Consider the following 57,444-nt stretch of genomic DNA (forward strand, 5'->3'; position numbering starts at 1 on the left):
AGCATCACGCCCGAGGCCGGCTACAGCGGCGCGCTCACGCTGAGCTACGGCGTGAGCGACGGCACCGACGTCACCGAGCTCACGCTGGGCACGGAGCTCGCGCCCAACCCGCATCCGGAGCTGTTCGCCTTCTAAGCCGGCGCGCCGGGCCTTGCAGCCCGGCGCGCCGTTATGCCAGCAGCGGCCCATATGCTCTGCTGGTCAAGAAAGCGGACGTGCAACGGCGGCACGATCTGAAGCACGGCGGGAAAGAGGTTGCTGACCTGACAGGCAGAGCCTGGCCAATGCCGCGCCAAGTCGCGCTGCCCGGATGACCACCGGCATGCCCGCAGGGCTGCAGCCGGTGCGTCCGGATCAGGCTGCGACCAGGGCTGCAGCGGCGGGGCCGTTTTCCGTGCTGAACCACCTGTCCTTGTGGGCCGGACTTGCTGGTGCCGATGCCCCGTTGCTGGAACGAGGCTGCTCCTCATGGCCTTCAAGCCGGAAGGTACCGACTGCCAAGGCCAGGCGCTGCGACTGCTCACGCAGGCTTTCAGCGGCTGCGGCCGACTGCTCCACCATGGCGGCGTTCTGCTGGGTCATCCGGTCGAGGCTTTGCACGGACTGGTCTACCTGGGAAATGCCCGAAGACTGGCTTTGCGTGGCCGCACTGATTTCGGCAATGACCTCGGTGGCGCGCTGCACGCCCGCGACGATCTCCTGCATCGCGCCACCGGCCTCTTCGACCAGGCGCGTACCGCCGCTGACCTTTTCGGTGGAGGCGTCGATGAGCGTCTTGATCTCCTTGGCGGCCTCCGCCGAGCGCCTGGCCAGAGCGCGCACCTCGCCGGCCACGACGGCGAAGCCCCGGCCCTGTTCACCGGCGCGAGCTGCTTCCACCGCAGCGTTCAGGGCAAGGATGTTGGTCTGGAACGCGATGCCGTCGATGACGGCAATGATTTCACCGATGCGCTGCGACGCACCGTTGATGTCGCCCATGCTGGCCATGACCTGCTTGACGATCTCGCCGCCACGCTGTGCGGAGCGCGCTGCATCGCCGGCGAGCTGATCCGCCGTGCGTGCGGCCTGGGCCGTCTGCACCACCGAGCCGGTCAGTTGCGACATCGACGATGCCGTGTGCTGCAGATCGGCCGAGGTCTTCTCGGTGCGCGAGCTCAAGTCCTGGCTGCCCGCGGCAATCTCGTTGGAGGCCACGGCAATGGTGTTGGTGGCTTCGCGGATGGTGCCGACCGTGTCATGCAGCCGCGCCGCCATGACGGACACGGCATCGTGCAGCGAGCCGGGCACGACCGGACCGTGCGCCGTGTCGGGATGCAGGTCGCCGTCGGCCACGCGCTGCACGAAGCGCCGCAATCTCAGCGGCTCATCGCCGAGCTCGCGCCACACCGAGGACACGATCAGCCTGGAGGCGACTCCGAGGACCAGCAGCACGAGCAGCCCCGTCCCCAGGCTCACCCAGCTGTTGGTGTGCACGCCGGCCACGGCATCTTCCTGTGCGGCATTCACTGCCGCTTCAGCCTCGGTCTTCTGCGCCGCCAGGCGCTTGTTGAATTCGGCTTGGCCAGCCTGCATGCGTGGAACGAGCTCGGCGGCAGGACCACCGGTGAGCATGGCATGCGTGGCGTCGACGGCAGCCCGCTGGTAGGTTTCGAAGGCCTGGCCCAGCGCCTGAGCCTGATCGGCCTTGCCTGTCAGCGCAGCCGCCTCCTGTACCGATTCATGCACGATGGCGATGGCCGGGCCGACGTCTGCAAGCTTGGAGTCGTCCCCTTCACTGGCCGCGGCCTGCAGCGTCAGGCGAAACTGCTCGGCTCCCTGCGTAATGCGACCCACCTTTGCCAGATACGGATAGTCCACGGTACGCAGCTGTTCCATGCGTTCGGAGGTCCGCGTTCCCACCAGGTAACTCGTGCCCAAACCGACGACAAAGACGGCCGCAGAGCTCACAGGCAGCATCCAAATCTTGGTGCGGAAATTCATGTGTCATGCTCCTTCACCAGTTCCGCTTTCACCGCAGTACGGCGCTCATAGGATCGCGAATTTCTGGTGATTGCTGTTCAGGGTGATACCAACCGAAGACGATGCGAGCATGGGGCCACATTCGGCGTACCGGATGGATTGAACGTCGACCGCCAACGCAAAATCTTTAAATCCAAATACCTTGAGGCACTGCTGATTACATGCGCGCAAAGGCCTTGACAATCTAATTGTAACGATTGCCTCCATTGCGGTTTCAAGCTCGTGTAATGCGGTGAAATGCAACGAAACCCGGTGAAATCATTCTCGGCTTAAGTTTTGCGCCCGCCTTTCCATGAAATCTGGTCGGTCCATCGAGACGGCTCGGTAAGGCCACTGCAAGCGTTGCGCTGAGAGCGAAAATCATTGTCGTAGGCGTGAAAACTTCACGATTGCTCATTCGATTTGCCAAGCGTGTGGCAGTAAGCGTCCGCCTGATATGGATATTGTCAGGAATTTGTGCTCAAGCGCCATGGAAGTATCCGGCAATAACTGCTGTGCCGCAGCGGAAGATGTGGGCTGTCTCAGCCGAATTTGTCTGAATGCCTGAGCGGAAAGCTTGGCGGTGCGCCAGCATAAGCAAAGCAATGCGTCGATGTGGAACTCACGTCAATATGGCTGGGCATGACGAGGCCGAACGTCCGGATCGCCGTACACGAGTGCCCAGCGTACGGGACGCCCAAGCGCGGAGACCGCTATTTCCTGAGTTTCGTGAACAACGACATCGGTCCGTGGCACGCGCGCCATGAACCGGGTTGTGCGCGTCAAGTACCGTAGCGCGCCTCCAGCAGGTCGATCTCGTGCAGCAGCCGACGGCGCGCCAGCTCCGCCAGCCCCATCTCGCGGCCGCAGCGCTCGATGGCCTCGCGCTCGGCGCGCAGCGCCACCAGCCGCAGCCGCTGTTCGATCTCCTCGACCTGCCCGCGCTGCCCGGCGTCTTCCGGGTCGCCGCGCAGGCTGTCCATGCGCAGCTGGTAGTGCATCACCATCCGGGCCGCGGCCTCGGCGGCGACGCCGGGGTCGGCCAGCCCCGCGGCCACCTCGGGTTGCGCCGCCTCGATGGCCTGCACGGCGGCGCGCAACGCCGCGCGGCGCACCCGGTCTTCGAGCGCGCGCTCCGACGTGTCGGGCGGCAGCTCCAGCCCGCGCAGCAGGCGCGGCAGCGCCGAAGTGGCCAGCAGCAGGGACAGCAAGATCACGCCGGCAGCCATCGCGATGGCCAAGTCGCGCCCGGGAAAGGGCGCGCCGCCGGGCAGCGCCAGCGGCAGCGTCAGCACGCCGGCCAGCGTGACGGCGCCGCGCACGCCCGCCAGCGACACTACCAGCAGCAGCCGGACGCCGATGGGGGCGGCCTCCTCGCCGCGCCGCCGGGCGCGCCAGCTCTGGGCCTGCAGCGACACCCATACCCAGGCCAGCCGCAGCGCCGCCAGGCCGACCACGATGGCCACCACGTACAGCAGCAGCCACGCCGCCGCCACGTGCCCGGTGTCGTGCACCGTGCGCCCGGCGGCCGTGACGATGGGCGGCAGCTGCTGGCCCAGCAGCACGAAGATGCTGCCGTTGGCCACCAGCTGCACCATGTCCCATACGGCAGTGCGCTGCACCCGGGTGCTGCCGTGCCCGTGCGGCTGGCTCACGAAGCTCATGGTGATGCCGGCCGCCACGGCCGCCAGCACGCCCGAGGCGTGCAGCTCCTCCGCCAGCAGGTAGGCGCCGAAGGGAATGAGCAGCGTCACCAGCACGTAGTTGCCGGCGTCGGGGCCGATCCAGTGGGTGGCGCGCCGTTCGGCCCGGCTCACGCCCCAGGCCAGCGCCGCGCCCACGGCCACGCCGCCCAGGGCCAGCCAGGCGAAGCTCAGCAGCGCCTGCCCCAGCGAGAAACTGCCGGTCAGCGTCGCGGCCACGGCGAAGCGCATGCACACCAGGCCCGAGGCGTCGTTGAGCAGCGACTCGCCTTCGAGGATGTGCATGACGCGCGGTGGCACCGGCGTGCGCGCCGCCACCGACGACACCGCGATGGGGTCGGTGGGCGAGATGACGGCGGCCAGCGCAAAGGCCACCGACAACGGCATGGCCGGCAGCAGCCAGTGGATGAACAGCCCCATGCCCAGCACCGTGAACAGCACCAGGCCCAGCGCCAGGCGCAGCACCGTGGCGGCGTCGCGGAACAGCTCGTCCTTGGGAATGCGCCAGCCGTCCAGGAACAGCAGCGGCGGCAGGAACAGCAGGAAGAACTTCTCCGGGTCCAGCGCGATGGCCGGCAGCCCCAGGAAGCCGATGGCCGCGCCCAGCGCGATCTGCACCAGCGGCGCCGGCCAGCCCGTGGCGCGCGCGACCGGGCTGCTGACGCTGACCGCCAGCAGCATGGACAACACGATGGCGATGGCTCCCAAGTTCGATGCCCGAAGCGTGTGTCAGCGAACCTCGCGCGCCGCGTAGGGCTGCGTGTCCAGTCCCTGCAGGTCGCGCTGCCGCTCGATGAGCCCGGGTTGCGGCTGCCCGGAGCTCAGCCGCCGCAGCGCCACGGGCGAGGACTTGAACTGTGTTTGCTGGCTCACCGGGTCGCGGGCATAGGTGGTGTGCTGGTTGGCGGCCTGGTGCCCGCGGCCGAAGTGGAAGGGAATGAACAGCTCACCCGGCCGCACGGTGTCCACCACCAGCGCCGGCCCTTCCCAGCGCCCGCGCGCCGAGCTCACCTCCACCCAGTCGCCCAGGGCGATGTCCAGCCGCTTGGCATCGTCGGGATGAATTTCGACGTAGGCGCCGGGCACGAGCCGGTTCAGGGCCTCGGAGCGCCCGAGACGGCCGACGTTCACCGGGTGGTTCACATCGCCGCGCACGCCATCGCACTGGAGATTCATGTCCTGTCGGGGTTGCATGCGCTGGTCCTTTGCCGCCGCGGAAGGCAGCCTGGATGGCACTGGCAAGGCCCATTCCAGGGAAATCGAGGTCCTGGCCGGCACGCAATCGCCGCGAGGGCCGGCGGTAGGCACTCCTGCGGCCGATGTCGCGCACGACGCTGCGGCACCGCGATTGCCGCGACGCCGCATGAGGGTGTGCACCGGCCCAGGGCCGCACGCCGCGCCACCCGCGATGGGGACCACTGCAAGAGACTGCCATGCAAGCCAAGCTCATCAACGAAGGGCCCGAGCGCACTTTCGCGCTCGTCTTCGAACATGGCGACGAGGTCGTCTCCCTGCTGGAGCGGTTTGCCGCCGAGCAGGGGCTGGAGGCCAGCCGCATCACGGCCATCGGGGCGTTCGAGCGCGCCACGCTGGGCTACTTCGACTGGGAGCGCAAGGACTATGAGCGCATCCCGGTGCAGGAGCAGGTCGAGGTGCTGTCCCTGGTGGGCGACGTGGCGCTCGACGCGGGGCAGCCCAAGCTGCATGCCCATGTGGTGCTGGGCCGCCGCGACGGCAGCACGGTCGGCGGCCACCTGCTCGAAGCCCGCGTCAGGCCGACGCTGGAGGTGCTGGTGATCGACTCCCCGTCGTACCTGCGGCGCGTGCGTGACCCCGAAAGCGGCCTGGCGTTGATCCGCCCCGACGAGTGAGCGCTTTGGGCGCGTGATTCCCGCAGCACTGGAGGCCGCGCGCCCATGGGCGACCCGCTGCGCCACACTGGTGTCGCCCAACTCGGCGGCAGCCCTCGGCGCCGCTACTACTGGGGCCGCGACCTGGCGCGCGCCGTGGCGGTGGAAGACCTGCGGGCGATGACGCACCGGCGGATGCCGCGCTTCGTGCTGGAGTACCTGGAGGGCGGGGCCGAGGAGGAGGCCAGCCTCGCACGCGACCGCGGTGCCTACGGCCACTGGCGCTTCATGCCCCGGCAACTGGTGGACGTGTCGCAGCGCACGCTGGCCACGGCACTTCTCGGACGCGAAGCCTCGATGCCGCTCGTCGTCGCGCCCACCGGCCTCAACGGCTTGTTCCGCCACCATGCCGACACCCTGCTGGCGCAGGCCGCCGCCGCGTGCGGCGTGCCCTTCGTGCAGAGCACGATGTCCAACGACCCGATGGAAGAGGTGGCGCGCGTGCCGGGCCTGCGCCACTGGTGGCAGCTCTACGTCTTCGGCGGCGACGAGGTGTGGCAGGAGCTGCTGCGGCGTGCCGACGCGGCCGGCTGCGAGGCCCTGGTGCTGACCACCAACGCCCAGATCTTCGGCAACCGGGAGTGGTCCTCCCGCACCCAGGCGACCAAGACCCGGCTGTCGCTGCCCAGCGCCATCGACGCCGCCCTGCATCCGCGCTGGCTCGCCTCCACGCTGCTGGCGCACGGCATGCCCGCGTTTCGCAACGTCGTGGACTTCGTGCCCAAGGACCGGCGCGGCTTCTTTGAAACCGCGTTCTGGATTCGCGAGCACCAGCCGACCTCGCTGTCGTGGCCCACGGTCGAGCGCATCCGGCAGCGCTGGCGCAAGCCCTTCCTGCTCAAGGGACTGCTGCACCCGGACGATGTACGGCGCGCGCTGGATGCGGGCGTGGACGGCATCGTGCTCAGTACGCACGGCGGCCGGCAACTGGACTGGACGGTGGCGGCGCTGGACGTGCTGCCCGAGGCCCGCGCCATCGTGGATCGGCAGCGCGTGGCGCTCTACGTCTCGGGCGGGCTGCGCCGCGGCACCGACCTGCTCAAGGCGCTGGCCCTGGGCGCCGATGCGGTGCTGGCCGGCCGCGCCGTCCTCTATGGCCTGTGCGCAGGTGGCGCGGCCGGTGCGCAGCGCGCACTGCAGATCCTGCACAAGGAGGCATTGGACGCGATGGGACTGCTGGGGGTGAACTCGGTTCGCGAGCTGGGGCCTGGCTATCTGCGCGCCATGGACGATCCAGGCCCGCGCGAAACCGCTGTGCTTGGCGGCATCCGCCCGGCCTCCACATCGTCGAGCCCCGGTTTCAGGCGCTGACAGCCGTGGCGGCCTGGCGGCCGGACACTGCTCAGCCCTGCTGGCCTCCGCGCTGGCTGCCCTGGTCGTTGCCCTGGCGTTCGGTCGTCGGGGCGCCTGTCGGGTCGCCGGTGGGCCCGGTGCGCGTCATGCCGGGCGGGTGCTGCCCCTGGCCGGTGGACTGGCTCTGCTGCTTGTCCTGTGTCCCGCTGGTCTTTTGATCCCGTTGCTGCTGGTTGCTGCTCATGTTGGCTTCCTGAATGAGGTTGCAGGGACAAGCAAGCAGCAATGGGCATACCGCCGAGCGGCGCGCAAGTGCGTAGGCGCAACGGCACGCGGGGTGCTCTTGTGCGGGCCACGCCTGCTGCTGGGTGCAGGCGTGTGCGCCGACCTGCTGCCGTGAAGTCGAGGAACCGTCCATGAACTATGGCGATGTCGAGGAATCCGTCCAGCGTGCCGTCGAGTGGCTGCGCCTGCTGGTGGAGACGCTGGGTGCGGTGGTCATCGCCGCGGGCATCGTGGTGGCGGTCTTCGGCCTGGTGAGGCACGCGCTCAACGCCCGCGGCACGAGCTTCACGCCCATCCGCCTGGCGTTCGCGCGCTACCTCACGCTGGCGCTGGAGCTGCAGCTCGCCGCCGACATCCTGTCCACCTCGGTGGCGCCGACCTGGGAGCGCATCGGCAAGCTCGCGGCCATTGCCATCATCCGTACCGCGCTCAACTACTTCCTGAGCCGTGAGATGAGGGATGAGCAGGCCAGCGAAGAGCCGGCGCTGCGCGGGCGCGCCACCGTGCCCGACGCGCCCGCGGGGCCGGGCCGTGGCCACTGAGCGCTTGCCGCGGCGCGGCTACAAGCGGTCCAGCCGCCCGCCGTCCACGCGCAGCGCCGCACCCTGCACGAAGACGGCCTCGTCCGATGCGAGGAAGGCCACGGCGGCGGCAATGTCCTGCGGACGCCCCACGTCGGCCAGGCTGACGGTCTCGATGCCCGACTTCAGGTTCGGGTTGGCCCACAGCATCGGCGTGTCCACGGCGCCGGGCAGGACGGCGTTGGCGCGGATGCCCCTGGCCTTGCCCTCGATGGAGGTCGAGCGCGTGAGCGAGAGCAACGCCGCCTTGGCCGCCGCGTAGGAGGCCACCAGCGGCGTGGTTTCCTCGGCATGGATGCTCGACACGTTGACGATCGCGCCGCCCGGGCGCATGTGCGCGAAGGCCTGGCGCGTGAAGAAGAAGGCGCCCATGAGGTCCACGCGCAGCACGCGCATCCAGTCGTCGGCCGTGTGCTCCTGCAGCGGCTTGAACACCATCAGACCGGCGTTGTTGACCACCACGTCCAGCCGTCCCCAGCGCTGCAGCGCCGCCTGCACGGCGGCGGTCACCTGGTCTTCCTGTGCCACGTCGCAGGCCTGGGCCAGCGCGTCGGGCACGCCGTCGCCGAGCAGCTGCTGCACGGCAGCCTCGGCCTTGCCGGCATCCAGGTCGGCGACCAGCACGCGCGCGCCATCCCGGCCCAGGCGCTGGGCCACGGCCAGGCCGATGCCGCTGGCCGCGCCGGTGACGATGGCAACCTTGTCCTGGAAGCGCATGTTCAGCCTCCTTGCAGGTTGTGCGGCTCGGTGGGCGTGCGGGCCAAGCCGGCCGGCGCCCCGGTGCGCTGGCCGGTGGCGCAGAACTCCGCGTAGCGCTGCGGCCGCACCACGGGCACTTGCAGGCACACGCTCTGTGTCGGCAGCACCTCGCGCCAGTCGGCGATGAGCTTCCGGTAGGCCTGGCCGACGGGCCGGATCTTGCGGTCCAGGTCGTACAGACCCAGCGCATTGACGCGGCCGTTGAGCTCGCGCAGCGCCGTGTCCCAGTCCACCTGGTCGGTGAGCGAATACCAGGTGAAGCCCAGGATGGGCACGCCGTTGTTGCGCAGCCGCAGCACGTTGGCCCACTCCTTCCACAGCCAGTACACGGCCTCGTCGCCGCCGGGGCCCTGGGCAATGTTGGTTTCGGTGTGCATGACCGGCAGGCGGTAGCGCTCGTAGTACTGCCGGGTGAGTTCGTCGTAGCCGAACACCTCGCCGGCCGCGGCGGTGCGGCCGTCTTCCCACACCCGGTGCTCGTTGGTGACGTAGTAGTCGTTGCCCATGATGCAGTGGTGCTTCAGGCGCTGGCCCAGGAAGAAGTGGTATTCCTCGCGCGTCATGCCGTTGTCCAGCAGGTACTCGTACATCTCGGAGTCCACGCGCCGGCCGTAGTTGAGGTCCAGCGACAGGAAGCGCCGGGCATTGAGCACTTCCGCCGGGCCGATGGCCCGCGGGTTGTCGGCATGGAAGTACTCGGACGACTCGCTCTGGATGAACAGGGCGTCGGGGCGTACGCCAAGGATGGCGCGCATGGCCAGCACGTTGGCCTTGACGATGTGCTTGAGCGCCGTGACGAAGCCGCGATCGCTGCGCAGCTGCTCGTTCCACCAGCCATAGGAAGCGGAAAACAGGGCGCAGACGAACATCTCGTTGACCGGCGTGTAAAGCTGCACCCACGGAAAGCGCTGGGCGAAGGCGCCCGCATAGCCGGCGAACAGCGCGGGGAGATCGGGGTTCTGGAAATCGCCGATCCAGTCCGGCACGCCGAAATGGCACAGGTCCACGATGGGCACGATGTCGCGCGCCGCCAGGTCGCCGAAGGTGGTGTCGGCGAAGGACCAGTCGTAGTGCCCGGCACCGAGCCAGGTGCGGTGGATGGGCGGCCCGTAGCGCAGGAACCACAGTCCCAGCTCCTGGACACGGTCGAAGTCCTCCTTCCAGCGTGCGTAGTGACGGCACGCATCCATCTCGTCCCGCCGCGTGCGGCCACCCTTGATGGTCGGGCACGAGTTCTCGATGCCGGTGGCAAACATGAAGGCTGGTCTCACGACGGCTTCTTTCCTCGACGATGCGGGCACGGGGCCATGCCCGGGTGCGGGCAAGGAAGGGGCCCGGGCCAGGCGCAGCAAGGCCCGTCCGTCCGCCTTCAAGCGCGTCCTGCCTGCCGCGTTTAAGCCTTCCCTAAGCTCACCGGCACCGCGCTTGCCGCGACGCCGGTGTCATCGAACAAAGCGATGAGGTGCCTTGCCTGCTGGAGGTCCCTGCCAAGCCGGCCTCGTGCCTGCCTCGGCGCATGGCTTGCCGGCCCTGTCGCTGTCCGACATCCAAAGGGGCCATGCCATGACCACGACCGTCAGTGACCAAGTCCTGCAGCGCCTGCACGAATGGGGCGTGCGCCGCATTTACGGCTACCCCGGCGACGGCATCAACGGCCTGCTGGGCGCGCTGGACCGCTGCAGCGACCGCATCGAGTTCATCCAGGCCCGCCACGAGGAGCTGGCGGCCTTCATGGCCACGGCGCATGCCAAGTTCACGGGCGAGGTGGGCGTGTGCCTGGCGACCTCGGGGCCCGGCGCGATCCACCTGCTCAACGGCCTGTACGACGCCAAGGCCGACCACCAGCCGGTAGTGGCGATCGTGGGGCAGCAGGCGCGCGCCGCGCTGGGCGGCGACTACCAGCAGGAGGTGGATCTGCTGAGCCTGTTCAAGGACGTGGCCCACGAGTACGTGCACATGGCTGTCGTGCCGGCGCAGATCCGCCACCTGGTGGACCGCGCCATGCGCATCGCGCGCGACCAGCGCACCGTCACCTGCGTCATCCTGCCCAACGACCTGCAGGAACTGAAAGCCGAGCCCGAACCGCCGCGCGAGCACGGCACCATCCACTCCGGCATCGGGCTCACGGCCAAGCGCGTGCTGCCGGCGCAGGCCGACCTGCAGGCCGCGGCCGACCTGCTCAACGCCGGCCAGCGCGTGGCGATCCTGGCCGGCGCCGGCGCGCTGCACGCCACCGACGAGCTCATCGCCGTGGCCGAGACGCTGGGTGCCGGCATCGCCAAGGCGCTGCTGGGCAAGATGGCCGTGCCCGACGATCTGCCCTTCGTCACCGGCTCCATCGGGCTGCTGGGCACGGTGCCGAGCTGGGACATGATGAGCGGCTGCGACACGCTGCTGATGGTGGGGTCGAGCTTCCCGTACTCGGAGTTCCTGCCCAAGGAGGGCCAGGCGCGCGGGGTGCAGATCGACGCCGACGGCCGCAAGCTCTCGCTGCGCTACCCGATGGAGATCAACCTCGTGGGCGACAGCCGGCTCACGCTGCAGGCGCTGCTGCCGCTGCTGCAGCCCAAGGCCGACCGCGCCTGGCGCGACAAGATCGAGGCCGGCGTGCGCCAGTGGTGGCAGGTGCTGGAGCAGCGCGCCATGAACGAGGCCAAGCCCATCAACCCGCAGCGCGTGTTCTGGGAGCTCTCGCCGCGGCTGCCCGACAACGCCATCCTCACCTGCGACTCCGGCACCAGCGCCGCCTGGTACGCGCGCGACATCAAGGCCCGGCGCGGCATGATGGGCTCGCTCTCCGGTGGCCTGGCCACCATGTGCCCGGCCGTGCCCTATGCCACCGCCGCCAAGTTCGCCTACCCGGACCGCCCGGTGGTGGCGCTGGTGGGCGACGGCGCGATGCAGATGCTGGGCCTCAACGCGCTGGTGACCATCGCGCACCAATGGCGGCGCTGGAGCGACCCGCGGCTGGTGGTCATGGTGCTGCACAACGGCGACCTCAACATGGTGACCTGGGAGGAGCGCGTGGGCGCGGGCGACCCGAAGTTCGAGGACTCGCAGGCGCTGCCCGCCTTCCCCTTCGCCCAGTACGCGCAGCTGCTGGGGCTGCACGGGCTGCGCGTGGACCACCCGGACGCCATTGCCGGTGCCTGGGAGCAGGCGCTCTCGGCCGACCGGCCCGTGCTGCTGGAGATGGTGACCGACGCCAACGTGCCGCCGCTGCCGCCGCACGTGACCTGGAAGCAGGCCCGCCACTACGCCAAGGCGATGCTGCAGGGCGACCCCGAGGCGCTGCAGGTCGTCATGGCCAGCATGCGCGAGGCCTGGGACGGTCTCACGGCCGGGCGCGGCTGAGGCTCTATCGTGCTGTCGTCGCTCGATGCCGAGGCCCTGGAGCGCCGCCTGCGCGACACGGTGCGCGGCGAGGTGCGCTTCGACGACGGCAGCCGCGCCCTCTACGCCACCGACGCCTCCAACTACCGGCAGGTGCCCATCGGCGCGGTGATCCCGCGCGACGCGGACGACGTCATTGCCACCGTGGCCGCCTGCCGCGCGTTCCGCGCGCCCGTGCTCTCGCGCGGCGGCGGCACCAGCCTGTGCGGCCAGTGCTGCAACGTCGCGGTGGTGATGGATTTCTCCAAATGCATGAACCGCGTGCTGGAGATCGACCCGGCCGCGCGCACCGCGCGCGTGCAGCCCGGCGTGGTGCTGGACGAGTTGCGCGACCAGGCCGCGCGCCACGGCCTGACCTTCGCCCCCGACCCGGCCACGCACGACCACAACACGCTGGGCGGCATGATCGGCAACAACTCCTGCGGCCCGCATTCGGTCATGGGCGGCGAGACGATGCACAACGTCATCGAGCTGGACGTGCTGACTTACGACGGCCTGCGCCTGACGCTGGGCGCCACCGACGACGTGGCCTTCGAGCGCCTGCGCGCCGGCGGCGGGCGCTCGGCGCAAATCGCCACCGGGCTCAAGCAGTTGGCCGAGCGCTACGCGCCGCTGATCCGCGAAAAATTTCCCGACATCCCGCGCCGGGTCTCGGGCTACAACCTGCCGGCGCTGCTGCCCGAGAAGGGCTTCGACCTCGCCAAGGCGCTGGTGGGCAGCGAAGGCACCTGTGTCGTGATCCTGGAAGCCAAGCTGCGGCTGCTGCCCAACCCCAGGGCCCGCACGCTGCTGGTGCTGGGCTACGACAGCGTGTACGAGGCCGGCGACCACGTGGTCGAGGTGATGCGGGCCGGGCCGATCGCGCTGGAGGGCCTGGACGACCGGCTCATCGAGGACATGAAGCACACCCACCTGCACATCGACTACGTCGGCCTGCTGCCCGAGGGCAAGGGCTGGCTGCTGGTGGAGTTCGGCGGCGACACACGCGAGGAGGCCGACGCCAAGGCGCAGGCCTTGATGGACCGCCTGAAGCAGGTGGACAAGCCGCCGACGATGAAACGCGTGGACGACCCGGTGCAGGAGGCCCACCTCTGGAAGGTGCGCGAGTCCGGCCTGGGCGCCACGGCGCATGTGCCCAATGCGCCCGTCACCTGGGAAGGCTGGGAGGATTCTTCGGTGCCGCCCGAGCGGCTGGGCGAGTACCTGCGCGCGCTGCGCAAGCTCTTCGACCAGTACGGCTATGGTTGCGACCTCTACGGCCATTTCGGCCAGGGCTGCGTGCACACGCGCATCGACTTCGACCTGGAGACGCAGCCGGGGATCGACAAGTTCCGCCGCTTCCTGCACGACGCGGCGAAGCTCGTCACCTCGCTGGGCGGCTCGATCTCGGGCGAGCACGGCGACGGCCAGTCCAAGGCCGAGCTGCTGCCCATCATGTACGGGCCGGAGCTGGTGCGCGCCTTCGAGGAGTTCAAGGCGCTGTGGGACCCGGACAACCTGATGAACCCGGGCAAGGTCGTGCACCCGTATCGCGCCGACCAGCACCTCCGGCTGGGCACCGGCTACCGGCCGCTGCCCGTGGCCACGCGCATGTTCTTCGCCGACGACCAGGGCGATTTCGGCCGCACCGTGCTGCGCTGCGTGGGCGTGGGCGAGTGCCGCAAGCGCGAGGGCACCATGTGCCCCAGCTACAAGGCCACGCTGGAGGAGCGGCACTCCACGCGCGGGCGCGCGCACCTGCTGTTCGAGATGCTCAACGGCGAGCGCGAGCAGGGCGTGCTCAAGCGCGGCTGGCAGGACGAGGCGGTGAAGGAGGCGCTGGAGCTGTGCCTCTCCTGCAAGGCCTGCAAGCACGAGTGCCCGGTGAAGGTGGACATGGCGGCGTACAAGGCCGAGTTCCTGTCGCACTACCACGAGCACCATCCGCGTCCGCTGGCCGCGCGCGTGTTCGGCTTCATCGACCGCTGCTGCGCGCTGGCCGAGCTGGCGCCGGGCGTGGTGAACGCCGTTTCGCAGCACGAGCCCTGGGCCGGGCTGATCAGGCGCGGCGTGGGCATCGCGCCGCAGCGGCGGCTGCCGGCCTTCGCGCGGCGCAGCTTCCGCGCCGGCTTCGAATGGCGGCGTGACGACGGCCCGGGCGTCCGCGGCGAGGTGCTGCTGTGGCCCGACACCTTCAACGACCACTTCCATCCCGAGGTGGCGCATGCGGCGGTGCGGGTGCTGCGGCACGCCGGCTTCGCGGTGCGGCTGCCGCGCCGGCGGCTGTGCTGTGGGCGGCCGCTGTACGAGTTCGGCTACCTCGACGCGGCGCGCGCCTACCTGCGGCGCGTGCTGCAGGCGCTGGACGGCGAGTTGCGCGCCGGCACGCCCATCGTGGTGCTGGAGCCGGCCTGCCTGTCGGTGTTCAAGGAGGAGCTGCCGATGATGCTGCCGCGCGACGAGCAGGCGCGGAGGCTGCGCAGCCAAAGCTTCCTGCTCAGCGATTTCTTGCAGCAAAGCGCGCCCGACCTGGCGCTTGCGCCGCTGCAGCGTCCGGCGTTGGTGCACCTGCACTGCCACCACAAGTCGGTCCTGGGCAGCGAGGCCGAGCTGGCGCTGCTGAAGAAGACGGGGCTGGAGCTGCACCAGCCCGACACCGGCTGCTGCGGCATGGCCGGCTCCTTCGGCTTCGAGGCAAGGAAGTACGAGGTGTCGATGCGCTGCGCCGAGCGCGTGCTGCTGCCCGCCGTGCGCGGGATGGCGCCGGAGGCGCTGGTGATCGCCGACGGCTACAGCTGCCGCGAGCAGATCGTCCAGGCCACCGGGCGGCCGGTGCACCACCTCGCGGAGGTGCTGGGCATGGCGCTGCCGTGCAGCGGCGGGGAGGCGGCGCCGGCGGCCGCCCCGTAGCGCTCAACGCCCGGTGCCACCCTGGCGCAGCGGCCGCAGCTGCTGAGGCTGCTGCATGGCCGCGGGCTCCGTCACGCGCGTGGCGAAGTCCACGCTGCTCAGCCCGAGCAGCAGCGCCAGCGTCCCGGCAGCCACGGCGGCGGCCACGCGCGCCAGCGCGGCACTGCGGCCCAGGCCCATGAACAGCCCCAGCACCAGCGCCGACTTGAGCGCCGCGATCACGAGGCCGATCACCAGGTTGAGCCGGCCCAGCGGGACGTAGGCGCTGCCCAGGCTCAGCAGCAGCAGCGCCAGCAGCGCGGCCCAGGCCAGGCCGATGCGCCGGCAACGGCGTCTGAAGGCACCGGCGTCGCGCTTCACGTGGCCCTCCCGGCCAGGTACAGCAGCGGGTACAGCACGATCCAGACGATGTCCACGAAATGCCAGTACAGCCCGGCCACCTCAACGTGCCCGGCATCGGCCCAGGGCGAGCCGCGCCACGCACCCCAGGCAAAGGTGCCCAGCAGGCCCACCCCGATGAGCAGGTGCAGCGCGTGCAGGCCCGTCATCACGAAATACAGCATGAAGAACAGCTCCGCGCCCGCATGCCGCGCCAGCGCGAAGCCCGGGCCCGGAAACAGGCCCTCGTGCCACTCCTTGGCGTACTCCACGCCCTTGAGCGCCATGAAGGCCAGGCCCAGCAGCGCGGCGCCGGCCAGGAGGCGCGCCGTCGCGCGCCGGCGCCGCTCCTCGCCCGCGCAGGCCGCCGCCACGGCCACCAGCGCGCTGCTGCTGAGCAGCAGCGCCGTGTTGAGCGTGCCCAGCACCACGTGGGTGTGGCGGCTGGCGATGCCGAATCCCTCGCTCCAGTGCGTGCGGCCCCAGGCGTAGGCGGCGAAGAGCCCGCCGAAGAACAGCAGCTCGGTGGCGAGGAAGATCCACATGCCCAGCTGCGCCGTGTCCGGCGGCGGTGCGGCGGCTTCGGCGCGGGCGGTGCTCATGGCGGCGTGCTGGCGGTGCCGGCATCGGGCAGCGGGTGTTCTCGCGGGTCCGCGCGCTGGGCGGACGGGGCCGCCGCTTCGGGCTCGTAGTCGTACACGCGGCGCGGCGGCCGGGGCGGCTCATCGAAGTTGTGGGTGGGCGGCGGCGACGGCGTCTGCCACTCCAGCCCGGTGGCGCCGAAGGGGTTGGCACCGGCTCTTCGGCCGTAGGCCAGCGACCAGGCCAGGTACACCAGCGGCAGCAGGTAGCCCAGCGCCAGCACCACCGCGCCGCTGGAGGAAAACAGGTTGAGCACCTGGAACTCCGCCGGGTAGGCGTGGTAGCGCCGCGGCATGCCGCGCAGCCCCAGCAGGTACTGCGGGAAGAAGGTGAAGTTGAAGCCCAGGAAGATCAGCACCGCCGCGATGCGCGCCCACACCTCCGGGTACTCGCGGCCCGTCGCCTTGGGCCACCAGAAGTGCAGCGCGCCGAAGTACGCCATCACCGAGCCGCCGACCATGATGTAGTGGAAGTGCGAGACCACGAAGTACGTGTCCGACAGGTGCACGTCCAGTGACAGCGAAGCCAGGAACAGCCCCGTGAGGCCGCCGATGGTGAACAGCCCCACGAAGCCCAGCGCGTAGAGCATGGGCGCATCGAGCCGGATGGCGCCCTTGTGCAGCGTCGCGGTCCAGTTGAACACCTTGATGGCCGACGGAATCGCCACCAGGAAGCTCAGCAGCGAGAACACCAGCGAGGCCGCCGGCGACTGCCCGGCCACGAACATGTGGTGGCCCCAGACCAGGAAGCCGATGCTGGCGATGCCCAGGATGGCGTAGGCCATGAAGCGGTAGCCGAAGATGGGCCGGCGCGCGAAGCAGGGCACGATCTCGCTGACCACGCCCATGGCCGGCAACACCATGATGTAGACCGCCGGGTGCGAGTAGAACCAGAACAGGTGCTGGAACAGCAGCGGGTCGCCGCCGTGCGCCGGGTCGAACACCCCCACTTGGAACAGCCGCTCCGCCACCACCAGCAACGCCGTGATCGCCAGCACCGGCGTGGCCAGCACCAGGATCACGCTGGTGGCGTAGATCGCCCACACGAACAGCGGCAGCTGGAACCAGCCCAGGCCCGGCACCCGGCAGCGGTGCACCGTGACGATGAAATTGAGCCCGGTGAGGATGGACGAGAAGCCGGTGACGAACACGCCCAGCAGCGTCAGCGTGACGTAGCCGTTGGAGAACATCGAGGAGTAGGGCGTGTAGAAGGTCCAGCCCGTGTCCACGCCGCCCAGGAACAGCGCCGCCAGCGTCAGCACGCCCCCGGCGATATAGACGTACCAGCTCAGCAGGTTCAGGCGCGGAAAGGCGAGGTCGCGCGCGCCGATCATCAGCGGCACCAGGAAGTTGCCCATCACCGACGGGATCGAGGGGATGAGGAACAGCCACACCATGATCACGCCGTGCGCGGTGAAGAGCTTGTTGTAGGTGTCGTCGCCCACCAGGTCGCCCGCCGGCGTGGCCAGCTCCAGCCGGATGAGGGTCGCCGCCGCGCCGCCGACGAAGAAGAAGGCGGTGATGGCGACGGCATAGAGGATGGCGATGCGCTTGTGGTCGCGCGCCAGCAGCCACGAGCGCAGTGTCAGGCCGTCGTCGAGGTAGCTCATCGCGTCTCCCCGGTGGCGTGCAGGTACGCGATCAGCGCCTGGATGTCCTCCTCGCTCACCTGCCCGGCGAAGGAGGGCATCACCGGCTCGAAGCCGGCCACCACGTCCTTGCGCGGCAGCAGGATGCTGTCGCGCAGGTAGTTGTCGTCGGCGACGATCGCGCGCCCGTCCTGCAGGTGCACGCGGCGTCCGGGCAGGCCGTCGAGCAGCGGCGCGTGCACGGTGGAGCCGGCGGCGTGGCAGCCGCTGCAGCCGAGCTGGCGGAACAGGGCGAAGCCGTACTGCGCCAGGCTGGGCTGCGCCGGCCCCTCGGCCAGCCAGCGGCTGAAGTCGTCCGGGCGCATCACCACGACGCGGCCGATCATGTGCGAGTGTTCGCTGCCGCAGTACTCGGCGCAGAACAGGTGGAACTCGCCCAGCTGCGTGGGCGTGAACCACAGCGCCGTGATGCGCCCGGGCAGCACATCCTGCTTGAGGCGGAAGGCCGGCACGTAGAAGCTGTGGATGGCGTCCTGCGCGCTCATGCGCAGCAGCACCGGCTGGCCCAGCGGCACGTGCAGCTCGTTGATCTCGCGCCGGCCGTTGCGGTGCTGCAGCTTCCACATCCACTGCTTGGCCACCACCGCCACGGGCAGCGCCTCGGGCGGCGGCCGGTACAGCCGCAGGTAGTCGCGCGCCGACCAGGCGCAGATGCCCACGAAGATCAACAAGGGTGTCAGCGTCCAGGCCACTTCGAGCCAGGTCAGGGTGCGCTTGGGGCCTGCGCGCGCGGCGCTGCTGCCGTGGCGGTAGCGCACGCAGAAGAAGACGATCAGCGCGCACACCGCCAGCGCCACGCTGCCGCACAGGATCACCAGGGCCGTGAACAGCGCGTCCACCGGCGTGGCAGCGGTGGAGGCGGTCTGGTCCAGCAGGTGAAAACCCGCGGACAGGCCGGCATCGACCTCGGTGCTCATCGGGCCTTCCTTCCCGGCCACGCCTGCCGCGCCACGAAGGCCAGCAGCGCCAGCGCCGTGAGCAGCCCCACCACGCGCACCGCCTGCAGCACCGCCGCGCTGTGGCGTCCCAGCCGCGCATCGAGGTGGGCGCACAGCAGCGCCAGGCGGTCCGACAGTCCGCCGATGCGGCCCTCGCCGGCGGCCACCAGTGCCAGCCGCAGCTGCGCCGGGTCGAAGCGCACGCCCGGCAGGTAGCGCGACACGCGCCCATCGGGCGTGAGCACCGCCGCCACGGCGGGGTGGGCGTAGCCCTCGGCCGGGCCGTCAGGCTCGCCGGCACGGCGGTAGCGCCAGCCCAGGGCGTGCGCCAGCGAGCGCAGCGCCGCCTCGGCGCCGGTGAGCAGACGCAGATCCAGCGCTTCCTGCGGTGGCCGATGGGCCTCCAGAAAGTCGGCGTAAGCCAGGTCCGCGGTGCGCAACGCGCTGGCGGTGGCGGGTGTGTCGGCCGGGTCAATGCTGACCCGCACGATCCGGTACGCGCTGCGCGGCAGGCCGCCGTCGTGCAGCGCTTCGAGCAGGCCGTGCATCAGCAGCCCGCACAGCTGCGTACAGTGGTAGTAGCCCAGCACCAGCAGCACCGGGCGGTCGCCGAAGGTTTCACCCAGGCGCAGCGGGCGGCCGCTGCTGTCCACCAGCGGCAGGTCGGGCGGCAGTTGCGCGTCCAGGTGCTGCTGCAGGCCGGCGTCGGGGAGCGGCGGGGGCAAGGACAGCGGTTGAGCCAGGGCTTGGCTCAAGCTCAGCAGCCAGAGTGCGAGACAGGCGGCGAGCGTCGTGCGGGCTCTTGCGCGCGGCAGTTGAAGGCGCGGCCAGGGCTCTCTCGCGACTGACGGTGAGCCGGGTTGGCTCACTGCATCGTCATCCCCACGCAAGCGCACTGCTGTCCGGGAAGGTTTGTGGAGGTTGGCCGTGAGCCGATCTGCTCTGTCTACTGCTTCGTCATCCCCGCGCAGGCGGGGACCCAGGCGGTCCCACGTCAGAGTGAAGTAGAAGCGCAGCGAACCGAGATACGAGCTGCCTGCATGCCGGCCAATCGGCATATGGCGGGCTTGGGGACCGCCTGGGTTCCCGCCTGCGCGGGAATGACGAAGTAGTAGGAGCGCCGCCTGTACTTCGTCCTGCAGAAGACCCACACCCCTCCCAGGACAGCCGTGCACCCGCGCGGGAATGGCGAAGTGGGGTGCATGGCTTGGCAGCCTCCGGCGTGTGGTCGAGCCGTCAACTTCCTTGGGTGTGCAGTGGGCACTCATGGCGCCCTCCCTGCCGCGCTGGCCGCCGGCGCCGCCATCAGCGCCATCGCGTCCTCGATCGGGATGTGCACGATCCCTGCGCCGGCATTGACCCAGCCCCGTCCATGCAGCCGGGCCTCCTTCTCCGCGAGGTAGGCGGCCAGGTCCGGCTGAGGCGCGCTCTGCAGCCTGGGCCCGGGGATGCTGAGCGTGTAGGGCTGCGCCAACCGCTGCCCGCCGGGAGGCATGTTCCGACCGTGCAGCCCCAGCAGCACCAGCACCACCACGCCGATCACGGTGCCGGCCAGGGCCGCGCCGGCCAGGGCGATGCGGCCGGTGGGCAACTCAGGCGCGGCCATGCCGAACCTCCGGCGCAGCCGACTCCGGCGCCGGCACCGCCGCGCCCGCCGGCGCCTCGAACAGCAGCAGCCCCATGCCCAGTGCCAGCAAGGGCAGCAGCCACCAGGCCAGCCAGGTGCCGGTGGCGACCGAGGGCAGCACCAGCCAGGCGGTGTTGAGTGCCTGCGTGAGCAGCAGCTCCGCGGCGATCATGCCCAGCCACCGCGCCCGGTCCTTGAGCCGGCGCTGCAGCAGCGCCAGCAGCGGCAGCGCGAGCTGCAGCAGCACCAGCGCGACGCCCACCCACCACCAGCCGCTGCGCAGCCGCGGCAGGTACCAGGCGATCTCGGCGGGCAGGTTCTCGGCCCAGATGATCAGGAACTCCATGAAGGCCAGGTAAGCCCAGGTCATCAGCCACATCAGCAGCAGGTTGCCCAGGTCGCGCGCCAGCGGGACGCCTTCGGCCGCCTCGGCTTCCAGCGCTTCGGGCGCCCAGCGCGCCAGTTGCCACACGCCCAGCGCAGTGCCGCCCAGGGCCTGGCCCGAGAGCACCACCAGGCCGAAGGCGGTGCTGAACCAGCCGGGTACCAGCGACATCAGCAGGTCCACCGAGGCCAGCGTGCCGGTGAGCGCATACAGCGCCAGCGCCGCCGCCGCGCGCCCCTTGGCCGCCAGCGAGGCCGGGCGCGCCAGCCACCACCACAGCGCGCCGTACAGCGCCAGGCGCAGCCCGACGAAGCCCGGCTGCAGCCAGAAGGTGGGAAAGGCTGGCCGCGCCAGCCCCTGCGCCCAGCCCCGCGGGTCGGCCGCCCAGGGGTAGAGCTGGCGCAGGCCCAGCGCCAGCGGCAGGAACAGCAGCAGCGCCCAGGGCAGTCGCGCCGCCGCCGCCAGCGCCACCGGCCGCAGCGCCTGGCCCCAGGCACCGCCGACCAGGCGGTGCAGCCACAGGTTCACCATCCCGCCCAGCATCAGTCCGATGACGAACCACCAGGCCGCCAGCCAGCAGGCCCAGAACAGCCGCGCATCCAGCGCCGCGCCGGGCAGCGCCAGCGCCAGCGCGACCAAGCCCGCGACGCGGCGGCGCGTGAGCGGCCGGCCGGCGGCGGTGGTCATCGCCCGTTCCCTTCTCCGGCCGCCGAAGCCGCCGCCGGCGGCGGCAGCGCCCGCAGTGCGGCCTGCAGCGCCGGCGGCAGGGCGTCGAGGCGCGCGTGCTGGCTGAGCTGCAGCGCGCGGATGTAGGCGACGATGGCCCAGCGGTCGTCCGGTGCCACGCGGTCGGCGTAGGGCACCATGACCCCGTAGCCCTGCGTGATCACGTCGTAGAAATGCCGGTCCGGTGCCTGGCGCAGCCGTTCCTGGTGGTAGCTGGGCGGCGCCGGGAAGCCGCGCCGCACCACCGGGCCGTCGCCGTCGCCCAGCGGGCTGTGGCAGGGCAGGCAGTAGATGCCGTAGCGCTCCTGCCCGCGGCGCAGCAGCCCGGCCGTCAGCGGTGGCAGCGCCGTGGCGGCCTGCGCGGCCTGCAGTTGCGTGGTCACCTCGTCGCCGCGACGGCCGCTGCTGGTGGCGGCCAGGTCGCCCATCGCATGGGCCACGCTGCCCGGCGGCGGTGGGCGCGAGGCCTTGCCGTCGGCGAACAGCGAGCTGGGCTCGCCCGAGTCCAGGCGCGGCTGGTCGTACATGTTGCGCATCAGCCGCTCGCAGCCCGGGAGCAGCAGGCAGCACAGCAGGAACGGCCACGGGTGCCTCACCGGAACACCTCCGAAAGCCGGATCGGCCCTTGCCCGTCCAGCCAAGCCGCGCTGCGTTGCTCATCGAAGGCCGGATCGTCGGCGCGCAGGCACAGGAAGAAGCGGTTGCGCGTGGCGAGGTCGAAGTCCGGCGCCGCGAACACCGGGTGCGCCAGGTCGGGCAGCCGGTTGCCGAAGATGACCATGGCGAAGGCCGTGAGCGCGCCGCCCAGCACCGTGAGCTCGAAGGCCACGGGCACGAACATCGGCCAGCTGTGCAGCGGCCGCCCGCCGACGTTGATGGGGTAGTCCACCACCGCCGAGTACCACTGCATGAGGTAGCCCAAGGTGCCGCCCAGCAGCGCGCCGACGAAGGTGGCGAGGGCGACCCGGTTGCGCGTGAAACCCACGGCCTGCGCCAGCCCTTCGACGTGGAAGGGCGCGTAGGCCTCTGCGCGCGCGTAGCCGGCTTGGCGTGCGGCCCGCGCCGCGCGCAGCAGCTCATGGGCGGTGCGGAACTCGGCCAGCAGGCCCCAGGGCGAGCGCCCGTGCGAAGCCGGTGCCGCGGCGAGGTCCTGCTTTGCGCCTCGCACTGAGGCAATCCCGTTCGGGCTGAACTCGTCGAAGCCTCCGCCATGCCCGTGTGTCAGCGCCTGCCCTTCGACAAGCTCAGGGCGAACGGGGGATTCGATTGGCGTTCGCGAATCGGGGGAAGGCGCTTCGGTAGCGTTCTCCTTCACCAGCAGCCGCATCTCCGAGATGGAAATGGCCGGCAGCACGCGGATGAAGACCAGGAACAGCCAGGCGAAGGCGCTGATCGAGCCCAGCAGGAACACCCAGTCCCACAGCGTCGGCACGAACAGGCCCCAGGAGGAAGGCAGGAAATCGCGGTGCAGGCTCTGCACGACGATGGTCACGCGCTCCATCCACATGCCCAGGTTGATCACCAGGCTCAGCACGAAGAGCGCCAGCGCGCTGCGCCGCACGCGCCGCCACCACAGCAGCTGCGGCACCAGCACGTTGCAGGCGAGCATGCTCCAGTACACCGGCGCGTAGGCGCCGCTCCAGCGGTCCTGCGTCATGGCGATCTCGTAGGTGTCGCCGCTGTAGAAGGCCATGAAGGTCTCGCTCAGGTAGCCGTAGGCCACCAGCGCGCCGGTGGCCAGCAGCACCTTGGCGGCATGGTCCAGGTGTACGTCGGTGATGAAGTCGTGCAGGGCGAAGGCGCGGCGCAGCGGGATGGCCAGCGTGAGCACCATCGCGAAGCCGGAGAAGAGTGCGCCGGCAACGAAGTAGGGCGGGAAAATGGTGGAGTGGTAGCCCGGCGTGTTGCCGATGGCGAAGTCCAGCGACACCACCGAGTGCACCGACACCACCAGCGGCGTCGCCAGCCCGGCGATCAGCAGGTAGGCCGAGGCGTGCCGCGCCCAGTGCCGCGCCTCGCCGCGCCAGCCCAGCGCGAAGAGGCCATAGGCCACGCGCTTGAAGCGCGAGTCGGCGCGGTCGCGCAGCGTGGCCAGGTCCGGGATCAGCCCCAGGTACCAGAACAGGAACGAAACGATGATGTAGGTGCCAATGGCGAAGAAGTCCCACACCAGCGGGCTGCGCCACTGCGGCCACAGGTTCATCTTGTCCGGGTAGGGCGCAAGCCAGTAGAAGAACCAGGGCCGCCCCAGGTGCAGGATCGGGAACAGCCCCGCCATGGCCGCGGCGAACAGCGTCATGGCCTCGGCGAAGCGGTTGATGGAGGTGCGCCAGCGCTGGCGCAGCAGCAGCAGCACCGCGGAGATGAAGGTGCCGGCGTGGCCGATGCCGATCCACCACACGCAGTTGGCGATGGCGAAGCCCCAGGCCACCGGGATGTTCACGCCCCACAGGCCGATGCCGGTGGTGAACAGGTAGGCCATGGCGCCCAGCAGCACCAGCGTGCCGGCCAGGGTGAGCGCGAAGCCCGCCAGCCAGGGCCCGCGCAGCGGGCGCGTGAGTACCAGGTCGGCGATCTTGTCGCTGATGCTGGCGTAGCCCCAGCCGGCATGCAGCACGCCGATGTCGCGCGACACGGGCGGCGCGGGCGGGCCCGGACGGTCGTGCATGGCGGCCTCAGCCCGTGGGGTCGGAAGGGGCCGCCACGCGCGCCAGGTAGGTCGTGCGCGGCTGCGTGCCCAGCTCGCCCAGCAGCGCGTAGTGGCGCGGCGATGCCTTCAACCGCGCGACGTCGCTGCCCTCGTCGTTCAGGTCGCCGAAGTGGATGGCGCGCGTGGGGCACACCGCCTGGCAGGCGGTGACGACGTCGCCGTCCCGGATCGGCGCGCCGGTGGCCTCGGCGTGGTGGCGCGCGCGGCTGATGCGCTGCAGGCAGTAGCTGCACTTCTCCATCACGCCGCGCTGGCGCACGGTGACGTCGGGGTTGCGCTGCGCCTGCAGCGTCTCGGTGGTGGCGTCGGTGAACTGCAGGAAGTTGAAGCGCCGCACCTTGTACGGGCAGTTGTTGGAGCAAAAGCGCGTGCCGATGCAGCGGTTGTAGACCTGCACGTTCACGCCCTCGCTGTCGTGCACCGTGGCGCCCACCGGGCACACCAGCTCGCACGGCGCCTTCTCGCAGTGCATGCACGGCAGCGGCTGGAAGGCGGTGTCGCGGCCCTGGGGGCCGGCATCGTCATAGCGGTCCACGCGAATCCAGTGCATCTCGCGCCCGCGCGCCACCTGTTCCTTGCCGACCACCGGGATGTTGTTCTCGGCCTGGCAGGCGACGGTGCAGGCGTTGCAGCCGATGCAGGCGTCCAGGTCGATGACCATGGCCCAGGCATGCTGCGGGTAGCTGACCTCGGGGTAGAGGCTGGGCGGGCGCTCTTCGCCGGAGCGCAGCCGCTCGCCCGGGCGCACGCTGCGCACGATCTCGCGCCCGGCCTGGCCGAGCTCGTGCTGCGTGACGGCGAACTCATGGCGCCGGCCCAGCGGGCGCAGGTTCAGCGCCGGCGGCCCACCCTGCGCCGGCCGCAGGGCGTAGGCGTCGAAGCCCACGCCGCTGCCGACCCGGCCGGCCTGGGAGCGCCCGCAGCCCAGCGGCAGCGTGGCGGCGTCCTCGGCGTGGCGCGCGCTCACCCACACCGGCGCGTCGAGGCTGCGCCCGCCCGCCTCGACCCGCACGAGCTCGCCCGTGGCCAGCCCCAGCCGCGCCGCGGTGCCCGGGCCCAGCAGCAGCGCGTTGTCCCAGGTGAGCTTGCTGAAGGGCCGCGGCAGCTCCTGCAGCCAGCCCAGGTTGGCGAAGCGCCCGTCGTGCACGCTCGCGTCGGGCGCGAACACGCCTACCAGCGCGCCCGCCGGCGCCGCGGGCGCATGCTCGGGCAGCCGCGCGAGAGGCACGGCGACCGGGGCGAAGGCGCTGTCCGGCACCACGCCGCGGCGCAGCGCCTCGCTCCAGAAGCTCTCGAACGCCGCCTCGTCCGCGCCCCGGCGCCACTGGCGGCGCACCAGCGCCTGGCCCTGCCGCTGCTCGTCGCCGGCCAGCAGGGCCAGCAGCTCGATGGCCGAGCGGCTGTCGTACAGCGGCGCGATGGCCGGCTGCAGCAGCGTCGCGCTGCCGTCGTGGGCCAGCGCGTCGCCCCAGGACTCGTAGTCATGCGACAGCGGCAGGTGCCAGTGGCAGCGCAGGGCCGTCTCGTCCGCGTACAGCCCGGCATGCACGCTCAGCCGCGCGCGCGCCAGCGCCTGCGCCATGCCCAGCTCGCCCGGCGCGTCGTAGGCCGGGTTGCTGTCCAGCATCACCAGGGTGTCCACCGCGCCGTCGCGCAACGCCTGCGCCAGCTCGGCCAGGGTGCCGGCCTGCGGCGCCGCGTCGGGCGGCTCGATGAGGTCGAGCGTGCGGCCGAGCGTGCCGAGGCGCTGGTTCAGCGCCAGCGCCAACGCGTGCGCGTCGGCCGACAGGTTCGGACCGGCCAGCACCAGCGCGTCCGGCCCGGCCTCCTGCAGCGCGCGCAGCACGCGCGCTTCGAACGCCGCCTCGGCGCCTTGGGCGGGCGGCACCGGCGGCAGCCCAGCCCACCAATGGCGTGCCAGGCGCCACAGCAGCGCCTCGATGCGGTGCGGCGGCAGCGCCAGCCGCTCGTCGGCGCGCGCGCCGAACAGCCCCGGCGACACCTCGGCCGCGAACAGGCGCGGCAGGCGGCCGTCGGCGCGCCCCCGCTCGCGCGCCGCGGACCAGTCCATCGCGTGGCGCACCGCGCCGGGGCCGTCGCTGAAGGGGTCGGCCGCCAGCGCCAGCACGCAGCGCGCGCGTTCCAGACGCGGCAGCGGCGCCAGCTCGCGGCCGAAGGCGGCGCGCGTGCCGTCCCGCGCCGCCGTGTCGCGCACGGGGTCGTGCACATGCCAGCGCGCGAGCGGGAAGCGGCGCAACAGCTGCTCGATCAATGCGCGCTGCGTCGGCGAGCTCAAGGGCCCGGTCAGCAGGTGCAGTCCCCGGCCCCGGTCCGCTTCCAGCGCTGGGGCCCGCTGCCGCCATGCCGTGTCGAAGGCGGCCCAGCTGGACGCGGCCTGCGCCGCCGTGGCGCCGGGCACCCCGCCCAGCGCCTGGCGCACGGTGGCGGAGCGGTCCGGGTCCCAGAGCTGCAGCACCGAGGCCTGCGCGAACACGTCCGTGGCGCCCAGGCTGGAGGGGTGCAGCGGGTTGCCCTCGATCTTGATCGGCCGCCCCTCCACCGTGCCGATCAGCACGCCCTGCGCGCAGCCGTCGCGCACGCAGGCGCTGGCGTAGTGGATCGGCATGCCCACCGCCTGCGCCTCGGGCATGTGGACGAAGGGATAGATCCGGGCATTGGGCGGCGCGCTGCACGCTCCGTTGGCCAGCGCCACCGAGGCCGCCAGCAGCGACAGCGCCTGGCGCCGGTTGACACCCGGCTGCCCGCGCACCACGTGCACGGGCGAGGGTTGGGCGGAGGGGGGAGGCATCGCGGGCACCACGGCCGCTGTCAGGCGCGAATCCGCAAGGCAAGCGTCATGCCCCTTCGTGGTGCAGGAGCGGGTGGAAGCATTTGCACCAACGTATCAGCGATGACAGGTAGAACAGTCCGTCAGCCGCCGCGTGTCGGGCAGCTGCATCAGCTGCTCCAGGCGCTGCACGTCCTGCGCCGTCGGCGGGGTGGCGGCCTGCATGGAAAACACCTGCTCCCTGGGGTGCAGGTGCGGCCCGGGGTTGCGATGGCAGCCCAGGCACCACTGCATCTGCAGCGGCGCGACGCGCCAGGTCAGCGGCATCTGGTCCACGCGGCCATGGCATTCGACGCAGGCCACGCCCCTGGTGACGTGCACGCTGTGGTCGAAGAACACGAAGTCGGGCAGCTGGTGCACGCGTCGCCAGGCGATGGGCCGGCCGCTGGCGGCACTCTCGCGCAGGGGCCGGAGCACGGCCTGGTCGGTGTAGAGCTGCGAGTGGCAGCTCAGGCAGATGCCGCTGGAGGGCAGCCCGGCGAAGGCGCTGCGCTCCACCGTGGTATGGCAGTAGCGGCAGTCGATGCCGTCGTCGCCCACGTGGTGCTTGTGGCTGAAGGGGATGGGCTGGGCCACCGGCTCGCCCACCGGCTGGTACGAGCGGTCGCGCCACACCATCAGCCCGAAGGCCACGGCCAGCAGCGCCCCCAGCGCCAGGAAGGCGAGCTTCACGCCCAGCTCGGCACGGCGGCGGAACACGGGGTCCATGGGCGGCGGCGGGTTTGGTCACGGGAGCGTGTGCCGGTGCGGCAATCGGCATGCGCCGGGACCCTGCGTGCGGGTGCGGCGGCATGTGGGTTGCCGCCGCGCCCGCATGCAGGGCCGCACCGGCTCACCGGTGCGGCGGCGTCCTCCTGTCGTGCCCGCGATGCGCCAACCCCCGATCGCCGACTACGCGCTCATCGGCAACACCTTCACCGCCGCGCTGGTGAGCCGCGACGGCTCCATCGACTGGTGCTGCCTGCCGCATTTCGACAGCCCGGCCGTGTTCTGCCGCCTGCTCGATGCGCGCATCGGCGGCTGCTTCAGGCTCGGTCCGGCCGCGCCGAGCCGCTGCGAGCGGCGCTATCTGGACGGCAGCGCCGTGCTGGCCACGCGCTTCGAGACCGCCGACGGCGTGGCGCAGGTGACGGACTTCATGCCCGCGCCGGACCTGCTCGCGCCGGACCTGCCGCCGCACGGGCACGCGTACTTCAGCGTGCTGCGCCGCGTGGAGGGGCTGCAGGGCCGCGTGGCGCTGGACCTGCTGTTCAAACCCACCTTCGACTTCGTGCGCCAGGCCGCGCGGCTGGCGCCGCAGCCCGGCGGATGCCGGGCCGACGCCGGCGACGAGTCGCTGCACCTGGCGCTGGTGCCCGAAGTGCGGCTGCAGGTGGTGGACGGCGAAGTGCGCGGCCGGCTCGACATCCCGGCCGGCGCCGCCGCCTGGGTGGTGCTGTCGCATGGCCGTGCGGGCATGGCCGGGCAGGGCCCCGCGGCCTGGGAGCGGTCGCTGCGGGACACGCTGCGGCAGTGGGGTGCCTGGGGCGCCCTCAACCGCTACACCGGACCGTACGCGGAGGCCGTGGCCCTGAGCGCGCGCGTGCTGAAGCTGCTGACCTTCGCGCCCGGCGGCAGCATCGTGGCCGCGCCCACGACCTCGCTGCCCGAGGCGCCGGGAGGCGTGCGCAACTGGGACTACCGCTTCTGCTGGCTGCGCGACGCCGCGCTGATGCTCGGCGCGCTGCTGTCCGTGGGCCACGAGTACGCGGCCGACCGCTTCTTCCACTGGCTCTCGCGGCTGTGGGAGCCCGAGCGCCGCATCCAGATCATGTACCGGCTCGATGGCGGCGAGCGGCTGCCGGAGGCGGTGCTGGAACACTTGGCCGGCTACCGCGGCGCGCGGCCGGTGCGCATCGGCAACGGGGCCGCCAACCAGGTGCAGCTCGACATCTACGGGCATCTGCTCGACGCCGCCCATGTCTACCTGGAAGGCCGGCGCGCGCAGGTGCGCCCGGCACTGGCCCGGGTGCTGACCCACCTGGCAAACGAGGCCGCGCGGCGCTGGCGGCAGCCGGACCAGGGCATCTGGGAGATGCGCAGCGCGCCGGCCCATCACGTGTCGTCCAAGCTGATGTGCTGGGTGGCGCTGGACCGCGCGCTGCGCCTGGCGGCGGCGGGCCGCATCGAGGGCGACACGGCCTGGTGGCGGCGCGAGCGCGATGCCGTCGCGCGCGTGCTGCACGAGCAGGGTTTCAATGCGGCGCTCGGTGCGTACACCCAGGTGCTGGGCGGTCAGGCGCTGGACGCCAGCGTGCTGATGATGCCCATCGTGGGCTTCCTGCCCGCCGGCGACGCGCGCATGCGCGCCACGGTGCAGCGCATCAGCCAGGAGCTGATGCACCGTGGCCTGGTGTGGCGCTATCGCAGCGATGACGGGCTGGACGGCGACGAGGGTACGTTCGCCATCTGCAGCTTCTGGCTGGTGGAGAACCTGGCGCTGCAGGGCCGCGTGCAGGAGGCCTGCGCCCTGTTCGAGCACATCACCTCCTTCGCCAGCGACCTCGGGCTGCTGGCGGAGGAGATCGAGCCAGGCAGCGGCGAGCTGCTGGGCAACTACCCGCAGGGCTACACGCACCTGGCGCTGATCCGATCGGCATTGGCCATCGGGCGGGCGCAGGGCAGCGCAAGCGGGGTGGCGTGTCCCCGTGCCGTTCCGGCATGGCCGTGACTTGTCACGCAAGCCACACGCGGGAATGCAACGGCCGTGTGTGGCTATCATCAATCCAGCGGCATGCGAGACCGAGTCATGCCGGGCATCCTGCCGGTCCCAGACACGAAAGCAGCGACCTTGGACTGCTGACGATCAACCCTTGGCATCACCCCCGGATCTGGAACACAGATGTCTTCCGCCGACACGGACAGCAAAGCCAGCGACCAAGGCCAGATCGGGCTGCTTGGTGTGCTGCCTCCGGGCTACTCGGTGGCGGAGTTCAGGATCGAGCGGGTTCTTGGCAAGGGCGGCTTCGGTATCGTGTACCTGGCATTCGATACCCGGCTGGAGCGTCTGGTCGCGATCAAGGAGTTCATGCCCCAGTCCCTGGCACAGCGGCTGGCCGACTACTCCATCGAGCCGCTGTCGGAGCGGCATCGCAAGACCTTCGAGCTCGGACTGCGCAGTTTCATCAGAGAGGCCCGCAGCCTTGCCAAGTTCAAGCACCCGGCACTGGTGGAGGTGTACCGCTTCTGGGAGGAGCTTGGAACCGCATACATCGTGATGCCGTTCTACGAGGGCCAGACACTGCAACAGCGCCTGGAGGGCATGACTGCTCCGCCACCGGAGCAGTGGCTGCGGGAGCTGGTGGAGCGCGTGCTCAAGGGGCTGGACGTGATGCACCAGCAGGGGTGGCTGCACCGGGACATCGCACCCGACAACATCCTGCTGTTGCCCGGCGACCGGCCCCTGCTGCTTGATTTCGGTTCCGCCAAGCAGGATATCGGCCATGCGACGCAGGCCTTGGCGGGGCTTCTCAAGCCGGGGTTTGCGCCGTTTGAACAGTACGGTGATTCGGCTGCCTTGAAGCAGGGTCCCTGGACCGACCTGTACGCGCTGGGTGCGCTGCTGTACTACGCCATCTCCGGCAAAGTGCCCACGGCATCGGTGGAGCGCATCAACAACGATGCCATGGCTTCCGCACTCATGCTGGGCCGGCGGCGCTATTCGGCTGCCTTCCTGCAGTTCATCGACCACTGCCTTGCTGTCTGGCCTGAACAGCGGCCAGCGAGCATCACGGCTGCCCTGGACCTGCTGCGCAGGCTGGATGCACAGGAAAAGGCCAGGGGCCTGAAAAACTCCATGGGCAAGCGTCGGGATGCACGCACGCCCAAGCTTTGCAAAAGCGAGACACGGCCCTTCGGGTTTCTGCCCGCAGGGCAGGGAGCCTTGTCATGGGCCGGCGGCATCGCGGCGCTGCTCGTGACCTTGGGGGGCTTGGCGTTGTGGGAACCATGGTCCAGGCCCACGGTGCACATGGCAGACAAGGGCCTGACAGTTGCTGTCCGTTCAGATGATCCCGGCTCGGCTCCGAGCGATCAGTCTTCCAGTACGCCGGCTGAAGCGAAGCCGGATACACCTGCGCTGCCCTTCTCCGCACCTCAAGCCCCCGAGGTGCGGCTCCCCACGCCACCGGCGGCACAACTCGCCAGCCCGGCAGCGCCGAAGAAGAAGGCGCTTTCGCAACAGCCTTTCAGAAACGCCCAAGGCGCCAATTCATCACGCGCGCGCCAGGCTGCTGCCAGGAAGGCGGAGTGTGAAAGCCTGACGCATATATTGGCCCTCGACGGCAATGCGTTGGCGCAGCGAAGGTTTGCCCAGTTGGGCTGCCGTCGTTAGATATGGCGTGATGAAGGCGCATGACGTTGCTGCCATCTCACTCTCGCTGGTACGGCTGCCACGGCAGCCTCGCATCGGGGACGGGTGATTCAAGCGCAGCCTTGCAGCAGGAACGTCGCTGCCCGACTTGAACGGCCGCCGACAGGCGGAACCTTTGCGCCCGGCAGCGACCGAACCCGCCTTGCTCACTTGCCTGCGAACTGTCCCATGACCCCTGCCGACACCCGCGCCATCGTCACCATCGCCGTGCTGGCGGCATTTGCCGACGGCGACAAGCACGACCGCGAACGCGACGAGATCAAGCGCATCGCGCAAGGCCTGGGCCAGGCCGATGGCGTGCACCTGCCGACGCTCTACCAGGACGTGTTGATGAAACGTGTCGATACCGCTTCGGCGGTGGCCCAGCTCGGCAGTGCCGAGGCCCGGCAGCTCGCCTACGAGATGGCGGTCTGCGTTTGCGACGCCGATGGCGCACAGTCGGAGGCCGAGACGCGTTTCCTGGCCAGCCTTCGCAGCCAGCTCGGCCTGGGCGTGTCGGCCGGGCGTTTCACTGCGCAGGCCGAGGAGATCGCGGCGGCGCCCATCGATGCGCCCGCGGCGGCCCTGGGTCCAACGGCGCCGGCCGCCGCGGACCATGTCGCCCTTGACCAGGCCATCCTGAACGCCGCGATCCTCAACGGTGCCCTGGAGCTGCTGCCCGAGACCCTGTCGACGATGGCGATCATTCCGCTGCAGATGAAGCTGGTTTACCGCATTGGCCACGCTCACGGCTATGAGCTCGACAGCGGCCACGTGAAGGACTTCCTCGCGACCGTCGGTGTCGGCCTGACCTCGCAGTACCTCGAACAGGCCGGCCGCAAGCTGCTCGGCGGCCTGCTCGGCAAACTCGGCGGCGGCATGCTCGGCGGCCTCGGCAAACAGGCGGTCAGCTCGGGCATGAGCTTCGCCACGACCTATGCGCTGGGCCACGTCGCCAAGCGCTACTACGCCGGCGGGCGTACCCTGTCGCCCCAGATGCTGAAGGACGCCTACGCCAGCGTCGTTGCCGAGGCCCAGAACCTCCAGGGGCGCTACCTGCCGGCCATGCAGGAGAAGGCCCGCGGGCTCGACGCCGGCAAGGTGCTGGCGCTGGTGCGGGGCGGCTGAGGGCCGGGCGAGGCCATTGTCCAGCAGCCGCCACGGTGGTAGCCCGGCCGCTACCACGCACGCCTGAAGGCCGGGCCGTGGCGGTCCACTGACCTTGCGAGCCTGGGATCGGCCACCAACGCTCTCGCGGCAGCCTCACGCACGCCGCATGAGCATTCCTTCAAGTTGCGGACGAAACGGGTGCCGATGTGAAGGCGTGCTCGCACGAGCATGAATGTCGCGACGCTGATCTGGTTGCTGAAGCGTCGAACCTTACGTGAATGCAATTGCCCGCCTCGACGGCGAGATCAGGCCGGCCGGCATCGAGGCCGCCATCGCCCGGCCATCCGCACCCGCGTTCGTCGGCTCACTGCGGCGCCGCGGTTCGGCTACGCTGTGCGGCACATCCGCGCGACACCATCGCGCCGAGGAGATTGCGGATGACGAACAGACCGCGCGAGCCGCTGCGCCTGCACGTCCCGGAGCCGAGCGGGCGCCCCGGGCAGCACACCGATTTCTCCTACCTGCATCTGTTCCCGGCCGGCGCCGCGCGCCGGCCACCGATCGACGTTGCGCCGGCCGACACCGCCGACCTGAGCTACGCGCTGGTGCGCGTGCTCGACGACGATGGCCGCGCGGTCGGTCCATGGGCGCCCGCTGCCGACGCCGCGCTGCTCAGGCGCGGCCTCGTCGCGATGCTGCGCACCCGCGCCTTCGACGCGAAGATGTTGACCGCCCAGCGGCAGAAGAAGATCTCGTTCTACATGCAGTGCCTGGGCGAGGAGGCCATCGCGACCGCGCATGCCCTGGCGCTGGAGCCGGGCGACATGTGCTTCCCGACCTACCGCCAGCAGGGGCTGCTGCTCGCGCGCGACGACATCCCGATGGCCGAGCTGATGTGTCAGCTGATGAGCAATGAGCGCGACCCGATGAAGGGCCGCCAGCTGCCGGTGATGTACTCCTACAAGCGGGCCGGTTTCTTCACGATCTCCGGCAACCTCGCCACGCAGTTCATCCAGGCGGTGGGTTGGGCGATGGCGTCGGCGATCAAGGGCGACACGAAGATCGCTTCCGGCTGGATCGGCGACGGCGCCACCGCGGAGGCCGACTTCCACACCGCGCTGACCTTCGCCCACGTCTACCGCGCGCCGGTGATCCTCAACGTCGTCAACAACCAGTGGGCGATCTCGACCTTCCAGGCGATCGCCGGCGGCGAGGCGACGACCTTTGCCGCTCGCGGCGTCGGTTGCGGCATCGCCAGCCTGCGCGTCGATGGCAACGACTTCCTCGCCGTGCTGGCGGCCTCGCGCTGGGCCGCCGAGCGGGCGCGCAGCAACCTCGGCCCGACGCTGATCGAGTGGGTGACCTACCGCGCCGGCGCGCATTCGACCTCCGACGACCCGTCGCGCTACCGGCCCGCTGACGACTGGGAGCACTTCCCGCTCGGGGACCCTGTCGAGCGGCTCAAGCGCCACCTCATCGTGCTCGGCGCCTGGAGCGACGAGGAGCACGAGCGCACGCGCAAGGCTCTCGAAGCCGAGGTCGCGGCGGCGCAAAAGGAGGCGGAACGCCACGGGACGCTGCTCGACGGCCACATCCCCCCGCTGGAATCGATGTTCGAGGACGTCTTCGCGGCCATGCCGCCGCACCTGCGCGACCAGCTGCGCCAGGCGCACGAGGCCGAGGCGGCGCGCCGCGCCGGCGAGGGGGCCTAACATGGCGCGGATGACGATGATCCAGGCGCTGCGCTCGGCGATGGACGTGATGCTCGAGCGCGATCCGAACGTGGTGGTTTTCGGCGAGGACGTCGGCTACTTCGGCGGCGTGTTCCGCTGCACCGAGGGGCTGCAGGCGAAGTACGGCCGCTCACGGGTCTTCGATGCGCCGATCTCCGAGGGCGGGCTGGTCGGCGTCGCGGTCGGTATGGGCGCCTACGGGCTGCGGCCGGTGGTCGAGGTCCAGTTTGCCGACTACTTCTATCCCGCCTCGGACCAGATCGTTTCCGAGGCGGCGCGGCTGCGCTACCGCTCGGCCGGCGACTTCACGGCGCCACTGACGATCCGCATGCCCTGCGGCGGCGGCATCTACGGCGGCCAGACGCACAGCCAGAGCCCGGAAGCGCTGTTCACGCATGTCTGCGGAATCCGTACCGTGATGCCGGCGACGCCCTACGACGCCAAGGGACTGCTGATCGCGGCGATCGAATGCGACGACCCGGTCATCTTCCTGGAGCCCAAGCGGCTCTACAACGGGCCCTTCGACGGCTATCCCGACAAGCCGGTAGTGCCGTGGTCCAAGCACCCGGCCAGCGAGGTGCCCGAGGGCCACTACACGGTGCCGCTGGAGTCCGCGGCGGTGGTCCGCCCCGGGCGCGACGTCACCGTGCTGGCCTACGGCACGATGGTTTTCGTGTCCGAGGCGGCGGTGGTCGAGAGCGGTGTCGATGCCGAGATCGTCGATCTGCGCAGCCTCTGGCCGCTTGACCTGCCGGCCATCGTCGAGTCGGTGAAGAAGACGCGGCGCTGCGTCGTCGTCCACGAGGCGACGCGCACCAGCGGCTTCGGCGCCGAGCTGGTTGCGCTGGTGCAGGAGCACTGCTTCTACCACCTGGAGGCGCCGATCGAGCGCGTCACCGGCTGGGACACGCCGTACCCGCACGCGCTCGAGTGGGCCTACTTCCCGGGCCCGGCGCGCGTGGCCGCTGCGCTGCGCCGCGTGATGGAGGACTGAGCAATGGCTGCACGCGTCGTCAAGGTGCCGGACGTGGGTGAAGGCATCGCCGAGGTCGAGGTCGTCGAGTGGCATGTGAAGCCGGGCGACGAGGTCGCCGAGGACCAGCCGCTTGCGACACTGATGACCGACAAGGCCTCGATCGAGATCCCGTCGCCGGCCGCGGGCCGCGTCGCCGCGCTCGGCGGCGAGGTCGGGCAACTGCTCGCGGTCGGCTCGATGCTGGTGCGCTTCGACGACACGGCGGGCGGCGAGGCGGGCATGGCCGAGCGGCTGCCGGCCGCCGGCGGCGCGCTGGCCGACCAGCTGGTCGAGGCACGGACGATGCCGCCGCCTTCGGCCAGGCCTCGGAGCGAGCCGGCCGCGCCGAGCGTGGCGCCGGCTTCGACGCCCCGTCAGGACCGTCCGATCGCGTCTCCCGCGGTGCGCCGCCGCGCCTGGGAGCTCGGCGTCGATCTCAAGGACGTGCCGCCGGGTGGCACCGCCGGCCGCATCGTCCACGCCGACCTCGATGCTTACCTCGCGCGCCATGGCCACCGGCCGCCACCGGCGCCGGCTGCGGCGCCGCGCGGCGCCGTCGCCCCGCGCGACGACACCGAGGCGGTGCCGGTGATCGGGCTGCGCCGGCGCATCGCGATGAAGATGCAGGAGGCCAAGCGGCGTATTCCCCACTTCAGCTACGTCGAGGAGGTCGATGTCACGGAGGTCGAGGCGCTGCGCGCGGCGCTGAACGCGAAGTGGGAAGGCGAGCGGCCGCGGCTGACGCTGCTCGCGTTCATCGCACGCGCGATCGTGCTGGCCTGCGCCGAGTGTCCTCAGCTCAACGCACGCTTCGACGACGAGGCCGGCGTCGTCATGCGCCACGGCGCGGTGCACCTCGGCGTTGCGACGCAGACCGCGCACGGACTGATGGTGCCGGTGCTGCGCCATGCCGAGGCGCTCGACCTGTGGGCCATCGCGCGCGAGGTCATGCACCTTGCCGAAGCGTCGCGCGCCGGGCGCGTGACGCGCGCCGAGCTCACCGGCTCGACGATCACGCTGACCAGCCTCGGCGCGCTCGGCGGCATTGCGTCCACGCCGGTCATCAACCACCCGGAAGTCGCGATCGTGGGCGTCAACCGCATCGTCGAGCGGCCGGCGCTGCGCGGTGGCCTCGTGGTGCCGCGGCTGGCGATGAACCTGTCGTCCTCATTCGACCACCGCGTGATTGATGGCATCGACGCGGCGCGCTTCGTGCAGGCCATCCGCGGCTTCCTGGAGCAGCCGGCGACGCTGTTCGTCGGCTGACGCAGCGCGCAAATGCCATCGCGGCCTTGCTGCGCAGCCGGCAGGCCAACATCGCCGCGCATCGTGGCAATGGAACCGATAGCGCGCAGGCCGTGGCGCTTTTCCTGGAGCACCCGCGCGCCCCGGCCCTCCCGCCGTCCAGGCGGATACTGATGCCGGGGCGGCTCGTGCGCCGCTCCACTGCCACCCCGCTTGGCGCCTGAGAGCGCGAACGCCCGCTGCCGGGGCGAGGCGGTGTCCGGCAGAGCCAGGGAAGACCTGCACATCGGGGGAAGCTATGAAGAACGGTGACCGACAGCGTCCGATCCAGTTTCCGTCCCAGGCCGGCGCCGGGCTGTCGGGGCCAGGGGCCGCGCCGGGCCTCCATCCGGCTTCGCTCACCCACTGGCCGGGACTGGCCGCCGCGCTGCTGACGGCGCGGCAGGGCCTGGAGGCCGCGGCCACCGAAGAGGAGGCCCTGCGCCTGGCGCTGGGCGCCGCGGCGCGCACGCTGAGCGCACCCTATGCCGCCTTCTGGCAGCTCAACCGCTTGTCCGGAAAGCTCTGCCTGGCCGAGTGGTTCCAGGCCGCGGCCGACCCGCCGTTGGGCAACGGGCAGCTGGCGCCGCTGGTGCACGGCATCGAGCTGCCCTGGGCCGGTCTGATCGACGGCACCGGCGGGCTGCAGCGGGCCACGGTGGCGCTGCACCGGGAGGGCCCCGCGCTGTCGGCGTGGAGCCGACTGGCGGGCGCGCTGCGCTGCCCGCTGGAGCCCTGGGTGCCGGTTCGGCTGCCGGACCGCGGCTGGGGCCGGCTGTCGCTGCTGCGTGCCGAGGGCCATGCCTGGCAGCCTGGCGAGGCGTTGTTCCTGGAGGCGCTGGCCCGCGAGCTGGGCTGGACGCTGGCCGACAAGCGCCTGGCGTCGGCGCAGCACCGCCCGGCCGAGGCGGCGGCGCAGGCGCAGGCGCGCGAGCAGGCTCATGTCACCGCGGTGTTGCAGGAGGCGCTGGACTCGCTGGACGGCAGCGGCGACCTGGACGAGTTCGTGCCCACGGCCGTGGGTCTCGTCGCCCGCGCGCTCGAACCCGGCGCGGTGGCCTTGCTGCAGGTGCGCGAGCAGCGCTGCCGGCTGCAGGCGGCCTGGCTGCAGGGGCGCGTGCTGCGGCATGCCGAGCTGCTGTCGGCCGAGCCGCCCTTGCCGGCGCTGCTGCGCGGGATGGCCGAGGGTTTCCAGTTGCCGGACCGGCTGCAGGGCTGCGCGGCGCCGGCGAGCAGCAAGTCGCAACTCGTCGATCACGCCGACGCCGCCGGGCCGTGCCCGCTCGAGCGCTTCTTCGCCACCGAAGCCGGGCCGCTGGCGCTGCAGGTGCCGCTGGCGGCGGCCGGCCATGCGCTGGGCGCGCTGTGCATCTACCGCCGGCGCGAGCGGGCCTACACGCCCTCCGAGATCAGGCTGGCCGAGGCCTTCGGGGCGCAGCTGTCGCTGGCGCTGCGCGCCGGGCAGCTGGCGGAGCAGGCGCGCCGCGTGGCGACGCTGGAGGAGCGCACGCGCCTGGCGCGCGAGATGCACGACACCCTGGCCCAGGGCTTCACCGGCGTGCTGATGCAGCTGGAGGTGGCCGATGCCGCCGTGACGGCGCATCGCATCGACCGCGCCCGCACCGCCATCGCGACCGCGATGGAGCTGGCGCGCGACAGCCTGGGCGAGGCCCGGCGTGCCGTGCGCGCGCTGCGCAACCCGACGCTGGAGCGGCGCGGCCTGGCCGACGCGCTGGCCGAGCTGTGCGCGCAACTGCGCGGCAGCACCTTCCTGGGCGTGGCACTGGAGATGGCCGGCACGGCACCGCGGCTCGATCGCCATGCCGAGGAGCAGGTGCTGCGCGTGGCGCAGGAAGCCCTGGTCAACGTCGCCAAGCACGCCCAGGCGCGCCAGGCGCGCGTGGTCCTGGGCTTCGGCCCGCAGGGGCTGCTGCTGCAGGTCAGCGACGACGGCAGCGGGCTGCCGCCGAACGCCGCCGCGGCCGGCTTCGGCCTCATCGGCATGCGCGAGCGCGCCCTGAGCATCGGTGCCACGCTGGAGATCGACTCGGTGCCGGGGCAGGGCACGACGGTGTCGCTGCGCATGGGCCTGGGCGGCTGAGCCGCCGGCCCCGACGGGGCCGCTCCGGCAAGCTCTCTCGCAAGGGAGAGGCCCGCGCGGAATGTCGCTGCGATCATGGGCGGCACCGGCTTCCGGCCGCTGTTCCACGGTGCCGTCCATGATGTTGCCGCTTCCCGTTCCTCAAACCGGACCGGCCACACCGGCCGAGGCTCCCGCGGCCACGCCCGCGCGCATCCGCCTGCTGGTGGCCGACGACCACCACGTGGTGCTGGACGGGCTCAGCACCATCCTGGACATGCAGGCCGACTTGCAGGTCGTGGCGCAGGCCAGCGACGGCGCGCAGGCGGTGGAGCTGTGGCGGCGCACGCATCCGGACGTCGGGCTGATCGACTTGTCCATGCCGCGGCTCTCGGGCGTGGAGGCCATCGCCGAGATCCGCCGCCACGAGCCGCGCGCCAAGCTGATCATCCTCACCACCTACGACGGCGACGAGGACATCTACCGCGGCCTGCACGCCGGCGCGATGGCCTACCTGCTCAAGGACGTGCGGCGCGAGGAGCTGCTGCGCTGCATCCGGGTGGTGCACGAGGGCGGTCACTACATCAGGCCGGAGCTGGCGGGGCGCCTGGCCTCGCGGCTCACGCGCGACGAGCTCTCGCACCGCGAGCTGGAGGTGCTGGCACTGGTCGAGCGCGGGCTGAGCAACAAGCACATCGCGCGCGAGCTCCAGGTCGCCGAGGGCACGGTCAAGACGCATGTGAAGGCGATCCTGGCCAAGCTGGAGGCGCGCAGCCGCACCGAGGCCATCGCCATCGGCGTGCGCCGCGGGCTGATCAAGCGCTGAAGCGCCAGCGGCGCCTGTCGCCACTCTCTCCAAAGAGGCAGCTGCCCCTGGCCCGCGTGGCAGAAGCGCCGCGCCGCTGCGTACCCGATGCTCTAGCGCGGCTCCCAGGCGCGCGGGCATGGCCTGTTCGCCATGGCGGGGCCACGCACATCCCTCCAGCACGAAGCAAGCGCATGAAACTTGAAGCACGGACGGCCGGTGGATGGGGCATGGCCGCGGCGCTCGCGCTCGCCGGCCTGCTCGGCGGGTGCAACCAGCAGGCCGTGTCGCAGCCGGCCGCACCGCAGCCCCCCGTGGTGTCACTGGCACCGGCCTTCCAGCGCGAGGTCCAGGAGTTCGAGGAGTTCACGGCGCGCCTGGAGGCGCCGGACACGGTGGAGGTGCGCGCACGGGTGGCCGGCGCGCTGGAGCAGGTCCATTTCACCGAGGGCCAGCGCGTGGCCAAGGGCGCGCTGCTGTTCACGATCGATCCGCGGCCGTTCGCCGCCGAGGTGGCACGCGCCGAGGCACAGCTCGCCGCCGCGCGCAACCAGGCCGACCTTGGCGCCAGCGAGCTGGCCCGGGCCGAGAAGCTCACCGCCATCCAGGGCGTGAGCCAGCAGGAGCTGGACCAGTTGCGGGCGACCGTGCGCAACACCCGCGCCAACATCCAGTCCGCCGAGGCCGCGCTGGTGCAGGCCCGCCTCAACCTGGAGTTCACGCGCATCCGCGCGCCCGTGGCCGGGCGCATCTCGCGTGCGCTCGTCACCCCGGGCAACCTCGTCAGCGTGGGCACGCCGGTGCTCACCACGCTGGTGTCGCAGGACCGCGTCCATGCCTACTTCGATGCCAGCGAGGCCACGTACCTGAAGTACCTGCGCCTCGTGCGCGCCGGCACGCTGGCCTCGCCGCGCACCGAGCCGACGCAGGCCTGGATGGGCCTGGCCGACGAGACGGGATTCCCCCACCAGGGCCGCATCGACTTCGTGGACAACCGCCTCAACCCGGCCACCGGCTCCATCCGCGGCCGCGCCGTGTTCGACAACCGCGACGGCCGCTTCACGCCGGGGTTGTTCGCGCGGGTCAAGGTGGTGGGCAGCGGCAAGTACCCCGCCACGCTGGTGCCCGACCGTGCCATCGGCACCGACCAGACGCGCAAGGTGGTGCTGCTGGTGGGCCAGGGCAACGTCGTGCAGCTGCGCGAGGTGCAGCCGGGCGCGCTCATCGACGGCATGCGCGTGGTGCAGGGCGTGCAGCCCGGCGAGCTGGTCATCGTGGACGGCCTGCAGCGGGCCCAGCCCGGCGCGCCCGTGACGCCGCAGGTGCTGCAGGTCGATGACAAGGGCATGCCCATCCCGGCGGCGGCGTCGGCTCCGGCGCGCTGAGAGGCTGAGCGCATGGACGTCTCCCGCTACTTCATCGACCGCCCGCGCCTGGCGACGGTGCTGTCGCTGTTCATCTTCCTGGTGGGGCTGCTGGCGATCTTCCAGCTGCCGATCTCGGAGTACCCGGAGGTGGCGCCGCCGCAGGTGGTGGTGCGCGCGCAGTTTCCCGGGGCCAACCCGCGCGTGATCTCGGAGACGGTGGCCACGCCGCTGGAGGAGCAGATCAGCGGCCTGGAGGGCATGCTGTACTACGAAAGCCAGGCCACGGCCGACGGCACCATGGTGCTGACCGTGACCTTCCGCATCGGCACGCATCCGGAAGCCGCCGAGACCGCGGTGCAGAACCGCGTCAACCGCGCGCTGCCGCGGCTGCCCGAGATCGTGCGCCAGATCGGCGTCACCACCGAGAAGCAGTCCTCCAACCTGACCATGGTCGTGCACATGGTCAGCCCCGACGCCAGCCGCGACTCGCTGTACCTGCGCAACTACGCGCACCAGCAGGTGCGCGACGAACTGCTGCGCATCCCGGGCATGGGCACCGTGATCCTGTTCGGCAGCGGCGACTACGCCATGCGCATCTGGCTCGATCCACAGCGCCTGGCCGGCCACGAGCTCACCGCCGGCGACGTGGTGGCGGCCGTGCGCGAGCAGAACACGCAGGTGGCCGCCGGCGTGGTGGGCGCGCCGCCCACGCCGCGCGGCACGGACTTCCAGCTCGCGGTCAACACGCAGGGGCGGCTGGGCGGCGAGCAGGAGTTCGCCGACATCATCGTGCGCACCGACCCGGCCACCGGCGCCGTGCTGCGCATCCGCGACGTGGGGCGCGTGGAGATCAGTGCCAACACCTACTCGCTGCGCAGCCTGCTCAACAACAAGGAGGCGGCGGCCATCGGCATCTTCCAGGCCCCGGGCTCCAACGCGCTGGCGATCTCCGACGACGTGCGCGCCACCATGGCGCGGCTCAAGGCGGACTTCCCGCCGGGCATGGACTACGCCATCGTCTACGACCCCACGCGCTTCGTCGCCACCTCCATCACCAAGGTCGTGGAGACGCTGCTGGAGGCCGTGCTGCTGGTGGTGCTGGTGGTGGTGCTGTTCCTGCAGACCTGGCGCGCTTCGGTCATTCCGCTGCTGGCGGTGCCGGTGTCGATCGTAGGCACCTTCGCGGTGCTGCTGGCCATCGGCTACTCCATCAACACGCTCACGCTGTTCGGGCTGGTGCTGGCCATCGGCATCGTGGTGGATGACGCCATCGTGGTGGTCGAGAACGTCGAGCGTCACCTGGAGGACGGGCTGGCGCCCCGCGAGGCCACGGTCGAGGCCATGCGCGAGGTCAGCGGCCCCATCGTGGCCATCGCGCTGGTGCTGTGCGCGGTGTTCGTGCCGCTGACCTTCGTGCCCGGGCTCTCGGGCCAGTTCTACAAGCAGTTCGCCGCCACGATCGCCATCTCCACCGTCATCTCTGCCTTCAACTCGCTCACGCTCTCGCCGGCGCTGTCCGCGCTGCTGCTGCGCCCTCACGACGCGCCCAAGGACCGGCTCACGCGGGTGATGGAGCGGCTCTTCGGCCGCTTCTTCCACTGGTTCAACGGCTTCTTCCACCGCCGCAGCGAGGCCTACGGCCGCGGCGTGCGCGGCATCCTGCGGCGCAAGTCGCTGGCGCTGGTGGTGTACGCGGGGCTGCTCGGGCTCACCGCGCTGCTGTTCGCGCGCATCCCCGCCGGCTTCGTGCCGGCGCCGGACAAGCAGTACCTGATCGGCATCGCGCAGCTGCCCGCGGCGGCCTCGCTGGACCGCACCGACGCCGTGATCCGCCAGATGAGCGACATCGCGCTCAAGGTGCCGGGCATCGTGGACGCGGTGGCCTTTCCGGGGCTGTCCATCGCCGGCTTCTCCAACGCGCCCAACGAGGGCATCGTCTTCTTCGGCCTGGCGGACTTCGACAAGCGCACCAGCGCCGAGCTGTCCAAGGACGCGATCCTGGGCCGCGTCAACGGCGCGCTGCAGCAGATCCAGGGCGCGCGGCTGTTCGTGGTGCCGCCGCCGGCGGTGGAGGGCCTGGGCAACGCCGGTGGCTTCAAGCTGCAGGTGCAGGACCGCTCGGGGCAGGGCGAGCAGGCGCTGTTCGGCGCGGTGTGGGGCACGCTGGGGCAGGTGTACGGCAACCCGCGCTCGGCCATCGGCACGCCGTTCTCGACCTACGACATCAACGTGCCGCAGCTCTTCGCCAACGTGGACCGCACCAAGGCCAAGCAGATGGGCGTGGCGCTGGGCGACATCTACGACACGCTGCAGATCAGCCTGGGCTCGCTCTACGTCAACGACTTCAACCGCTTCGGCAAGACCTACCAGGTGATCGTGCAGGCCGACGCGCCCTTCCGCGCCCAGGCCGCGGGCATCACCGAGCTCAAGACCCGCAACGCCGGCGGCGAGATCGTGCCGCTGGGCGCGCTCATGCGCGTGGAGCCCACCTTCGGGCCCACGCGCGTGACGCGCTACAACGGCTTCCCGTCGGCCGACATCAACGGCTCGCCCAATCCCGGCTTCTCCAGCGGCCAGGCGGAAGGCGAGATCGAGCGATTGCTGGCGCAACTGCCGCGCGGCATGGGCTACCAGTGGACGGAGCTGTCCTACCAGGACCGGCTCACGCGCGACGTGGAGCTGCCGGGGACGCCCTGGCGCCTGCCGACGCTGGTGGCGGTGCTGATGCTGTCGGTGGTGCTGGTGATCCTGGTGCTGGCGGCGCAGTACGAGAGCTGGAGCCTGCCGCTGGCCATCGTGCTGATCGTGCCGATGTGCATCCTGGCCGCGCTCACCGGGGTGTGGCTGTCCACCTTCCCGCCCTTCCTGCAGATCGGCGACCTCAATATCTTCACCCAGGTCGCGCTGGTGGTGCTGGTGGGGCTGGCGTGCAAGAACGCGATCCTGATCGTCGAGTTCGCCAAGGACCTGGAGGACCAGGGCCGCACCATGCTGGAGGCCGTGGTCGAGGCCTGCCACCGCCGGCTGCGGCCGATCCTGATGACGTCCATCGCCTTCTGCGCCGGCGTGATCCCGCTGATCCTGGGCAGCGGCGCGGGCAGCGAGATGCGCCGGGCCATGGGCATCGCGGTGTTCTCCGGCATGGTGGGCGTGACGCTGTTCGGCATCTTCTTCACGCCGGTGTTCTATGCGCTGCTGCGCAAGAGCACCGAGAGGCGGCGCGCGCATGCGGCCGAGCTGCGCGCCGAGATCGACCGCTGCGCCCATCCCTTCCATCCCGGCGTGGACGACGTGGAGCCGCCGCCGTCCACGCCGTCCGGCGGAGTGCCGCGGTGAGCCCTCGGGTCCGCCCGTTCCTGGTGGCCCTGGCTGCCGCGCTGGCCGGCTGCGCCTCGGGCCCGCCGCCCGAGCCGGCACTGCCGCCGCTGCCCGTGGCCTTCGCCAACGTGCCCAAGGACGCGCAGCCCGGCGAGCCGGCGGCAGCGTTCTGGCAGGGCTTCCAGGACCCGCAGCTCGATGCGTTGGTGGCACGAGCGCTGGACGCCAACTTCGACCTGCGCCTGGCGGTGGCGCGGCTGCGCGAGGCGCGGGCGCTGGCGCGCTTTGCCGAGGCGAACCTGCTGCCCCAGGTGGCGGGCACGGCCGGCGTGGCGCGGGTGCGCGACTTCAACGGCCCGGACAACACGCTGGTGCCGGGCCAGACCGTCTATAGCGTGGGCCTGGACGTGCGCTGGGAGGCGGACCTGTTCGGGCGCCTCTCGGCCGAGCGGCGCGCGGCGCGGGCCGACCTGCTGACCATCGAGTCCGACGCGCAGGCGCTGCGGTTGAGCGTGACCGCCGAGGTGGCGCGCAACTACTTCGAGCTGCGCGGGCTGCAGGAGCGGCTGCGCGTGTCCCGGGCGGCGCTGCAGACGCAGGAATCGACGCTGCGCCTGGTGCAGGCCCGCCAGGAGGTGGGCCGCGGCACGGGGCTGGACACCGAGCGCGCCCGCGCGCTGGTGCAGCGCACCGCCGCCGGCGTGCCGGCGCTGGAGGCGGCGCTGCAGCGCACGCGCTACCGGATCGCGGTGCTGTGCGGCCTGGCGCCCACCGCGCTGGACACCGAGCTCGACGCGCAGCGCCCGATCCCGGGCCTGCGCAGCGTGGCGCTGGGCGGCATCGGCTCGCCCGAGAGCCTGCTGCGGCGCCGGCCGGACGTGCGCGCGGCGGAGTTCGGCGTGGCTGCGGCGGCAGAGCGCGTGGGCGTGGCGCGCTCGGCGCTGTTCCCGCGCGTGACGCTGGGCGGCACGCTGGGCCACAACGCCTCGCGCCTGGGCGACCTGGGCGACGGCAGCACCTACGTCTACAACCTGGGGGCACAGCTGCTGTGGACGCTGCTGGATTTCGGCCGGCTGCGGGCGCAGATCGCCGCCGCCGATGCGCGCAGCGAGGCCGCGCTGCGCGCCTACGAGGCCACGGTGCTGGGGGCGCTGGAGGAGACCGAAGGCGCGCTGGCGGGCTACACGCGCAGCCAGCAGCAGGCGCAGTTCCTCTTCGACGCCGCGCGCGCGGCCGAGGCGGCGGCCGTCATCGCCCGTGGCCGCTTCGAAGCTGGCGTGGTGGACTTCCTGGTGGTGCTCGATGCCGAACGGGAGGCACTGGCCGCGCGCGACCAGCTGGCGCAGTCCCAGGCCGCGGCGGCGGTGGCGCTGGTGTCGGTGTTCAAGTCCCTGGCCGGCGGCTGGGAGCCCGGTGCTTCCTCCCGGTGAGCTTCGCGGCCATCGCGCTCGGTGGCGGTGATGAAGCGCCGGCTCTGGAAGGCGCCCTACAGAACGGGGCAACGCCACTGCGCCGCGGGAGCTTCGCGGCGCAGGGGCACAATTCGCCCATGGCAGCCCAGGAGTTCCCCATGAAACACCGTCCCGTCTTGAGCGAAGCGGCAATGCAGGACGCCGAGGCCCGGTTTCCCGAATTGGCCGCCCAGGCCGGCCGCGCCGCGCACCAGCGCGCACTGCAGCGCCTGGGCAAAGTCGTGAAGGCGCAGGACGGCCAGCTGGTCGAGGCGCGTGCCGACGGTACGGTGCAGGTGCTGCATGCCTTGCCCGTGGCCACCGCCGTACAGCGCGGGATGGTGCTCAAGCGCCGCAGCGCCCGTTGAAGGGTCCGGCGCTTCCCCGGCTGCGGGTGTTCGCAGGGCCCAACGGTTCGGGCAAGAGCACGATCCGCGAGCTGCTGCGCGAGGAATGGATCGGCGTCTACGTGAACGCCGACGAGATCGAGAAGGTGCTCAGGCGCGACGGCGCCATCGACCTGACCGACTTCGGGTTGGCCGATATGGCCGCCGGGCTGCAGCAGCGGCTCCATGCTTTCCTGAAGGCGTCGCCGCTGTGGCGACGGGCGGGGCTGGCCGATGCCGTGGACGAGCCGCAGCTCGGCGGCTCAAGGCTGGCCCTGGGCAGCGTGAGCGTGAACTCCTACGTCGCGGCCGTGCTGGCGGACTTCATCCGGCGTGAGCTGCTGGCCGCCGGCATCTCCTTCACGTTCGAGACGGTCATGTCGTCGCCGGACAAGGTGGATTTCATGCGGCAGGCCCGGGCCCAGGGATACCGCACCTACCTCTATTTCGTGGCCACGGCCGACCCGGACATCAACATCGCCCGGGTCCGGCAGCGCGTGGCCGAGGGCGGCCACGATGTGCCCGGCGACAAGATCGTCGAACGCTATGGCCGCTCCATCGCCTTGCTGGGCGAGGCTTGCGATGCCTCGAACCGGGCGTACGTCTTCGACAACTCCGGCGAGGAGCATGTGCTGATCGCCGAGGTGACCGACGGGGAAACGATGACGCTGCATGCCGACACGGTGCCGCAATGGCTCACCGCTTCGTCGCTGTGGCAGTGGTTCCAGCCCGGCGGCTCGGATTCCTAGACCCCGCTGGCCGGCTTGGCGGTGCGGGGCATCGCCTTGCCCCCTTGGCGTCGAGGGTGATGACGGCCGGGCCAGGAAGGAGTACAGCAGCGCCAACGGGCTGCGAGCCCACGACCAGGTGCAGCCATGAAGGCGATCCGCTCCCGTCAGGATGAACACCAACGCCTGGAGCGCGCGCTGCGCACGCTCAGCGGCTGCAACCGGGCGCTGCTGCGCGCCAAGGACGAGACGACCCTGTTGCAGGAGATCTGCCGCGTGGTGGTCGAGGAGGGCCGGTACTGCCTGGTCCGCATCGGCCGTGCCGAGCACGACGAGGCCAGGACGGTCTCGACACTGGCGTACGCCGGGAGCGGCCTCAATGAGGCCGAGGTCCGTGCGCTGTGGTGGGACGACAGCGAGCGCGGTCACAGCGCCACCGGCACGGCCATCCGCACCGGTGCACTGTGCCTGGTCAATGACATGCAGGCGCACGACTATCCGCCCATGTGGCGCGACTTCGCGCGCCGCCGCGGTCTGGGCTCGGTGCTGGCGCTGCCGCTGTACATCGAGGGCGAGTTGTTTGGCGCCTTGAGCATCGGGGCGCCCGAGGCCGATGCTTTCGGCAGCCAGGAACTGCAGGTGCTGCGCGAGGTTGCCGATGACGTCGCCTTCGGCCTGGAATTCCTGAGGCTGCGCCAGCGGCGCGAGCAGGCCGAAGCCGAGGTGCTGCGCCTGAACCGCGCCCTGCGCACGCGCGCGGCCGTCAACCGGGCGCTGGCGCAGGCCGGGGATGAGGCTTCGCTGCTGCAGGAGATCTGCCGCGTCGCGGTCGAGGAATGCGGCTACCGGCTGGCCTGGGTGGGCTACATCGAGGCCGACGAGGCCCGGACGATGCGCCCGATGGCGCATGCCGGCTTCGAGGACGGCTTCCTGGCGCTGCGGCGCAGTCTGGCCGCCTCCAAGATCGGCCGCACCATGGCGGCGTGTCTCGATGCGCAGCGGCCCATGGTCATGCGCGACGTGACGCGGAACCCTGCCTACCCCTTCCGCGAGGAAGCGCGTCGGCGCGGCTATGGCTCGCTGGTGACGCTGCCCTTGCGCGTCGATGGCGAGCTCATGGGCTCGGTGCAGATCCTGGCGGCGGAGACCGACGGCTTCGAGGATCAGGAGGTGCAACTGCTGGAGGCCACCGTGGCCGACCTCGGCTACGGACTGGCCGCGCTGCGCCAGCGGCTGCGGGCCGTTGCCGCCGAGGAAACCGTGCGGCGCCTGGCGTACTTCGACCCCGTGACCGGGCTGCCCAACCGGGCGCGCGTGTGCCAGTTGCTCAGCCAGGCCCTGGAGGCGGCACGCAGCGAGCGGCGGTCACTGGCCGTGGTGCGTATCGGTCTGGCGCACCTGCAGGAGCTCAACGCGACGCTGGGCAGCACGGAGGTCGACAAGCTGGTGCAGGCCGTGGCGACGCGGCTGCAGCAGGCCGTGGGCGACAGCGGCACGCTGGGCCGCCTGACCGAATCGGAATTCGCGCTCCTGCTGCCGCGCGCGGGCGCCGAGCCGGCCACGCTGCTGGCGCAGCGGCTGCTGGCGGCCCTGGACCAGCCGGTCGATGTCTCGGGCGTGCTGCTCGATGCGCGCTCGACGGCGGGCATCAGCCTGTTCCCGGGCCATGGCACGGAGGCCGACGAGCTGCTGCGCCGCGCCGGCATCGCGCTGACGCATGCGCGGGCCACGGGCGCCGCGGTGGCGATCTTCAAGAGTGGGTTTGACCGCGACTGCGCGCAGCGCCTGGCGCTCATGGGCGAGCTGCGCAAGGCCATTGAGCATGAGCAGCTGGACCTGTACTGCCAGCCCAAGCTCAAGATCGCGTCCGGCGAGGTGTGCGGCGCCGAGGCCCTCGTGCGTTGGCAGCATGAGCGCCTGGGGCCGATCAACCCGGGCCAGTTCATCTCGCTGGCCGAACAGACGGGACTCATCACGCCGCTGACCTACTGGATGCTGGAAGCCGTGCTGCGGCACAGCTATGCCTGGCGCGCGCAGGGCAGCGCGCTGCCCTTGTCGGTGAACCTCTCGGCCCGCGACCTGCACGATCCCAAGCTGCTGGCCCGCATCGAAGGCGCGCTGGCGACCTGGGGTGCCGAGCCGGACTGGATCGAGTTCGAGCTCACCGAAAGCGCGCTGATGCTGGACCCGTCGGCGGCGCTGGAGAAGCTGCAGCAGCTCAAGCGGCTGGACCTGCGCCTGGCCATCGACGACTACGGCACGGGCTATTCCTCGCTGTCGTACCTGCAGCGCCTGCCGGTGGATGCGATCAAGATCGACCAGTCCTTCATCCGCGGCATGCAGCGCGACGGCGACTCCGCGGCCATCGTGCATTCCACGATCGACCTGGCGCACAGCCTGCGGCTGCTGGTGGTGGCCGAAGGCGTGGAGGACCAGGAGACCTACAGCCATCTCGCCGCCATGGCTTGCGACCAGGCGCAGGGCTACTGCATCAGCCGGCCGTTGCCGGCCGTCGAATTCCAGCAGTGGTGCGCGGGCCGGGCTTGAGGACAGGGCGGGCGGGACGCTGAACACACCGAGCTGCCCGCGCAGTTCGAGACCAACGACGTGGATGCCGAAGTGAGCGCCGTGCTGGCCGGTATCGGCATCGACCAGCTGCCCAGCGACCTGGCCGCGCCGCTGGTGGAGCAGGGCCGCCTGGTGCGCCTGCTGGCGCGCCACACCACCGAGCGCTTCGGGCTGTACGTCCACTACCCGCAGCGCGCACACCTGCCGCCGCGCTCGCGGCTGTTCATCGACTTCGTGGTGCAGCGGCTGCAGGCGCGCGAGCGCTCCTGAGCGGCCAGTGCCGCGTTGCCGGCATTGGCCTTCACTTGCAATTTCCTCAAGCCAGCACGCCGCATTTCTCGTTTGTCGGCAGGGGCCTCGTGCACGAAAACTTGCAGCACTGCAGTCGCAGCAAGTCTTGAAATCCCTTTCCAGGAGACATCGTGTCCGAGCCTTCCTATCCCCTGTGGCGCCACTTCCCCGAGCCCGCGCTGCTGGCCTCACGCGACCTCGATTCCGGCGAGTTGATCTTTCCCGCGCTGAGCGCGGACTCCCCGCTGGCACCCCGCCACGAAACCGTGCCCCTGGCCGGCGTGGGTGAGGTCTACAGCTTCACCGTCATCCACCCCAGCCCCAGGAGCGGCGAGGCGCCCTACGCGCTGGGCTGCGTGGACCTGCCCGGGCCGGTGCGCCTGTTCGGGCGCCTGTGCGGCAAGCCGCGCCCGGCCATCGGCGACCGCTACGCGGCCCGGCCCGACGAGCGCTTCGGGTACGTGTTCGAGGCGGTGCGGGCCTGAGGCCGCGGCCACGACGCAAGGAGACCACCATGCAGGACATCTACATCCACGGCGGCGCGATGACGCGCTTCGGCAAGCATCCCGGCGTGCTCGCGCCCGAGCTGGCGCAGCAGGCGATCCTGAAGGCGCTGGACGACGCGGGCGTGTCCCGGGACGAGATCCAGGCCGTGTACTGCGCCAACGTGCTGGGCGGCATGATCGTGGGCCAGCTGATCGTGCGCGACCTGGGGCTCAAGGGCATCCCGGTCTACAACGTCGAGAACGCCTGCGCCAGCGGCGCCACCGGCGTGCACCTGGCCCGCCATGCGTTGCTCGCGCAACAGTACGACACCGTGCTGGTGCTGGGCATCGAGCAGCTCACCGCCCTGGGCGGCGGCACCATCCCGCTGCAGCGCAACGACCACAAGACCGAGCTCTACGCCAAGGCCGGCATGGTGCTGCCCGCCGTGTACGCCATGCGCGGCACGCGCTTCCTGCACGAGCGCGGCGCCACGCCCGCGGACCTCGCCGCCGTCGCGGTAAAGAACCGCCGCCACGGTGCGCTCAACGAATATGCCCAGCAGCGCAGCGAGACCACGCTGGAGGAGGTGCTCGCCTCGCGCATGATCGCCGACCCGCTGACGCTGCTGCAGTGCTGCCCCTCGCAGGTGGACGGCGCCGCGGCCGTGGTGCTGGGCACGCGCCGCCGCGGCGTGCGACGGGCGGTGAAGGTGCTGTCCTCGGCGGTGGTCTCGGGCCTGCGCGAGGAGGCGCGCGACGACATCCTGGACGCCGAGATCACGGCCCGCGCCGCGCGCCAGGCCTACGAGCAGGCGGGCGTGAGCCCCGGCGACGTGAGCGTGGTGGAGCTGCACGACGCCTTCACCATCGCGGAGCTGCTGTACTACGAGGCGCTGGGCCTGGCGCGGCGCGGCGACGCGGTGTCGCTGCTGCACTCCGGCGCCACGGCGCTGGGTGGCCGCGTGCCGGTGAACCCCAGCGGCGGGCTGCTGGCCAAGGGGCATCCGCTGGGCGCCACGGGTGTGGCGCAGATGGTGGAGATCCTGTGGCAGCTGCAGGGCCGTGCCGGCGCGCGCCAGGTGGAAGGCGCCAGCATCGGGCTGACCCAATGCACCGGCGGCGGCATCGCCGGCGTGGACCACGCCGCGTCCTCCGTGCACCTGCTGGGAGTCTGAGCATGGGCAACACCCGATTCGAAGCCGGCCAGGTGGCCGTCGTCACCGGTGCCGCCCGCGGCATCGGCCTGGGTATCGCGCAGCGCCTGGCGCAGGACGGGCTGAGCGTCGCACTGCTGGACCGCGACGCCGCGGCGCTGGACGAAGCCGTCGCCACGCTGGCCGCGCAGGGCTGTAAGGTCCTGGGCGCCACGGTGGACCTCACCGACTCGGCGGCGGTCAATGCCGCCATGGCCGAGGTCATCGCCACGGCCGGCCGCATCGACCACCTGGTCAACAACGCGGGCGCCGTGCGCGACATGCGCTTCCTGAAGATGCGCGACGAGGACTGGGACCTCGTCATCGACACCAACCTGCGCTCGCAGTTCCTGTGCTGCCGCGCCGTGCTGCCGGGCATGGTGGAGCGCGGCTCCGGGCGCATCGTCAACATCTCCTCGCGCGCCTGGCTGGGCGGCTTCGGGCAGGCCAACTATTCGGCAGCCAAGGGCGGCGTGGTCAGCCTCACGCGCTCGCTGGCCATCGAGTTCGCGGCCAAGGGCATCACGGTCAACGCCGTGGCGCCGGGCATCGTGGACACACCGCTGTTCCGCGGCTTCGCGCCGGAGCTGCAGTCGCGGCTGCAGGCCTCGGTGCCGGTGCAGCGCATCGGCACGGCGCAGGACATCGCCAACGCGGTGGCCTTCTTCCTGGACCCTGCCGCGTCCTACGTCACGGGCCAGACGCTGTACGTGTGCGGCGGCCGCAGCCTGTCCTCGCCCAGCGTGTGAAAGGAGTCGCCATGAACATCCGGTTCGAGACCATCGGCCCCGTGGCGGTGCTGAGCATCGCGCGGCCCGAGGTACTGAATGCCCTGAGCGTCGAAGCGCTGCGCGAGCTGCGCGCACACCTGGCCGAGGTGCGCGACCGCGACGACCTGCGCGTGGCCGTGCTCACGGGGGAAGGCAAAGCCTTCTGCGCCGGGGCGGACCTCAAGGGCACGCAGTCCTCGCCCGCCACCTACCCCGAGGCGCTGTTCCGCAGCCCCGAGCGCGCCGCCGGCCTGGGCCTGTACGTCCGGCTCATGGACCTGGCGGACCTGGGCCTGTGCAAGCCGGTCATCGCCGCCGTGAATGGCCATTGCCTGGGGGCGGGCCTGGAGATCGCGCTGCAGTGCGACCTGCGCCTGGCGGCTTCCAGCGCCAGTTTTGGGTTGCCGGAGGCGAGGGTGGGCTCCATTCCGGCCGTGTCGGGGCTGCACCGCCTGCTGCGCGCCGTTCCTGCGGCGCACGCGCTGCAGATGGCGCTCACGGGCGAGCGCATCGGCGCGGAGGAGGCCCGGCGCATCGGCCTGGTCACCGAAGTGCTGGAGGCCGAAGCCCTGCTGGAGCGCGCGCTGGCGCTGGCACAGCTCATTGCCGGCAACGCCCCGCTGGCGGTGCAGGCCATCAAGCGGCTGTCGCGCCAGACGCCGCACCTCAGCGACGCCGACGCGCAGCAGCTCACCGAGCTGACCTGGGGCGTGCTGCGCGACACGGCGGACCGGCTCGAAGGCCGCCAGGCCTTTGCCGAGAAGCGCCCGCCCGTCTACACCGGCCGCTGAGGCGGGACAACCCGAAGGAGACAAGCATGGACATCCACATTCCCCGCCGCACCGCGCTCGCTGCGGCCGTGGCCTGCACGGCGGCTGCGCTGGCCCTGCCGGCCCTGGGCCAGGCGGCATTCCCGAAGCAGAAGCCGATCACCCTGGTCGTGCCCTTCTCGCCGGGCGGCGGCAACGACATCCTGGCGCGCGCCGTCGCGCCGAAGCTGGGCCAGCTGCTGGGGCAGACCATCGTCATCGAGAACAAGCCCGGTGCCGGCGGCAACCTGGGCACCGAGCTGGTGGCGCGCGCCGAAGCCGACGGCTACACCCTGGTCATCGCCTCCAGCCAGGTGACGATGAATCCCTTCCTGGGCATGAAGGTGCCGTTCCGCATCGAGCGCGACTTCGAGCCCGTGGGCCGCATGGCTTCGGTGCCGCTGGTGCTGGTGAGCCATCCCGGCGAGCCCTACCGGACGCTGCAGGAGTTCATGGCCTACTCCCGGGCTCATCCCGGCAAGTTGAGCTACAGCAGCCCGGGCAACGGCACGCCGCAGCACCTGGCCGGCGAGGTGTTCGCCAAGCTCAACAAGACCGAGATGCTGCACGTGCCCTACCGCGGCACGGGGCTGTCGGTCACGGACCTGATCGCCGGGCAGGTGCAGGTCTCGTTCGCCACCTACGCCTCCGTGGCGCAGCACATCCAGGCGGGCAAGGTGCGCGCGCTGGGCATCGCGGGCCAGAAGCGCACGCCGCTCGCGCCGGAGCTGCCCACCTTCGGCGATGCCGGTCTGAAGCACTACGACGCCAGTCTCTGGTACAGCCTGCTGGCACCGGCCAGGACGCCGCCGGACGTGGTGGCCCGGGTCAACGAGGCCATGGTGAGCGCGCTGAACGATCCGGCCGTGGCGAAGCAGCTTGCGCAGCAGGGCTTCGAGACGCAGCCTTCGACGCCCGCCGAGCTGAAGGTGTTCCTGGCCAGCGAACTCAAGCGCTGGGAGCGCGTCATCAACGACAACCACATCAAGGTGGCGCCATGATGGCGCCCGGCTTCGCGGATGCCCCGGGCGGCGCGGACAACCCGTTGCTGCAGCACCTGGGCATCGAGCTGGCCGAGGTCGCGGCCGGGCGGGCCGTGTTCCGCATCGACCTCGACCGCCGCCACCTCAACCGCCAGGGCAGCCTGCAGGGCGGCGTGGCCGCCACGCTGCTGGACGCGGCCTGCGGCTATGCCGGCCTCGTCGGCGCCGATGGGCAGCTGCAGGGCAACGCCGTGACGGTGATGCTCAACGTTGCCTACCTGCGCAAGGTGAGCCGTGGCCGGCTGCGCGCCACCGGCACGGTCACGCGCGCCGGCCGCTCGATGTACTTCGCCACCGGCGAGCTCGCGACCGAGTCGGGCGAGTTGATCGCCACCGCCCAGGGCGCCTTCAAGCGCAACTCCAACGCTTCGGGAGAGTGAGCATGCTGCGCAACGCGCTGGACGGGCTGACCGTCATCGACTTCACGCAGATCGGCGCCGGCCCCACCTGCACCATGCTGCTGGCCGACATGGGGGCCCGGGTGATCAAGATCGAACCCCCGGGCGGTGAGCTCGGCCGCGGCCTGGGGCCGGGCTGGATCGGCGAGGACGCCGCACTGTTCCACGGTTTCAACCGCAACAAGCTCGGCGTGGCGCTGGACCTCAAGAGCGCGCAGGGCCTGGCGGTGGCGCGGCGGCTCATCGCCGAGGCGGACATCGTGGTGGAGAGCATGCGCCCCGGCGTGATGGCGCGGCTGGGGCTGGGTGCGGAGGCGCTCCTCCAGGCGCACCCGGGCCTGGTCTACTGTTCCATCTCCGCCTATGGGCAGACCGGTCCCTGTGCCGGGAACGCGGGCGTGGACGGCATCATCCAGGCCGACTCCGGGTTGATGAGCCTGGTCGGGCTGGAGGGCGCGGAGCCCTGCAAGGTGCAGGCCCCGGTGGTGGACGTGATGACGGGCTACGTCGCGGCCATGGCGGTGCTGGCCAAGCTGGCGCAGCGCGCCCGTGACGGGCAGGGCGGCCACCTGGACGTGAACCTGCTGAACTCGGCGCTGGCGCTGCAGCAGTCCTCGCTCACGAGCTGGCTCGCGGACGGCGTCCTGCCGGAGCGCGTGGGCAGTGCCGCGCCGTACTCGGCGCCGAACCAGGCGTTCCAGACCCGCGACGGCTGGGTGATGGTCGCGGCCTACATGCCCGAGCGCTGGAAGCGGCTGTGCGAGCTGCTGGGGCTGCCGCATCTGGCCACCGACGCGCGCTTCGCCACCTCGCCGCTGCGCGTGGCCCACCGGCAGGCGCTGGTGCCGCTGCTGGCGGCGGTGTTCAGGACCCGCGGCACCGACGAGTGGCTGGCGCTGCTGGGCGCGGCCGACATCCTGTGCGCGCGCGTGGCCACCTACGAGGACGTGGCCGAGCACCCGCAGGCGGCGGCCAACGGCATGCTGACCGAAGTGCGGCATGCACGGCACGGCACCATCCGCATGCCCGGCTTCCCGGTCAACAGCGCGCAGGCCAATGCGTGTCCGCATCGCGCCGCGCCGGCGTGCGGGCAGGACACGCGGCAGGTGCTGCGGGACTGCGGGTTCAGCGACGAGGACATCGCGGCGCTGCAGGCGTCCCGGGCGGTGCACTGTGCCGAGGCGGCCGGTGCCGCGCTCACGCCGCCTTGAACTGCTCCAGCAGCCACAGCCGGAACGTCCTCATGCTGGTCGTTTCCTCGCGGTGCGCGGGCGTGAGCAGGTAGTAGGTGTAGTCGCCCATGTTCACGGTCCGCTTGAAGGGCATGGCGAGGCGGCCGTCTTGCAAGTCCCTCTCGACCAGGAAGCGCTGGGCGATGGCCACGCCCTGGCCTTCGACAGCTGCCGCGTAGCTCATGGCGGAGCTTTCGTAGGTCATGCCGGCGCGGGCATCGACCTGCTCGGCCGCACCGGCCGCCTCCAGCCAGTGGCCCCAGTCGTCGGGCCGGGCGCTGCTGTGCAGCAGCGTGTGGTGCGCCAGGTCGGCCGGGCGCTTCAGCTTGGGGCCTGCCTTGAGCAGCGACGGGCTGGCCACCGGCACCAGCACGTTGTCCACCAGGCGGACCGTGTGACTGCCGGGCCAGTGGCCGTCGCCCAGGCGGATCGCGCCGTCGATGTCCTCCTTGCGGAAGTCCACCGGCTCCAGCGAGGCCTTGAGCAACACCTCGATGTCGGGATGCGCGGCATGGAAACCCGAGAGCCGCGGGATCAGCCAGCGCATGGCAAAGGTGGTGTAGGCGCGGATCTTGAGCTGCTTGCGCTGGCGCCTGCGCTGGAGCTTGCGCGTGGCTTCGCGCAGCACCTCGATGGCGCGCGTGACCGCGCGGTAGTAGTCCTGGCCTTGGCGGGTCAGCGACACCTGGCGATGGCCGCGGGTGAAGAGCTGCACCCCCAGCGCGTCTTCCAGCGTCTTGATCTGGCGGCTGACGGCGCCTGGCGTCACGTGCAGCTCGTCGGCCGCCAGCGTGATGCTCATGTGGCGCGCGGCCGCCTCGAACGCGCGCACGGCATTGAGCGGTGGGAGGCGGTCCATGGCCGTGACCGTAGGCCTGGATCGAGGGGGTGTCGGCCTCAGCGCAGCCGCCCGGGCGACAGCGCCCGCCCGTCCACTCCCTGGGCCGCGAGCGGTTCCGGCAAGGGCTCGCCCAGCAGCAGGCTGCGCGCGAGCAGCGCCGCCCCGGGCGCGCTCTGGATGCCGTAGCCGCCCTGCGCGGCCAGCCAGAAGAAGCCTTCGCACTGGCCGTCCCAGCCGATCACCATGTCCCCGTCGGCCACGAAGGAGCGCAGGCCGGCCCAGGTCCGGCCCGGGCGCCGGATGCTCATGGTGGTGGCCTGCTCGATGCGGTAGATGCCCAGGGCCACGTCCAGCTCCTCCGGCACCACGTCGTGCGGCGCGACCGGGTCGGCGTTGGCGGGCGAGCCCAGCAACTGGCCGGCGTCGGGCTTGAAGTAGTAGCTCTCGTCGATGCCCACCACCGCCGGCCAGCGGCTGGCGTCCACGCCTGCGGGCGGCGAGAAGGTGAAGGCGCTGCGGCGCCGCGGCTCCAGCCCGATCGGGCGTGCGCCCGCCAGGGTGGCGATCACGTCGGCCCAGGCACCGGCCGCGTTGACGACGTGGCGGGCGCGCACTTCCTCCCCGTCGGCCAGGCGCAGCGTCCACATGCCGCCGCCGCGCGACAGCGCCACGACCTCGGCAGGGTTGCGCACCTGGCCGCCGTGCTGGCGCAGCCCGCGCAGGTAGCCCTGGTGCAGCGCGTGCACGTCGATGTCGCTGGCGCTGTCCTCGGCCAGGCCCGCGCCGGTGGCCTCCGGGCGCAGGCAGGGCACCATGGCCAGCATCTCGTCGCGGCTCACCCGGCGCACGCCGCCACCGCGCTCGGACAGCTCGCGCCAGGCTGCCTCCAGCAGCTCGCCCTGGTCGGGCTGGGCCACGTGCAGCACGCCGCGCGGCGCCAGCAGCGGCTCGGCCCCGAACACCGGCGCCGGCGCGTCGAAGAAGGCGCGGCTGGCGCGCGTGAGGGCGCGGATCGCGGGCGTGCCGTAGCTCTCCATGAACAGCGCCGCGGAGCGGCCGGTGGTGTGGTAGCCCGGCTGGCTCTCGCGCTCCAGCAGCAGCACGGACGCCCGTGCCGAAATTTCATAGGCGGCCGAGGCGCCGGCGATGCCGGCACCGATGACGGCGAAATCGAAGGTGTCCATGGCTTCAGACCGCCGAGGCGGTGCCGGTGGAGGTGGCACCGTGCAGCGGCGGCGCGGTGACGATGGAGTCCAGCGCCGGCTCGGCACGGCGCAGGCGGCGCACGTCGGGCACCGGACGCCGCAGCGCTTCGATGCCGTTGAAAGCCTGCTCCATCGCGTGCGCCACGCCCAGCGTGTGGCGGTCGGCGCGGAAGCGGCCGACGATCTGCAGCCCGAAGGGCAGGCCGGCGCGGTCGGTGCCGCAGGGCAG

Annotated in this window: 47 protein-coding genes (1 of these 47 only partly in view); 27 read left to right on the forward strand and 20 right to left on the reverse strand. The window is 71.3% G+C overall.

The genetic code is table 11. The annotated features are described in order from the left end of the window. Window positions 1–354: 354 nt before the first annotated feature. The 3 genes from HHL10_RS23245 to HHL10_RS23255 form a co-directional block, all read right to left on the reverse strand. Complete coding sequence (locus HHL10_RS23245; RefSeq protein WP_169162796.1) at window positions 355–1,980, reverse strand: methyl-accepting chemotaxis protein; 1,626 nt, start codon at window positions 1,978–1,980, stop codon at window positions 355–357. An 800-nt stretch (window positions 1,981–2,780) separates the two neighbouring features. After that, window positions 2,781–4,409: a Na+/H+ antiporter gene (locus HHL10_RS23250; RefSeq protein WP_169162797.1), complete on the reverse strand. Its 1,629-nt coding sequence runs from the start codon at window positions 4,407–4,409 to the stop codon at window positions 2,781–2,783. A gap of 21 nt (window positions 4,410–4,430) precedes the next feature. Beyond that, window positions 4,431–4,895 carry a molybdopterin dinucleotide binding domain-containing protein gene (locus HHL10_RS23255; protein WP_169162798.1) on the reverse strand — a complete coding sequence of 155 codons (465 nt, stop codon included), beginning with the start codon at window positions 4,893–4,895 and terminating at the stop codon, window positions 4,431–4,433. Between the two features lie 239 nt (window positions 4,896–5,134). Between HHL10_RS23255 and HHL10_RS23260 the strand changes: the two genes are divergently transcribed. Both HHL10_RS23260 and HHL10_RS23265 read left to right on the forward strand, forming a co-directional pair. After that, window positions 5,135–5,572: a PPC domain-containing DNA-binding protein gene (locus tag HHL10_RS23260; RefSeq protein WP_169162799.1), complete on the forward strand. Its 438-nt coding sequence runs from the start codon at window positions 5,135–5,137 to the stop codon at window positions 5,570–5,572. A gap of 45 nt (window positions 5,573–5,617) precedes the next feature. Next, on the forward strand, window positions 5,618–6,922 hold the full coding sequence (locus HHL10_RS23265) for an alpha-hydroxy acid oxidase (protein ID WP_169162800.1): 1,305 nt from the start codon (window positions 5,618–5,620) through the stop codon (window positions 6,920–6,922). Between the two features lie 31 nt (window positions 6,923–6,953). On the opposite strand, the gene HHL10_RS23270 is transcribed toward HHL10_RS23265, so the two are convergent. Then, the gene (locus HHL10_RS23270; RefSeq protein ID WP_169162801.1) at window positions 6,954–7,148 is read right to left on the reverse strand and encodes a hypothetical protein; all 195 of its coding nucleotides are present in this window, start codon (window positions 7,146–7,148) and stop codon (window positions 6,954–6,956) included. Between the two features lie 172 nt (window positions 7,149–7,320). Between HHL10_RS23270 and HHL10_RS23275 the strand changes: the two genes are divergently transcribed. Next, on the forward strand, window positions 7,321–7,731 hold the full coding sequence (locus HHL10_RS23275; protein WP_169162802.1) for a DUF1622 domain-containing protein: 411 nt from the start codon (window positions 7,321–7,323) through the stop codon (window positions 7,729–7,731). An 18-nt stretch (window positions 7,732–7,749) separates the two neighbouring features. Here the strand turns inward: HHL10_RS23275 and HHL10_RS23280 are convergent, their stop codons facing one another. Next, entirely contained in the window at window positions 7,750–8,487 is a 738-nt protein-coding gene (locus HHL10_RS23280; protein WP_169162803.1) for an SDR family NAD(P)-dependent oxidoreductase, read from the reverse strand. Between the two features lie 2 nt (window positions 8,488–8,489). Then, window positions 8,490–9,800: a family 1 glycosylhydrolase gene (locus HHL10_RS23285; RefSeq protein ID WP_310734663.1), complete on the reverse strand. Its 1,311-nt coding sequence runs from the start codon at window positions 9,798–9,800 to the stop codon at window positions 8,490–8,492. Window positions 9,801–10,092: 292 nt separating this feature from the next. On the opposite strand from HHL10_RS23285, the gene HHL10_RS23290 reads away from it, so the two are divergent. After that, window positions 10,093–11,883 carry a thiamine pyrophosphate-requiring protein gene (locus tag HHL10_RS23290; RefSeq protein WP_169162804.1) on the forward strand — a complete coding sequence of 597 codons (1,791 nt, stop codon included), beginning with the start codon at window positions 10,093–10,095 and terminating at the stop codon, window positions 11,881–11,883. A 9-nt stretch (window positions 11,884–11,892) separates the two neighbouring features. Further along, window positions 11,893–14,811, forward strand: coding sequence for an FAD-binding and (Fe-S)-binding domain-containing protein (locus HHL10_RS23295; protein ID WP_310734664.1), 2,919 nt, complete (start codon window positions 11,893–11,895; stop codon window positions 14,809–14,811). A 3-nt stretch (window positions 14,812–14,814) separates the two neighbouring features. On the opposite strand, the gene HHL10_RS23300 is transcribed toward HHL10_RS23295, so the two are convergent. The 11 genes from HHL10_RS23300 to HHL10_RS23350 form a co-directional block, all read right to left on the reverse strand. Beyond that, window positions 14,815–15,171 carry a cytochrome C oxidase subunit IV family protein gene (locus tag HHL10_RS23300; RefSeq protein WP_169162805.1) on the reverse strand — a complete coding sequence of 119 codons (357 nt, stop codon included), beginning with the start codon at window positions 15,169–15,171 and terminating at the stop codon, window positions 14,815–14,817. Next, complete coding sequence (locus HHL10_RS23305; protein WP_169162806.1) at window positions 15,168–15,791, reverse strand: cytochrome c oxidase subunit 3; 624 nt, start codon at window positions 15,789–15,791, stop codon at window positions 15,168–15,170. The genes HHL10_RS23300 and HHL10_RS23305 overlap by 4 nt, the downstream gene beginning before the upstream one ends. After that, the gene (ctaD, locus tag HHL10_RS23310; RefSeq protein ID WP_169162807.1) at window positions 15,788–17,440 is read right to left on the reverse strand and encodes a cytochrome c oxidase subunit I; all 1,653 of its coding nucleotides are present in this window, start codon (window positions 17,438–17,440) and stop codon (window positions 15,788–15,790) included. The genes HHL10_RS23305 and ctaD overlap by 4 nt, the downstream gene beginning before the upstream one ends. Next, window positions 17,437–18,396, reverse strand: a complete 960-nt coding sequence (coxB, locus tag HHL10_RS23315) for a cytochrome c oxidase subunit II (protein WP_169162808.1) — start codon at window positions 18,394–18,396, stop codon at window positions 17,437–17,439. Before coxB ends, ctaD begins: the two co-directional genes overlap by 4 nt. Further along, window positions 18,393–19,172 (reverse strand): SCO family protein, encoded by a 780-nt coding sequence (locus HHL10_RS23320; RefSeq protein ID WP_205833176.1) that lies wholly within the window; start codon window positions 19,170–19,172, stop codon window positions 18,393–18,395. Before HHL10_RS23320 ends, coxB begins: the two co-directional genes overlap by 4 nt. 509 nt (window positions 19,173–19,681) lie before the next feature. Beyond that, the gene (locus HHL10_RS23325) at window positions 19,682–20,023 is read right to left on the reverse strand and encodes a hypothetical protein (protein WP_169162810.1); all 342 of its coding nucleotides are present in this window, start codon (window positions 20,021–20,023) and stop codon (window positions 19,682–19,684) included. Next, window positions 20,010–21,116 (reverse strand): hypothetical protein, encoded by a 1,107-nt coding sequence (locus HHL10_RS23330; protein WP_169162811.1) that lies wholly within the window; start codon window positions 21,114–21,116, stop codon window positions 20,010–20,012. Before HHL10_RS23330 ends, HHL10_RS23325 begins: the two co-directional genes overlap by 14 nt. After that, entirely contained in the window at window positions 21,113–21,751 is a 639-nt protein-coding gene (locus HHL10_RS23335) for a c-type cytochrome (protein WP_310734665.1), read from the reverse strand. Before HHL10_RS23335 ends, HHL10_RS23330 begins: the two co-directional genes overlap by 4 nt. Continuing rightward, complete coding sequence (locus HHL10_RS23340; RefSeq protein ID WP_235971750.1) at window positions 21,748–23,823, reverse strand: quinol:electron acceptor oxidoreductase subunit ActD; 2,076 nt, start codon at window positions 23,821–23,823, stop codon at window positions 21,748–21,750. Before HHL10_RS23340 ends, HHL10_RS23335 begins: the two co-directional genes overlap by 4 nt. A 7-nt stretch (window positions 23,824–23,830) precedes the next feature. Beyond that, a complete protein-coding gene (locus HHL10_RS23345; protein WP_169162812.1) occupies window positions 23,831–26,674 on the reverse strand; it encodes a 4Fe-4S dicluster domain-containing protein in 2,844 nt (947 codons plus the stop codon). 96 nt (window positions 26,675–26,770) lie between these two features. Further along, window positions 26,771–27,421 (reverse strand): cytochrome c3 family protein, encoded by a 651-nt coding sequence (locus HHL10_RS23350; RefSeq protein WP_169162813.1) that lies wholly within the window; start codon window positions 27,419–27,421, stop codon window positions 26,771–26,773. Window positions 27,422–27,581: 160 nt separating this feature from the next. On the opposite strand from HHL10_RS23350, the gene HHL10_RS23355 reads away from it, so the two are divergent. The 22 genes from HHL10_RS23355 (at window position 27,582) to HHL10_RS23460 (ending at window position 55,148) form a co-directional block, all read left to right on the forward strand. Then, window positions 27,582–29,423, forward strand: coding sequence for a glycoside hydrolase family 15 protein (locus tag HHL10_RS23355; RefSeq protein WP_169162814.1), 1,842 nt, complete (start codon window positions 27,582–27,584; stop codon window positions 29,421–29,423). Window positions 29,424–29,594: 171 nt separating this feature from the next. Next, entirely contained in the window at window positions 29,595–31,085 is a 1,491-nt protein-coding gene (locus HHL10_RS23360; protein WP_169162815.1) for a serine/threonine protein kinase, read from the forward strand. Window positions 31,086–31,292: 207 nt separating this feature from the next. Further along, window positions 31,293–32,231, forward strand: a complete 939-nt coding sequence (locus HHL10_RS23365) for a YcjF family protein (protein ID WP_169162816.1) — start codon at window positions 31,293–31,295, stop codon at window positions 32,229–32,231. A 419-nt stretch (window positions 32,232–32,650) separates the two neighbouring features. Further along, the gene (locus tag HHL10_RS23370) at window positions 32,651–33,925 is read left to right on the forward strand and encodes a 3-methyl-2-oxobutanoate dehydrogenase (2-methylpropanoyl-transferring) subunit alpha (protein WP_169162817.1); all 1,275 of its coding nucleotides are present in this window, start codon (window positions 32,651–32,653) and stop codon (window positions 33,923–33,925) included. Window position 33,926: 1 nt separating this feature from the next. Then, window positions 33,927–34,940, forward strand: a complete 1,014-nt coding sequence (locus tag HHL10_RS23375; protein ID WP_169162818.1) for an alpha-ketoacid dehydrogenase subunit beta — start codon at window positions 33,927–33,929, stop codon at window positions 34,938–34,940. A 3-nt stretch (window positions 34,941–34,943) separates the two neighbouring features. Next, entirely contained in the window at window positions 34,944–36,227 is a 1,284-nt protein-coding gene (locus tag HHL10_RS23380) for a dihydrolipoamide acetyltransferase family protein (protein ID WP_169162819.1), read from the forward strand. Window positions 36,228–36,504: 277 nt separating this feature from the next. Continuing rightward, window positions 36,505–38,346, forward strand: a complete 1,842-nt coding sequence (locus HHL10_RS23385) for a sensor histidine kinase (RefSeq protein ID WP_169162820.1) — start codon at window positions 36,505–36,507, stop codon at window positions 38,344–38,346. A gap of 118 nt (window positions 38,347–38,464) precedes the next feature. Further along, window positions 38,465–39,151 (forward strand): response regulator, encoded by a 687-nt coding sequence (locus HHL10_RS23390; RefSeq protein WP_235971751.1) that lies wholly within the window; start codon window positions 38,465–38,467, stop codon window positions 39,149–39,151. A gap of 173 nt (window positions 39,152–39,324) precedes the next feature. After that, window positions 39,325–40,515 (forward strand): efflux RND transporter periplasmic adaptor subunit, encoded by a 1,191-nt coding sequence (locus tag HHL10_RS23395; RefSeq protein ID WP_169162821.1) that lies wholly within the window; start codon window positions 39,325–39,327, stop codon window positions 40,513–40,515. 12 nt (window positions 40,516–40,527) lie between these two features. Next, entirely contained in the window at window positions 40,528–43,833 is a 3,306-nt protein-coding gene (locus HHL10_RS23400) for an efflux RND transporter permease subunit (protein ID WP_169162822.1), read from the forward strand. Next, complete coding sequence (locus HHL10_RS23405; RefSeq protein ID WP_310734666.1) at window positions 43,830–45,245, forward strand: efflux transporter outer membrane subunit; 1,416 nt, start codon at window positions 43,830–43,832, stop codon at window positions 45,243–45,245. The genes HHL10_RS23400 and HHL10_RS23405 overlap by 4 nt, the downstream gene beginning before the upstream one ends. A gap of 140 nt (window positions 45,246–45,385) precedes the next feature. Next, window positions 45,386–45,634: a hypothetical protein gene (locus tag HHL10_RS23410; RefSeq protein ID WP_235971752.1), complete on the forward strand. Its 249-nt coding sequence runs from the start codon at window positions 45,386–45,388 to the stop codon at window positions 45,632–45,634. Further along, window positions 45,631–46,401 (forward strand): ATPase, encoded by a 771-nt coding sequence (locus tag HHL10_RS23415; protein ID WP_205833177.1) that lies wholly within the window; start codon window positions 45,631–45,633, stop codon window positions 46,399–46,401. The genes HHL10_RS23410 and HHL10_RS23415 overlap by 4 nt, the downstream gene beginning before the upstream one ends. A 126-nt stretch (window positions 46,402–46,527) precedes the next feature. Then, window positions 46,528–48,927, forward strand: coding sequence for a bifunctional diguanylate cyclase/phosphodiesterase (locus tag HHL10_RS23420; protein ID WP_169162823.1), 2,400 nt, complete (start codon window positions 46,528–46,530; stop codon window positions 48,925–48,927). A gap of 33 nt (window positions 48,928–48,960) precedes the next feature. Then, window positions 48,961–49,218: a LysR substrate-binding domain-containing protein gene (locus tag HHL10_RS23425; RefSeq protein ID WP_259373286.1), complete on the forward strand. Its 258-nt coding sequence runs from the start codon at window positions 48,961–48,963 to the stop codon at window positions 49,216–49,218. A gap of 152 nt (window positions 49,219–49,370) precedes the next feature. Further along, the gene (locus tag HHL10_RS23430; protein ID WP_169162825.1) at window positions 49,371–49,724 is read left to right on the forward strand and encodes a Zn-ribbon domain-containing OB-fold protein; all 354 of its coding nucleotides are present in this window, start codon (window positions 49,371–49,373) and stop codon (window positions 49,722–49,724) included. 29 nt (window positions 49,725–49,753) lie between these two features. Continuing rightward, on the forward strand, window positions 49,754–50,899 hold the full coding sequence (locus HHL10_RS23435) for a thiolase family protein (RefSeq protein WP_169162826.1): 1,146 nt from the start codon (window positions 49,754–49,756) through the stop codon (window positions 50,897–50,899). Window positions 50,900–50,901: 2 nt separating this feature from the next. Then, window positions 50,902–51,666 (forward strand): SDR family NAD(P)-dependent oxidoreductase, encoded by a 765-nt coding sequence (locus HHL10_RS23440; RefSeq protein ID WP_169162827.1) that lies wholly within the window; start codon window positions 50,902–50,904, stop codon window positions 51,664–51,666. A gap of 11 nt (window positions 51,667–51,677) precedes the next feature. After that, a complete protein-coding gene (locus tag HHL10_RS23445; RefSeq protein WP_169162828.1) occupies window positions 51,678–52,478 on the forward strand; it encodes an enoyl-CoA hydratase/isomerase family protein in 801 nt (266 codons plus the stop codon). A gap of 26 nt (window positions 52,479–52,504) precedes the next feature. After that, a complete protein-coding gene (locus tag HHL10_RS23450) occupies window positions 52,505–53,497 on the forward strand; it encodes a tripartite tricarboxylate transporter substrate binding protein (RefSeq protein WP_169162829.1) in 993 nt (330 codons plus the stop codon). After that, the gene (locus tag HHL10_RS23455; RefSeq protein ID WP_235971753.1) at window positions 53,494–53,919 is read left to right on the forward strand and encodes a PaaI family thioesterase; all 426 of its coding nucleotides are present in this window, start codon (window positions 53,494–53,496) and stop codon (window positions 53,917–53,919) included. The genes HHL10_RS23450 and HHL10_RS23455 overlap by 4 nt, the downstream gene beginning before the upstream one ends. A 2-nt stretch (window positions 53,920–53,921) precedes the next feature. Then, on the forward strand, window positions 53,922–55,148 hold the full coding sequence (locus HHL10_RS23460) for a CaiB/BaiF CoA transferase family protein (RefSeq protein WP_169162830.1): 1,227 nt from the start codon (window positions 53,922–53,924) through the stop codon (window positions 55,146–55,148). Here HHL10_RS23460 and gcvA read toward each other — a convergent pair. The 3 genes in view from gcvA to HHL10_RS23475 are tightly spaced (at most 38 nt apart) and all read right to left on the reverse strand, a layout consistent with a single transcriptional unit that may run on beyond the window. Continuing rightward, window positions 55,135–56,028: a transcriptional regulator GcvA gene (gene gcvA / locus HHL10_RS23465; RefSeq protein ID WP_169162831.1), complete on the reverse strand. Its 894-nt coding sequence runs from the start codon at window positions 56,026–56,028 to the stop codon at window positions 55,135–55,137. The two genes, HHL10_RS23460 and gcvA, sit on opposite strands and share 14 nt — an antisense overlap. A 38-nt stretch (window positions 56,029–56,066) precedes the next feature. Next, window positions 56,067–57,194 (reverse strand): NAD(P)/FAD-dependent oxidoreductase, encoded by a 1,128-nt coding sequence (locus tag HHL10_RS23470; RefSeq protein ID WP_169162832.1) that lies wholly within the window; start codon window positions 57,192–57,194, stop codon window positions 56,067–56,069. A 4-nt stretch (window positions 57,195–57,198) separates the two neighbouring features. Further along, window positions 57,199–57,444: the end of an amidase gene (locus HHL10_RS23475; RefSeq protein WP_169162833.1), read on the reverse strand. It continues 1,272 nt past the right edge of the window; only the last 246 of its 1,518 coding nucleotides appear in the window; its start codon lies beyond the right edge, outside the window; the stop codon is at window positions 57,199–57,201.

Origin of the sequence: Azohydromonas caseinilytica (genome assembly GCF_012927045.1) — a bacterium.
GTDB lineage: Bacteria > Pseudomonadota > Gammaproteobacteria > Burkholderiales > Burkholderiaceae_C > Azohydromonas > Azohydromonas caseinilytica.

Coding starts and splice junctions, on each gene's coding strand:
- HHL10_RS23245 (WP_169162796.1), bottom strand. CDS start 1,980: ATGAATTTCCGCACCAAGATTTGGATGCTGCCTGTGAGCTCTGCGGCC.
- HHL10_RS23255 (WP_169162798.1), bottom strand. CDS start 4,895: ATGCAACCCCGACAGGACATGAATCTCCAGTGCGATGGCGTGCGCGGC.
- HHL10_RS23260 (WP_169162799.1), top strand. CDS start 5,135: ATGCAAGCCAAGCTCATCAACGAAGGGCCCGAGCGCACTTTCGCGCTC.
- HHL10_RS23265 (WP_169162800.1), top strand. CDS start 5,618: ATGGGCGACCCGCTGCGCCACACTGGTGTCGCCCAACTCGGCGGCAGC.
- HHL10_RS23270 (WP_169162801.1), bottom strand. CDS start 7,148: ATGAGCAGCAACCAGCAGCAACGGGATCAAAAGACCAGCGGGACACAG.
- HHL10_RS23275 (WP_169162802.1), top strand. CDS start 7,321: ATGAACTATGGCGATGTCGAGGAATCCGTCCAGCGTGCCGTCGAGTGG.
- HHL10_RS23280 (WP_169162803.1), bottom strand. CDS start 8,487: ATGCGCTTCCAGGACAAGGTTGCCATCGTCACCGGCGCGGCCAGCGGC.
- HHL10_RS23290 (WP_169162804.1), top strand. CDS start 10,093: ATGACCACGACCGTCAGTGACCAAGTCCTGCAGCGCCTGCACGAATGG.
- HHL10_RS23305 (WP_169162806.1), bottom strand. CDS start 15,791: ATGAGCACCGCCCGCGCCGAAGCCGCCGCACCGCCGCCGGACACGGCG.
- ctaD (WP_169162807.1), bottom strand. CDS start 17,440: ATGAGCTACCTCGACGACGGCCTGACACTGCGCTCGTGGCTGCTGGCG.
- coxB (WP_169162808.1), bottom strand. CDS start 18,396: ATGAGCACCGAGGTCGATGCCGGCCTGTCCGCGGGTTTTCACCTGCTG.
- HHL10_RS23325 (WP_169162810.1), bottom strand. CDS start 20,023: ATGGCCGCGCCTGAGTTGCCCACCGGCCGCATCGCCCTGGCCGGCGCG.
- HHL10_RS23330 (WP_169162811.1), bottom strand. CDS start 21,116: ATGACCACCGCCGCCGGCCGGCCGCTCACGCGCCGCCGCGTCGCGGGC.
- HHL10_RS23340 (WP_235971750.1), bottom strand. CDS start 23,823: ATGCACGACCGTCCGGGCCCGCCCGCGCCGCCCGTGTCGCGCGACATC.
- HHL10_RS23345 (WP_169162812.1), bottom strand. CDS start 26,674: ATGCCTCCCCCCTCCGCCCAACCCTCGCCCGTGCACGTGGTGCGCGGG.
- HHL10_RS23350 (WP_169162813.1), bottom strand. CDS start 27,421: ATGGACCCCGTGTTCCGCCGCCGTGCCGAGCTGGGCGTGAAGCTCGCC.
- HHL10_RS23355 (WP_169162814.1), top strand. CDS start 27,582: ATGCGCCAACCCCCGATCGCCGACTACGCGCTCATCGGCAACACCTTC.
- HHL10_RS23360 (WP_169162815.1), top strand. CDS start 29,595: ATGTCTTCCGCCGACACGGACAGCAAAGCCAGCGACCAAGGCCAGATC.
- HHL10_RS23365 (WP_169162816.1), top strand. CDS start 31,293: ATGACCCCTGCCGACACCCGCGCCATCGTCACCATCGCCGTGCTGGCG.
- HHL10_RS23370 (WP_169162817.1), top strand. CDS start 32,651: ATGACGAACAGACCGCGCGAGCCGCTGCGCCTGCACGTCCCGGAGCCG.
- HHL10_RS23375 (WP_169162818.1), top strand. CDS start 33,927: ATGGCGCGGATGACGATGATCCAGGCGCTGCGCTCGGCGATGGACGTG.
- HHL10_RS23380 (WP_169162819.1), top strand. CDS start 34,944: ATGGCTGCACGCGTCGTCAAGGTGCCGGACGTGGGTGAAGGCATCGCC.
- HHL10_RS23385 (WP_169162820.1), top strand. CDS start 36,505: ATGAAGAACGGTGACCGACAGCGTCCGATCCAGTTTCCGTCCCAGGCC.
- HHL10_RS23390 (WP_235971751.1), top strand. CDS start 38,465: ATGATGTTGCCGCTTCCCGTTCCTCAAACCGGACCGGCCACACCGGCC.
- HHL10_RS23395 (WP_169162821.1), top strand. CDS start 39,325: ATGAAACTTGAAGCACGGACGGCCGGTGGATGGGGCATGGCCGCGGCG.
- HHL10_RS23400 (WP_169162822.1), top strand. CDS start 40,528: ATGGACGTCTCCCGCTACTTCATCGACCGCCCGCGCCTGGCGACGGTG.
- HHL10_RS23410 (WP_235971752.1), top strand. CDS start 45,386: ATGAAACACCGTCCCGTCTTGAGCGAAGCGGCAATGCAGGACGCCGAG.
- HHL10_RS23420 (WP_169162823.1), top strand. CDS start 46,528: ATGAAGGCGATCCGCTCCCGTCAGGATGAACACCAACGCCTGGAGCGC.
- HHL10_RS23435 (WP_169162826.1), top strand. CDS start 49,754: ATGCAGGACATCTACATCCACGGCGGCGCGATGACGCGCTTCGGCAAG.
- HHL10_RS23440 (WP_169162827.1), top strand. CDS start 50,902: ATGGGCAACACCCGATTCGAAGCCGGCCAGGTGGCCGTCGTCACCGGT.
- HHL10_RS23445 (WP_169162828.1), top strand. CDS start 51,678: ATGAACATCCGGTTCGAGACCATCGGCCCCGTGGCGGTGCTGAGCATC.
- HHL10_RS23450 (WP_169162829.1), top strand. CDS start 52,505: ATGGACATCCACATTCCCCGCCGCACCGCGCTCGCTGCGGCCGTGGCC.
- HHL10_RS23455 (WP_235971753.1), top strand. CDS start 53,494: ATGATGGCGCCCGGCTTCGCGGATGCCCCGGGCGGCGCGGACAACCCG.
- HHL10_RS23460 (WP_169162830.1), top strand. CDS start 53,922: ATGCTGCGCAACGCGCTGGACGGGCTGACCGTCATCGACTTCACGCAG.
- gcvA (WP_169162831.1), bottom strand. CDS start 56,028: ATGGACCGCCTCCCACCGCTCAATGCCGTGCGCGCGTTCGAGGCGGCC.
- HHL10_RS23470 (WP_169162832.1), bottom strand. CDS start 57,194: ATGGACACCTTCGATTTCGCCGTCATCGGTGCCGGCATCGCCGGCGCC.